The 57671-nt window shown below is 70.6% G+C and carries 50 protein-coding genes and 1 tRNA gene (1 of these 51 running past the window's edge); 33 read left to right on the top strand and 18 right to left on the bottom strand.

Going from position 1 to position 57671, the window contains the following annotated elements; translation table 11 throughout:
* Together pstA and pstB are read left to right on the top strand one after the other, a co-directional pair.
* Window positions 1-103: the end of a phosphate ABC transporter permease PstA gene (gene pstA / locus J0911_RS18250; RefSeq protein ID WP_207276932.1), read on the top strand. The gene continues 842 nt to the left of window position 1, outside the view; 103 of the gene's 945 nt are visible here — the last part of the coding sequence; its start codon lies beyond the left edge, outside the window; it ends in the stop codon at window positions 101-103.
* Window positions 104-147: 44 nt separating this feature from the next.
* The gene (gene pstB / locus J0911_RS18245; protein WP_207276931.1) at window positions 148-927 is read left to right on the top strand and encodes a phosphate ABC transporter ATP-binding protein PstB; all 780 of its coding nucleotides are present in this window, start codon (window positions 148-150) and stop codon (window positions 925-927) included.
* 154 nt (window positions 928-1081) lie between these two features.
* On the opposite strand, the gene J0911_RS18240 is transcribed toward pstB, so the two are convergent.
* Both J0911_RS18240 and J0911_RS18235 read right to left on the bottom strand, forming a co-directional pair.
* Window positions 1082-1618, bottom strand: coding sequence for a septum formation family protein (locus tag J0911_RS18240; RefSeq protein WP_207276930.1), 537 nt, complete (start codon window positions 1616-1618; stop codon window positions 1082-1084).
* 154 nt (window positions 1619-1772) lie between these two features.
* Window positions 1773-2360 carry a hypothetical protein gene (locus J0911_RS18235; protein WP_207276929.1) on the bottom strand — a complete coding sequence of 196 codons (588 nt, stop codon included), beginning with the start codon at window positions 2358-2360 and terminating at the stop codon, window positions 1773-1775.
* Window positions 2361-2745: 385 nt separating this feature from the next.
* On the opposite strand from J0911_RS18235, the gene J0911_RS18230 reads away from it, so the two are divergent.
* The 6 genes from J0911_RS18230 (at window position 2746) to J0911_RS18205 (ending at window position 8078) form a co-directional block, all read left to right on the top strand.
* A complete protein-coding gene (locus J0911_RS18230; protein ID WP_192861750.1) occupies window positions 2746-3228 on the top strand; it encodes a CarD family transcriptional regulator in 483 nt (160 codons plus the stop codon).
* Window positions 3229-3258: 30 nt separating this feature from the next.
* Window positions 3259-3963, top strand: a complete 705-nt coding sequence (ispD, locus tag J0911_RS18225) for a 2-C-methyl-D-erythritol 4-phosphate cytidylyltransferase (protein WP_207276928.1) — start codon at window positions 3259-3261, stop codon at window positions 3961-3963.
* A 15-nt stretch (window positions 3964-3978) separates the two neighbouring features.
* Window positions 3979-4533, top strand: a complete 555-nt coding sequence (ispF, locus tag J0911_RS18220; RefSeq protein WP_207276927.1) for a 2-C-methyl-D-erythritol 2,4-cyclodiphosphate synthase — start codon at window positions 3979-3981, stop codon at window positions 4531-4533.
* Window positions 4530-5156 (top strand): TetR/AcrR family transcriptional regulator, encoded by a 627-nt coding sequence (locus J0911_RS18215; RefSeq protein WP_207276926.1) that lies wholly within the window; start codon window positions 4530-4532, stop codon window positions 5154-5156. The genes ispF and J0911_RS18215 overlap by 4 nt, the downstream gene beginning before the upstream one ends.
* A 142-nt stretch (window positions 5157-5298) precedes the next feature.
* Window positions 5299-6618, top strand: a complete 1320-nt coding sequence (locus J0911_RS18210) for a D-arabinono-1,4-lactone oxidase (RefSeq protein ID WP_207277094.1) — start codon at window positions 5299-5301, stop codon at window positions 6616-6618.
* Window positions 6615-8078: a type III PLP-dependent enzyme domain-containing protein gene (locus J0911_RS18205; RefSeq protein WP_242636992.1), complete on the top strand. Its 1464-nt coding sequence runs from the start codon at window positions 6615-6617 to the stop codon at window positions 8076-8078. The genes J0911_RS18210 and J0911_RS18205 overlap by 4 nt, the downstream gene beginning before the upstream one ends.
* A 133-nt stretch (window positions 8079-8211) precedes the next feature.
* Here J0911_RS18205 and rlmB read toward each other — a convergent pair whose 3' ends face one another.
* From rlmB to J0911_RS18180, 5 genes are all read right to left on the bottom strand, one after another.
* Entirely contained in the window at window positions 8212-9198 is a 987-nt protein-coding gene (rlmB, locus tag J0911_RS18200; RefSeq protein WP_207276925.1) for a 23S rRNA (guanosine(2251)-2'-O)-methyltransferase RlmB, read from the bottom strand.
* Between the two features lie 61 nt (window positions 9199-9259).
* Complete coding sequence (gene cysS, locus J0911_RS18195) at window positions 9260-10699, bottom strand: cysteine--tRNA ligase (RefSeq protein WP_207276924.1); 1440 nt, start codon at window positions 10697-10699, stop codon at window positions 9260-9262.
* 51 nt (window positions 10700-10750) lie between these two features.
* Window positions 10751-12025, bottom strand: a complete 1275-nt coding sequence (locus J0911_RS18190; protein ID WP_207276923.1) for a DUF4032 domain-containing protein — start codon at window positions 12023-12025, stop codon at window positions 10751-10753.
* Window positions 12026-12190: 165 nt separating this feature from the next.
* Window positions 12191-13300 (bottom strand): ABC transporter ATP-binding protein, encoded by a 1110-nt coding sequence (locus J0911_RS18185; protein WP_207276922.1) that lies wholly within the window; start codon window positions 13298-13300, stop codon window positions 12191-12193.
* Between the two features lie 171 nt (window positions 13301-13471).
* On the bottom strand, window positions 13472-15727 hold the full coding sequence (locus tag J0911_RS18180; protein WP_372434904.1) for a bifunctional alpha,alpha-trehalose-phosphate synthase (UDP-forming)/trehalose-phosphatase: 2256 nt from the start codon (window positions 15725-15727) through the stop codon (window positions 13472-13474).
* Between the two features lie 223 nt (window positions 15728-15950).
* Between J0911_RS18180 and J0911_RS18175 the strand changes: the two genes are divergently transcribed.
* The 3 genes from J0911_RS18175 (at window position 15951) to J0911_RS18165 (ending at window position 18997) form a co-directional block, all read left to right on the top strand.
* Window positions 15951-17750, top strand: a complete 1800-nt coding sequence (locus J0911_RS18175) for a serine/threonine-protein kinase (protein ID WP_207276920.1) — start codon at window positions 15951-15953, stop codon at window positions 17748-17750.
* Window positions 17751-17900: 150 nt separating this feature from the next.
* Window positions 17901-18782, top strand: coding sequence for a DsbA family protein (locus J0911_RS18170; protein ID WP_207276919.1), 882 nt, complete (start codon window positions 17901-17903; stop codon window positions 18780-18782).
* Between the two features lie 142 nt (window positions 18783-18924).
* A tRNA-Thr gene (locus J0911_RS18165) sits at window positions 18925-18997 on the top strand.
* 81 nt (window positions 18998-19078) lie between these two features.
* On the opposite strand, the gene J0911_RS18160 is transcribed toward J0911_RS18165, so the two are convergent.
* The 3 genes from J0911_RS18160 to J0911_RS18150 form a co-directional block, all read right to left on the bottom strand.
* On the bottom strand, window positions 19079-20089 hold the full coding sequence (locus J0911_RS18160) for an SGNH/GDSL hydrolase family protein (protein ID WP_372434903.1): 1011 nt from the start codon (window positions 20087-20089) through the stop codon (window positions 19079-19081).
* Between the two features lie 107 nt (window positions 20090-20196).
* A complete protein-coding gene (locus J0911_RS18155; RefSeq protein ID WP_207277092.1) occupies window positions 20197-20898 on the bottom strand; it encodes a uracil-DNA glycosylase in 702 nt (233 codons plus the stop codon).
* A 103-nt stretch (window positions 20899-21001) separates the two neighbouring features.
* Window positions 21002-22168: an AI-2E family transporter gene (locus tag J0911_RS18150; protein ID WP_207276917.1), complete on the bottom strand. Its 1167-nt coding sequence runs from the start codon at window positions 22166-22168 to the stop codon at window positions 21002-21004.
* 238 nt (window positions 22169-22406) lie between these two features.
* Between J0911_RS18150 and J0911_RS18145 the strand changes: the two genes are divergently transcribed.
* From J0911_RS18145 to groL, 5 genes are all read left to right on the top strand, one after another.
* The gene (locus J0911_RS18145; protein ID WP_242636991.1) at window positions 22407-22745 is read left to right on the top strand and encodes a DUF3263 domain-containing protein; all 339 of its coding nucleotides are present in this window, start codon (window positions 22407-22409) and stop codon (window positions 22743-22745) included.
* 31 nt (window positions 22746-22776) lie between these two features.
* Window positions 22777-23466, top strand: coding sequence for a LytR C-terminal domain-containing protein (locus J0911_RS21250; protein ID WP_207276916.1), 690 nt, complete (start codon window positions 22777-22779; stop codon window positions 23464-23466).
* Between the two features lie 618 nt (window positions 23467-24084).
* Window positions 24085-24288, top strand: a complete 204-nt coding sequence (locus J0911_RS18135) for a cold-shock protein (RefSeq protein WP_192861768.1) — start codon at window positions 24085-24087, stop codon at window positions 24286-24288.
* Between the two features lie 227 nt (window positions 24289-24515).
* Window positions 24516-26183: a phytoene desaturase family protein gene (locus tag J0911_RS18130; protein WP_207276915.1), complete on the top strand. Its 1668-nt coding sequence runs from the start codon at window positions 24516-24518 to the stop codon at window positions 26181-26183.
* A gap of 369 nt (window positions 26184-26552) precedes the next feature.
* Window positions 26553-28187 (top strand): chaperonin GroEL, encoded by a 1635-nt coding sequence (gene groL, locus J0911_RS18125; RefSeq protein ID WP_207276914.1) that lies wholly within the window; start codon window positions 26553-26555, stop codon window positions 28185-28187.
* Between the two features lie 99 nt (window positions 28188-28286).
* Here groL and J0911_RS18120 read toward each other — a convergent pair whose 3' ends face one another.
* Window positions 28287-28571, bottom strand: coding sequence for a WXG100 family type VII secretion target (locus tag J0911_RS18120; RefSeq protein WP_207276913.1), 285 nt, complete (start codon window positions 28569-28571; stop codon window positions 28287-28289).
* Window positions 28572-28801: 230 nt separating this feature from the next.
* Between J0911_RS18120 and J0911_RS18115 the strand changes: the two genes are divergently transcribed.
* The 3 genes from J0911_RS18115 (at window position 28802) to J0911_RS18105 (ending at window position 32217) form a co-directional block, all read left to right on the top strand.
* On the top strand, window positions 28802-29527 hold the full coding sequence (locus tag J0911_RS18115; protein WP_207276912.1) for a response regulator transcription factor: 726 nt from the start codon (window positions 28802-28804) through the stop codon (window positions 29525-29527).
* A gap of 64 nt (window positions 29528-29591) precedes the next feature.
* Window positions 29592-31373, top strand: coding sequence for a sensor histidine kinase (locus J0911_RS18110; protein WP_207276911.1), 1782 nt, complete (start codon window positions 29592-29594; stop codon window positions 31371-31373).
* A 142-nt stretch (window positions 31374-31515) separates the two neighbouring features.
* Window positions 31516-32217 carry an HD domain-containing protein gene (locus tag J0911_RS18105; RefSeq protein ID WP_207276910.1) on the top strand — a complete coding sequence of 234 codons (702 nt, stop codon included), beginning with the start codon at window positions 31516-31518 and terminating at the stop codon, window positions 32215-32217.
* 15 nt (window positions 32218-32232) lie between these two features.
* Here J0911_RS18105 and J0911_RS18100 read toward each other — a convergent pair whose 3' ends face one another.
* Window positions 32233-32817 carry an NYN domain-containing protein gene (locus tag J0911_RS18100; RefSeq protein ID WP_207276909.1) on the bottom strand — a complete coding sequence of 195 codons (585 nt, stop codon included), beginning with the start codon at window positions 32815-32817 and terminating at the stop codon, window positions 32233-32235.
* 37 nt (window positions 32818-32854) lie between these two features.
* Here J0911_RS18100 and J0911_RS18095 point away from each other — a divergent pair, with 37 nt between their 5' ends.
* On the top strand, window positions 32855-33649 hold the full coding sequence (locus tag J0911_RS18095; protein ID WP_307865166.1) for a type 1 glutamine amidotransferase: 795 nt from the start codon (window positions 32855-32857) through the stop codon (window positions 33647-33649).
* Between the two features lie 26 nt (window positions 33650-33675).
* Here the strand turns inward: J0911_RS18095 and J0911_RS18090 are convergent, their stop codons facing one another.
* The 3 genes from J0911_RS18090 to J0911_RS18080 all read right to left on the bottom strand — a co-directional run bounded on the left by J0911_RS18090 (window position 33676) and on the right by J0911_RS18080 (window position 40621).
* Complete coding sequence (locus J0911_RS18090) at window positions 33676-36312, bottom strand: TPM domain-containing protein (protein ID WP_207276908.1); 2637 nt, start codon at window positions 36310-36312, stop codon at window positions 33676-33678.
* 81 nt (window positions 36313-36393) lie between these two features.
* On the bottom strand, window positions 36394-38070 hold the full coding sequence (locus J0911_RS18085) for a DNA repair helicase XPB (RefSeq protein ID WP_207276907.1): 1677 nt from the start codon (window positions 38068-38070) through the stop codon (window positions 36394-36396).
* 25 nt (window positions 38071-38095) lie between these two features.
* Window positions 38096-40621 (bottom strand): helicase-associated domain-containing protein, encoded by a 2526-nt coding sequence (locus tag J0911_RS18080; RefSeq protein WP_207276906.1) that lies wholly within the window; start codon window positions 40619-40621, stop codon window positions 38096-38098.
* Between the two features lie 212 nt (window positions 40622-40833).
* Between J0911_RS18080 and J0911_RS18075 the strand changes: the two genes are divergently transcribed.
* Window positions 40834-41211: a cold-shock protein gene (locus J0911_RS18075; protein WP_207276905.1), complete on the top strand. Its 378-nt coding sequence runs from the start codon at window positions 40834-40836 to the stop codon at window positions 41209-41211.
* Window positions 41212-41233: 22 nt separating this feature from the next.
* On the top strand, window positions 41234-42031 hold the full coding sequence (locus J0911_RS18070) for a DUF3027 domain-containing protein (RefSeq protein WP_207276904.1): 798 nt from the start codon (window positions 41234-41236) through the stop codon (window positions 42029-42031).
* Window positions 42032-42074: 43 nt separating this feature from the next.
* Here J0911_RS18070 and J0911_RS18065 read toward each other — a convergent pair whose 3' ends face one another.
* Window positions 42075-42314 carry a DUF2530 domain-containing protein gene (locus tag J0911_RS18065; RefSeq protein WP_307865165.1) on the bottom strand — a complete coding sequence of 80 codons (240 nt, stop codon included), beginning with the start codon at window positions 42312-42314 and terminating at the stop codon, window positions 42075-42077.
* A complete protein-coding gene (locus tag J0911_RS18060) occupies window positions 42298-42900 on the bottom strand; it encodes an arsenate-mycothiol transferase ArsC (RefSeq protein ID WP_207276903.1) in 603 nt (200 codons plus the stop codon). Before J0911_RS18060 ends, J0911_RS18065 begins: the two co-directional genes overlap by 17 nt.
* A 318-nt stretch (window positions 42901-43218) precedes the next feature.
* Between J0911_RS18060 and J0911_RS18055 the strand changes: the two genes are divergently transcribed.
* The 11 genes from J0911_RS18055 to J0911_RS18005 all read left to right on the top strand — a co-directional run bounded on the left by J0911_RS18055 (window position 43219) and on the right by J0911_RS18005 (window position 56367).
* Complete coding sequence (locus J0911_RS18055; RefSeq protein WP_207276902.1) at window positions 43219-45027, top strand: DUF4012 domain-containing protein; 1809 nt, start codon at window positions 43219-43221, stop codon at window positions 45025-45027.
* A 92-nt stretch (window positions 45028-45119) separates the two neighbouring features.
* Window positions 45120-45779, top strand: coding sequence for a hypothetical protein (locus J0911_RS18050; RefSeq protein WP_207276901.1), 660 nt, complete (start codon window positions 45120-45122; stop codon window positions 45777-45779).
* Window positions 45780-45926: 147 nt separating this feature from the next.
* A complete protein-coding gene (locus J0911_RS18045) occupies window positions 45927-47480 on the top strand; it encodes a sugar transferase (RefSeq protein WP_207276900.1) in 1554 nt (517 codons plus the stop codon).
* A gap of 100 nt (window positions 47481-47580) precedes the next feature.
* Window positions 47581-48390: a glycosyltransferase family 2 protein gene (locus J0911_RS18040; protein ID WP_207276899.1), complete on the top strand. Its 810-nt coding sequence runs from the start codon at window positions 47581-47583 to the stop codon at window positions 48388-48390.
* Window positions 48387-49382: a glycosyltransferase gene (locus tag J0911_RS18035; protein ID WP_207276898.1), complete on the top strand. Its 996-nt coding sequence runs from the start codon at window positions 48387-48389 to the stop codon at window positions 49380-49382. Before J0911_RS18040 ends, J0911_RS18035 begins: the two co-directional genes overlap by 4 nt.
* Before the next feature lie 83 nt (window positions 49383-49465).
* On the top strand, window positions 49466-51046 hold the full coding sequence (locus J0911_RS18030) for a tyrosine-protein kinase domain-containing protein (protein ID WP_207276897.1): 1581 nt from the start codon (window positions 49466-49468) through the stop codon (window positions 51044-51046).
* 183 nt (window positions 51047-51229) lie between these two features.
* On the top strand, window positions 51230-52498 hold the full coding sequence (locus tag J0911_RS18025) for an O-antigen ligase family protein (RefSeq protein WP_207276896.1): 1269 nt from the start codon (window positions 51230-51232) through the stop codon (window positions 52496-52498).
* A 27-nt stretch (window positions 52499-52525) separates the two neighbouring features.
* Window positions 52526-53311 carry a sulfotransferase domain-containing protein gene (locus tag J0911_RS18020; protein ID WP_207276895.1) on the top strand — a complete coding sequence of 262 codons (786 nt, stop codon included), beginning with the start codon at window positions 52526-52528 and terminating at the stop codon, window positions 53309-53311.
* A gap of 54 nt (window positions 53312-53365) precedes the next feature.
* Complete coding sequence (locus tag J0911_RS18015) at window positions 53366-54901, top strand: lipopolysaccharide biosynthesis protein (protein ID WP_207276894.1); 1536 nt, start codon at window positions 53366-53368, stop codon at window positions 54899-54901.
* On the top strand, window positions 54891-55928 hold the full coding sequence (locus tag J0911_RS18010) for a sulfotransferase family protein (RefSeq protein WP_207276893.1): 1038 nt from the start codon (window positions 54891-54893) through the stop codon (window positions 55926-55928). Before J0911_RS18015 ends, J0911_RS18010 begins: the two co-directional genes overlap by 11 nt.
* 151 nt (window positions 55929-56079) lie before the next feature.
* On the top strand, window positions 56080-56367 hold the full coding sequence (locus J0911_RS18005; RefSeq protein WP_207276892.1) for a hypothetical protein: 288 nt from the start codon (window positions 56080-56082) through the stop codon (window positions 56365-56367).
* On the opposite strand, the gene J0911_RS18000 is transcribed toward J0911_RS18005, so the two are convergent.
* Window positions 56364-57598, bottom strand: a protein-coding gene (locus J0911_RS18000; RefSeq protein WP_372434853.1) for an IS3 family transposase whose coding sequence is annotated in 2 segments (ribosomal slippage) — window positions 56364-57271 and window positions 57271-57598 — 1236 coding nt in all. Because the reading frame shifts where the segments join, the coding sequence is not laid out codon by codon here. The two genes, J0911_RS18005 and J0911_RS18000, sit on opposite strands and share 4 nt — an antisense overlap.
* Between the last annotated feature and the right edge of the window lie 73 nt (window positions 57599-57671).

Here is a 57671-nt window from a genome sequence, read left to right as displayed (position 1 = left end):
CCAGAACGCGTGGGGCGCGGCGCTCGTCCTCATCATCGTCGTCATGCTCCTCAACATCGCGGGTCGCCTCGTCAACCGGTGGTTCGCACCGAAGCTGCGCTGACGCGCAGGACCCCTCGCCCAGCGCACACACGAAGGATCTTCTCCATGGCCCAGCGCATCGACGTCAAGGACGTCAACATCTACTACGGTGACTTCCTCGCGGTCGAGGGCGTCTCGATGACGATCGAGCCGCGCTCCGTGACGGCCTTCATCGGGCCGTCCGGCTGCGGCAAGTCCACGTTCATCCGCACGCTCAACCGCATGCACGAGGTCATCCCCGGCGCGTACGTGGACGGCAGCGTCGAGCTCGAGGGCGTCGACCTGTACGGTCCCGGGGTCGACCCGGTGGCGGTGCGCCGCAACATCGGCATGGTGTTCCAGCGGCCGAACCCGTTCCCGACCATGTCGATCCGGGACAACGTCCTGGCCGGCGTCAAGCTGAACAACCGCAGGATCTCCAAGTCGGACGCCGACGACCTGGTGGAGTCCTCGCTCCGGGGGGCGAACCTCTGGAACGAGGTGAAGGACCGCCTCGAGAAGCCCGGCTCGGGCCTGTCCGGCGGGCAGCAGCAGCGCCTGTGCATCGCGCGCACCATCGCGGTGAAGCCCCAGGTGGTCCTCATGGACGAGCCGTGTTCCGCGCTCGACCCGATCTCCACGCTGGCGATCGAGGACCTGATCCAGGAGATGAAGAAGGACTACACGATCGTCATCGTCACGCACAACATGCAGCAGGCTGCGCGCGTGAGCGACAGGACGGCGTTCTTCAACATCGCCGGGACCGGCAAGCCGGGCAAGCTCATCGAGATGGACGACACGGCGACGATCTTCAGCTCTCCGTCGGAGCAGGCCACCGAGGACTACGTCTCGGGCCGTTTCGGCTGACCGGTGTCTTCGGAGCCGCCGGGTTCCGTCGTCCTCGGCTCGTTCCTCGCCCTGCGGGCGCCGTCGTACGCTTCCGGCGGCCCGGGACCGGTTCGGTGGGCGTGAACGTACGGAAGGCCCCCAGGGATCCTCGATCCCCGGGGGCCTTCGGGCGTTACCTCTCGACACCCTCCAGTGATTCCGTCACCGGCTTCTCGGACTCCAGCACGCACTGGATGGTGCGGTCCTCCTGCTGCCAGCTCTCCTTGGTCGGGTAGAACGACCAGAAGTACAGCTCGGACTCCGAGTACGGCACGCCGACGAACGTCTCGAACTCGCTCTCGCAGAACGTGTCGGCCTCCGCCGTGACGTCCTTCTCCCCGGGATACTCGCCGTTGGCCAGGTCCTTCTCGGCGTAGATCTCGCCGGTGTGCTCCTCGTCGCACGGCATGACGGGCAGGTCGGTGAAGGTGGCCTGGTTCTCGAGCGCCGCGATGTCGAGGCAGTCCCCGATCTCCACGGACATCGCGTCGGCGTCGGACGCCTCGGTGATCTCACCGTTCTCGTCGCGAGGGGCCTCGTCGGAGCTCCCCTCCAGGAATCCGTCGATCGCCGAGCACCCGGAGAGGATGCCGGCGGCCAGGGCCGCGCCGACGACGACGGTGAAGCCACGAAGGCGGCGAGAGGCGGGGGAGGTGGTGCGCAGAAGCAAGACTTCGAGCCCTTCGGTTTCGGGGTCGTCCCCGGAGGCGGGGAGGGGAGACCTGGACGGGATCGCCCGACAGGACCCTATCGACCGGAGATGTCGGGAGCGAGTGAAATCAGGACGGTTTCCCCGCCGGGCCCGGGCTGCCGAGGACTCTCGCTCACTCGTCCGACGACGGCGAGGTCTCCGGTGACGGCGAGGTCTCCGGTGACGCGGAGGACTGCGGGTCCGCGGACTCGGACGGCGACGGGCTGGGCACGTAGGCCGCGTACTCGGCCAGCTCGCCGCTGAGCACCGGCAGGTTGAAGGACTGGGACTCGCCGCCGGCCTCGAGCACCGTCGGGACGCTGGACCCGGGCATGGCGGTGACGACGTCGAGCAGGACCGTCTCCCCGGCGTCGCCGCCGATGTAGACGGTGTCGCCCGCGCCGACCTCGAAGACGACGGGCGTGGCCCCCTCCGGAGCGAGCGTGAACGTCGCGTCCTCCTGGGTGTCGTTCGTGAGCGCGCCGAGCAGGGTGCCGGGAGCCCCCTCCTCCTCGGACACCACCATGAGGTTGAGGCCACGCAGGTCGGTGTACTCGTCGACCTCCTGCGCACCCACGGACACCATCACGCCGTCGGACGGCGAGTAGTTGAGTGCGGTGGTGGTGGGGGCGCATGCCGACAGGAGGGCGGCACCCGCCGCGGTGACGGCCGCGACCGCGACGGTGCGGGCGCGTCGGTGGGCGGTGGTGCGACGGGACACGGTCTACTCCCTGGAGGTCACGGCGATGATCGGGCAACATCCTAGTGGCCCGTGGTCGCCGCGGTGCCCCAGCGGGCGTCGTCGCGGCGAGTTGGCCAGTGGCGTGTGTCACCGGTCTTCTGCCCCGACGCCACCTCGTGGAGGCGTCCGTGGAGAGAAATGGGCGGCGGCTATTCTGCGCTCATCAAAAATTAGGTCAAGAGTGTGTGATCGGATCGATACGAGTGATCGTGTGCCACCTCGTGAACAGGTGCCGAGAGGGCGAAAATTCGCCCGCTGACCTGCATGGACGTCAATACCGCAGCAGGTTTCGCGCCTGGTTGGGTCAAGAAAACCGAGGCCCGCAACGTGGTAACCTTGTGCTCTGGAAAGGGGACATCTGCAGATGACGTTCACAGTAGGCGAGACGGTTGTCTACCCGCACCACGGCGCGGCGCTGATCGAGGAGGTCAAGACCCGCAAGATCCGGGGCGAGGAGAAGATGTACCTCAAGCTGAAGGTCGCCCAGGGTGATCTGACGATCGAGGTCCCGGCGGAGAACGTGGACCTCGTCGGGGTGCGCGACGTGGTCGGTCAGGAGGGCCTCGAGCGAGTCTTCGAGGTGCTGCGTGCGCCGTACACTGAGGAGCCCACCAACTGGTCGCGCCGGTACAAGGCGAACCTGGAGAAGCTGGCGTCCGGTGACGTGATCAAGGTCGCCGAGGTCGTGCGCGATCTTTCTCGTCGTGACGCCGACCGCGGGCTCTCCGCGGGTGAGAAGCGCATGCTCGCCAAGGCGCGCCAGATCCTGATCTCCGAGCTCGCGCTCGCGGAGAAGACCGAGGAGGAGAAGGCCGAGGCCATCCTCGACGAGGTCCTCGCCGGCTGACCAGTCCGACCCCGCCGGCGGGGTCCTGACATGACCACGCTCGCGATTCTCACCGCCGCCGGATCCGGCGCACGTCTGGGGCGTCACTTGCCCAAGGCACTCGTCGAACTCGGCGGCGTTCCTCTTGTTCTGCATGCCGCGCGCCGGCTCGCCGCCTCTCGCGTCGTCGACGCCTTGGTGGTGACCGCTCCGGATGGTTCCGGGGACGTGGTCGCGCGGACTCTCGCCGATCCGGCCGTGACGGTTCCCGTGACCGTCGTCGACGGCGGTCCCACGCGCCAGGCTTCCGTGGCCGCAGGCCTTGCCGCCGCGGGTACCGGTCACGACGTCGTCATCGTCCACGACGCGGCGCGTCCCCTCGTTCCCCCCGATCTCGTCCAGCGGGTCGTCGCCGCCGTCCGGGCCGGCCACGACGCCGTCGTCCCCGGGCTCCCTGTCACCGACACCGTGAAGCAGGTCGCACCGGGCGGCGACGCGGAGCTCGTGCTCTCGACGCCCGACCGCGCCGGGCTCCGGGCCGTACAGACTCCCCAAGGGTTCACCCGCGACCTCCTGGAGCGCGCGCACAAGGCCGGGCAGGACCGATCCGGTTCCGAGGCCGACGCCGCCACGGATGACGCCGGACTGGTCGAGGCCCTCGGTGAACCGGTGCACATGGTGCGAGGCGACGCTGCAGCGGCCAAGATCACGACGGAGCGCGACCTGCGCATCGCGGCCCTCGAACTGGAGGACTGAGTGGGAGCATCAGGCATGGACATCGACGTCACACCTACGTGCCCCGTCCCGCACATCGGGATCGGAACGGATGTGCACGCCTTCGCCCCCGAGGGCTCCGGCCGCGAGCTGTGGCTCGCTGGCTTGCACTGGCCCGGGGAACGAGGCCTGGCCGGGCATTCCGACGCCGACGTCGCGGCCCATGCCGCCGCGGACGCGCTCTTCGCCGCGGCCGGCATCGGAGACCTCGGGACCCACTTCGGCACCTCCGAACCGCGATGGTCCGGGGCGTCCGGGGCGAAACTGCTGGCCGAGGCTGCTAGGCGAGTTCGCGCCGCAGGGTTCACCATAGGGAATGTGTCTGTTCAGGTAATTGGTAATCGTCCGAAGATCGGGTCGCGTCGCGCGGAGGCGGCGGCCGCGCTGGGCGCCGCCGCGGGTGCGCGGGTGAACGTCTCGGCGACCACCACGGACGGGCTCGGGCTCACGGGCCGTGGCGAGGGCGTCGCGGCGATCGCCACGGCGCTGGTGTTGACGACGCGAGCCACGTCCACGCCGGGCGCGGAGACGCCGGACGGGGAGACCTCATGACCGAAGCGCGCGTGAGCCGGCGCAAGACGCTCGAGGAGCGTCGCCAGGAGATCGTCGAGGCCGGGCTCCGAGTCGCTCTCCGTGAGGGTGTGGAAGCGGTCTCAGTGCGCGCGGTGGCGCAGGAGGCCGAGATCTCCCTCGGCACCGTGCACTACTGCTTCGAGGACAAGGCCGAGATGTTGCGGGCGATGGGGCGCGCGATCGCGTTGACGGCCTCCGAGCCCGCACTCGCCGCCCTCGACCAGGGCCACGACCCGGAGGCGCTGGTCGAGGCCTCCGCCAAGTCGTTGCTCGACGGACTCAAGCAGAACCAGCACATGCGGCTGCTGACCTTCGAGTTCGCGCTCGCCGGGGTCCGCTCCCGGGTGCTGCGCGAGGTCGCGCAGGCACACCTGGACCAGAGCTACCGGTTCACCCGGGAGTACCTGAACAAGCTCGCCGACCGGGCCGCCTCCCGGTTCTCGGTGGACGTGGAGTTCCTCGCGCGCTTCGTCGCACAGCAGATCGACGGGATCGAGATCGGGTGGCTCGTCGACCGGGACGACGAAGCGGCGCAGAAGGCGTTCGACGAGCTGGCACGTCTGGTGCTCGGATACATGGTCCCGGCGTTCGACCGGAAGTGAGCGCCCGGCGGATGTGCCCGCCGGGCCCTGCCCCAACCGTCGGACGCGGCGTACGGGCCCCCGGGCCCTGTTCGCGACGGGGAAGCCGTGGGATAGTGCCCCCGTGTCCGACGTCGTTCACCGCGCTCCCACGTCCCAGCCGTTGACCTGGCGCAACTGGGCCCGCACGGCCGCGTGCAGCCCGGTCGGCCGTGCCCAGCCGCGTTCCGAGGCAGAGCTCGCCGAGGTGGTCGCCCGGGCGGCCGCCGAGGGCAGATCCGTCCGGGCGGCCGGCGGCGGTCATTCCTTCACCCCCGCGGCGACGACGTCCGGCGTGCTGCTCAACCTGGACCACGTCAGCGGCCTCGAACGCGTGGAGCGTCTTCCCGAGACCGGGAACGCGCTCGTCACCGTGGGCGCCGGCGTGCGCCTGCACCAGCTCAACCGCATGCTCGCCGAGCGAGGCCTCGCGATGCGCAATCTCGGCGACATCGACCGGCAGTCGATCGCCGGGGCCATCTCGACCGGCACGCACGGGACCGGCGCCCGGTTCGGCGGGCTCGCCACGCAGGTGCGCGGTCTGCGCGTGGTCGGCGTGGACGGCACCGTGCACGACGTCGGACCCGGCGACCCGCTCTTCGAGGCGTCGCGCCTCGGGCTCGGCACCACGGGCGTGCTCAGCGCCGTGACGCTGGAGGTGGTACCCGCCTACGACCTGCGTGCCGAGGAGCGCCCCGTTCCGCTCGCCGAGGCGCTGGAGTCGCTCGACGGACCCGATGGCGTCGTCGCGACGAGCGATCACTTCGAGCTCTACTTCTTTCCCGTGACCGGTCGGGCGCTCACCCTGCGGAACACCCGCGTGGAGCCCGCGACGGTCGGCGGGCTCGCCCGTGCCGGCCGTGCCGCCCGTTCGTTCGTGGACGAGGAACTGCTGTCGAACGGTGCGTTCGAGGTGGTCAACCGTCTCGCCACGGCGTTCGGCGGGTTGACCCCACGGCTCAACGCCGTCGCGGCGCGCGCTCTCGCGGCGCGGACGTACCAGGCCCCGTCGTACCAGGTGTTCTGCACGCGGCGGCGGGTCCGGTTCCGGGAGATGGAGTACGCGATCCCACGGGAGAGCGTGCGGGACGTCATCACGGAGGTCGACGACTGGCTGCGCACGTCGCGGGAGAACGTCCCGTTCCCGATCGAGGTGCGTTTCGCCGCGCCCGACGACGTCTGGCTGTCCACGGCACACGGACGCGAGACCGCGTACGTCGCCGTCCACCAGTACTGGAGGCTGCCGTACTCGCGGTACTTCGAGGCCGCCGAACGCATCTTCGTGACCGCCGGGGGACGCCCGCACTGGGGCAAGATGCACACCCGCGACTCCGACGATCTCGCTCCGCTGTACCCTCGGTTCGACGACGCGGCACGCGTACGTCTGGAGCACGACCCGGAGGGCGTCTTCCACAACCGCTACACCCGGAAGGTGCTCGGATGACGTCGAGGCACCGTGCCGGGCACGGGTCGCGGAACCCGTCGAGCGGCCGGGACGAGGGCGAGGAGGCGGTGGGTACCGACCGGCCGGCGAGCGCCCTGACGGCACGCCTGAGTGCGGCCACCGGTCAGCTCTCCGCACCGGTCGCTGTCGTCGACCTGGACCGGTTCGATGCCAACGCCCGGGACCTGCTGGCGCGGGCGGGAGGCGTACCCGTGCGGCTGGCGAGCAAGTCGGTCCGCGTCCGGGCCCTTGTCGAGCGGGCGCTCGACGCCGGGTTCTCCGGCGTTATGGCGTACTCGCCGCGCGAGGCGCAATGGCTTGCGGCCCAGGGGGTCGACGACGTGCTGGTGGGGTATCCGAGCGTCGACCGGGCCGCGCTGGCGGAACTCGCCGCGGATCCCGTGGCACGGCGTGCGGTCACGCTCATGATCGACTCGGCTACGCACCTGGACCTGATCGCGGATGCCGTGGAGAACGCGAGGATCGCTGCCGGGGCCGCTGGAACTGCCGGGGCGGCAAGTTCCGCGGAGGCCGCCCGGGCGCCCCGTGGGGCGATGGATACCCGCGGGGCGATGGATACCCGCGGTGGAGGGCACGCGGGGGCCGAGGGCTCGAACGGCCAGGGTGGAGGTGGCGCGCCGGTCCCGGAGCTTCCGGACGCCATCCCCGCGCCGATCCCCTCCCTGCAGGTGTGTCTGGACGTCGACGCCAGTCTCCGGTTCGCTTCGGCGCACCTCGGAGTGCGACGCTCACCCCTGCGCACACCCGAGGACGTCGCGCGGCTCGCCTCCCGCGTCGCCCGGACCCGGGGGGTGCGTCTGCGTGGCCTGATGTTCTACGAGGCGCAGGTCGCGGGGCTGCCCGACTCGAGCCCGGCCGTCCGGCTGGTGAAGCGGCTCTCCGTGCGGGATCTCGATCGTCGTCGGCCGGAACTCGTGGCGGCCGCACGGGACGCCGTCGGGCACGACCTGGACCTGGTCAACTCCGGGGGAACGGGGTCGCTGGAGACCTCGGCGGCCGCGCCCGGCGTCACGGAGGTCACCGCCGGCTCGGGGCTGTACACGCCCGGCTTGTTCGACGCGTACCGCGCGTTCCGGCCACGACCTGCCGCCTTCTTCGGGCTCGACGTCGTGCGCGAACCGGCGTCCGGCTGGGTGACCGCGTTCTCCGGGGGCTACGTCGCGTCGGGACCTGCCGCGACCTCGCGACTGCCGCGTGTGGCGACCCCCGGATGGCAGCTCACCGGTTCCGAGGGGGCGGGCGAGGTGCAGACGCCGTTGCGGAGCCGGCGCCGGGACGCGCGCGGGCGGGACGCACTGCGAACCGGGGACCGTGCCTGGTTCCGTCACGCGAAGGCGGGCGAGCTCATGGAGCGGTTCGACGAGGTCCGACTGGTGCGGGGCTCCGAGGTCGTCGACACCGTCCCGACCTACCGGGGCGAGGGCAAGAACTTCGGCTGACCAGCGCGGTGAATTCCGGCAGATGGGCGAATTCCCGAGTGACGGCCTTGGGTGAAACCGTCGTACCAGGTGTGGTTGCTCGGCCGGTCGGGCTTGGATCTCCGACAGGGCCTGGCCGTCCGGCCGGGCCGGGTCAGGCCTCTCGTCGCTGCCGGGCCACCTCGTAGAGCGCGATACCGCCCGCCACCGCGGCGTTCAGGGATTCCGTCGTGGCCGTGATCGGGATGGACGCCACGGAGTCGCAGGCCTCGCGTACCAGCCGCGACAGGCCTTTGCCCTCCGAGCCGACCACCAGCACGAGCGGATCGGTCGCGAACGCCACGTCGCCGATCTCGGTGTCGCCCTCGGCATCCAGCCCGACCACGAAGCAGCCGGCCTTCTTCAGCGACTCCAGTTCGCGGGCCAGGTTCGTCGCCCGAGCGACGGGGACACGGGCGGCTGCGCCGGCGGAGACCTTCCAGGCCGACGCGGTCATGCCCGCCGCTCGCCGCTCCGGAACCAGGACGCCGTGGGCCCCGAAGGCTCCGGCGGACCGCAGCACGGCGCCGAGGTTACGGGGGTCTGTCACGCCGTCGAGTGCGACGACGAGCGGGGGCTGTCCGGCGGCCGACGCCGCGTCCAGCAGATCATCCGCGTCGGCGTACTCGTACGGCGGGACCTGGATGGCGATGCCCTGGTGCACCGCGTTGTCCGTCAGCCGGTCGAGCTCGAGCTTGGAGCCCTCGACGAACTTCAGGGAGCGTGCCGCCGCCAGCTTCAGGATCTCCTCGGTGCGGTCGTCGGAGTCCAGGCGTGAGGCGATGTAGACGCAGTTCACCGGCATGTCCGCGCGCAGGGCCTCCAGGACGGCGTTGCGCCCTGCCACGATCTCCGTCGCGTCACCGCGACGCCGGTTCTTCGCCGCAGGCCCGCGTGCCGGCCCGTGCTGCTCCTGACGGGCGGCGCGTCGTTCGGCTGCCAGCTTGCGTTGGTGCGCGGGGTGGTAGACACGGTCTTCCGCCTTGGGCGTCGGCCCCTTGCCGCGCAGCGCCTTACGGCTGTGGCCACCCGTACCGACCTGCGCACCCTTCTTGGTACCGGGCTTGCGCGTCGCGCCGCGGCGCTCCGAGTTTCCTGCCATGGTCAATTCCTTCCGGCCGCTACGCGGCGATTGCGACGGCCAGTTCCGTCCCTCGGGGCGGTCAGGACCCGGCCAGCGACCAGCGAGCGCCGTCCGCGGAGTCCTGAACCTCGATCCCCGCGGCCGTGAGCCGGTCGCGGATGGCATCCGCAGTAGCCCAGTCCTTCGCGGCGCGTGCCGCCACGCGCGCCTCCAGTTCCGCGGTGACCAACGCGTCGAGTGCCGCCTGGTGCTGGTCACCGGCCGGTGCGGCCCACTGCGGATCCAGCGGGTCGAGCCCGAACACGTCCAGCATCGCACGGACCGCGACCAGCTCGGTCCGCGCGGCGGCGTCGTCACCGGCAGCCAGCGCGCTGTTGCCGGCACGCAGATGCTCGTGCACGACGGCGAAGGCGGCCGGCGTGTTGAGATCGTCGTTCATGGCCGTGGCGAAGTCCTCGGGGACGTCCGTCTTGGCGATCTCGTCGGCGGAAACGTTCCCGAGCGCCTCCGTCGCCCTGGAGACGAAGCCGGTCAGCCTGTCCCACGTGGCATGCGCCTCGTCGAGGGTGTCCGGCGCCCACTCGAGCATGGACCGGTAGTGCACGGAGACCAGCGCGTAGCGCACGACGGCGGCGGGAGCTCGCTCCAGGAGGTCGCTGACGAGCAGCCCGTTGCCGAGCGACTTGGACATCTTGGTGCCCTGCTGGGTCACCCAGGCGACGTGCATCCAGGAGCGTGCGAAGGCGTCGCCGGCGGCGCGGGACTGGGCCTGCTCGTTCTCGTGGTGGGGGAACCGTAGGTCGAGGCCGCCGCCGTGGATGTCGAACTCGGTGCCGAGGTAACGGCGTGCCATCGCGGAGCACTCCAGGTGCCAGCCGGGACGTCCTCGGCCCCAGGGGGTGTCCCACGATGCCGTTTCCGGTTCACCGGGCCGTGGCGCCTTCCACAGGGCGAAGTCGTGCGGGTCCCGCTTCTGGGCGGAGACGGCGTCGGCCTCGGACGGCGGGACGTCGTCGTCCTCGACGCCCAGGTCCTCCAGCTTCTGCCGGGTGAGCTCACCGTAGGAGGGCCAGGAGCGGACGTCGAACCAGACGTTCCCCTCGGTGGTGGCGTAGGCGTGCCCGGCGTCGATCAGCTCCCGCATGAGGGCGACCATCTCGGGAACGTGTCCGGTGGCCCGCGGTTCGTAGGTCGGTGGCAGGACGCCGAGCGCGTCGTAGGCGCGGGTGAAGACACGCTCGTACCGACCGGCGTGTGCCCACCAGTCGACACCCGCCGCGGCCGCCTTGGCGAGGATCTTGTCGTCGATGTCCGTGACGTTCCGGATGAACGTCACTCTCAGGCCCTGGCGGGTGAGCCAGCGGCGGAGCACGTCGAAGGCGACGGCGGGGCGCAGGTGGCCGACGTGCGGTGCGCTCTGCACGGTGGCACCACACAGGTAGACGCTGACCTCACCCGGGTTGACAGGATCGAGGTCACGCACTTCCCGCGTCGCGGTGTCGTACAGGCGAATGTTCACCTGACCAGCCTACCGGCGGCCGCGAGGCGGCGCGTCGGGTTATCCACAGGCTCACGTGGACAGGTGGAAGTAGTCCGACTCGGGATCGTCCTCGGCGGGCTGTTCGCCCGGGGGCAGGCCCAGAAGCGACTTCTCGTCGGGCCGGTGCCGCAGCACGTTCTCCACGTAGGACGCGACCGCCTCCGGGAGCGGGATGTCCCGGCCCGCGCGCTCCGAGGCGTACCAGCGGTGGTCCAGCAGCTCGTGGAAGATCTGCGCGGGCTCCAGCTTGCGTCGCAGTTCCCGCGGGACGGCGCTCACGGTCGGCTCGAAGACCTTGCGCAGCCAGTCGTGCGCCACGAGCTGCTCGCCGTCGTTCTGCCGGCCCGTCGCGGCCGCGTAGGAGTCGAGGTCGTTCAGCAGCCGGCGTGCCTGGTTCTCCTGAACGTCGAGCCCGGTCAGGCGGAAGAGCCGGTTGGAGTGGTGGCCGGCGTCGACGACCTTGGGCTGGATCCGCACGGTGGTGCCGTCGATGTCGGTGGTCATCTCCAGTTCACCGACGTCGAAGCCCAGGCGGTTCAGGCGTTCGATGTGGGCGTCGACCCGCCAGCGGTCGTCGGCGACGAAGTACTCCGCGCCCGTCAGGGCTTCCCACAGCTCGTTGTACCGCTCCACGAGCGCGTCGCCGATGCCGACCTCGTCGACCTCCTCGTCGAGCATCTCGCCGGCGGCGAGGTCCATCAGCTCACCGATGATGTTGGTCCGGGCGAGGTCGATGTCGTAGTTGCGCTGGCCGCGGGTGAGCTCCCGGTGCAGGTCGCCGGTCTCGGCGTCGACCAGGTAGGCGGCGAACGTCTCGGCGTCCCGGCGGAAGAGCGTGTTGGACAGGGACACGTCGCCCCAGTAGAAGCCCACCAGGTGCAGGCGCACGAGCAGTACGGCGAGCGCGTCGATGAGGCGTGTGGCGGTGTCCGGCCGCAGCGCCTGGCTGAACAGCGCGCGGTACGGCAGGGAGAACTGCAGGTGCTCGGTGACCAGGACGGCCTCGAGCCGCTCGCCGCTCGCGTCGCGCCGACCGGTGATGACTCCGACCGGCACCACGGACGGCACGTCCAGCCGGTTCAGCCGCCGCAGGAGCTCGTACTCGCGGTAGGCGACGGTCTCGCCGATCTCCTTGATGGCGAGTACCCGCCCGGACAGCCGGACGAACCGGACCACGTGCCGGGAGATGCCTCGGGGGAGCGCCGCCAGGACCTCGTCGGGCCACGAGGCCAGCGGGATGTCCCAGGGCAGGTCGAGCAGCGCGGGGTCGGGCCGCGCTGCGGTGATCTGCAGGTTCTGGGTCATGCCTGTCTCCCGGTGGTCGTTCGTCGTCGGGACCGCCGACGACGTGAAGCCGCGCACGGACCCGTTCGCCCCTGGGGGCCCTCCACTTCGGGAAGGAATAGGTCCGCGCGCGGCTTCACGTCGCCAGCCGCTCGTGTGACGGCCGACGGTGCTGTGGACGTCGGGTCAGCCCAGGCGCTCGCCCGTCGAGGCGGAGAACGCGTGGGTCTGCTCCGGCTTGATCGTGACCGAGATCGTGTCGCCCTTGTCCGGCACGTTGCGCGGGTCGATGCGCACGATCACCTGGTTGCTGTCGCCCGCGTGCAGGTTGCCGCCGTTCTTCAGCGTGCCGTACACGAACGCGTCGGAGCCGAGCTCCTCGACCAGCGTGACGTCGATCTCGAAGGCTCCCTCGCTGCCGGAGGAGACGACCGTGAGAGCCTCGGGGCGGAAGCCCAGCGTGACGCGGCCGCCGTCCGCCGACGTGATGCCGTCCGCGACCGCGCGGTCGAGCGCGATCGAGGCGCCGCCCACCTGAGCCTTGCCGTCGGTGACGTCGAAGGTGCCGATGTTCATGGCCGGCGAGCCGATGAAGCCCGCGACGAAGACGTTGGCCGGCTTGTCGTACATCTCGCGCGGCGTGCCCACCTGCTGCAGGACACCGGCCGACAGCACGGCGATGCGGTCACCCATGGTGAGCGCCTCGGTCTGGTCGTGCGTGACGTAGACCGTCGTGACGCCGAGACGGCGCTGCAGCGACGCGATCTGCGTACGGGTCTGGACACGGAGCTTGGCGTCCAGGTTCGAGAGCGGCTCGTCCATGAGGAACACCTGCGGCTGACGCACGATGGCGCGGCCCATGGCGACGCGCTGGCGCTGACCACCGGAGAGCGCCTTCGGCTTCCGGTCGAGGTACTCGGTGAGGTCGAGGATCTTCGCCGCCTCCTCGACCCGCTGGCGGATCTCGGCCTTCGGCGTGCCCGCGATCTTGAGCGCGAAGCCCATGTTGTCCGCGACGGACATGTGCGGGTACAGCGCGTAGTTCTGGAACACCATCGCGATGTCGCGGTCCTTGGGCTGCACGTCGGTGACGTCACGGTCACCGATGAGGATGGCACCGCCGTTCACGTCCTCCAGGCCGGCGAGCATGCGCAGCGACGTGGACTTACCGCAGCCCGAGGGGCCGACGAGGACGAGGAACTCGCCGTCCTCGATGTGCAGGTCGAGCTGGTCGACTGCCGGGCGCTCCGTGCCCGGGTAGACGCGCGTCGCCTTGTCGAAGGTGACCGTAGCCATGGTGAGACTTCCCTCCACCGGCAGGTACGTGCCGGACGATCCGTTGTGTCGGGTGTCGTTGCTTCCACTTGCGTGTCGGCGGTGACACAGATTGCAGCGTGATAGTACCCCGTCCGGGAGCGGAACTACTATCCGCTGGTCAAGAGCCCAGGTGATGACGCACGACAGTGGTCATGACCGGGTCAGTTCATCGGCAATCCGTTCCAGCACGACCGCGAGCGTGTCCGCGTCCGGCAGCCGGTGCTGGGCCAGGGTGTCGCCCGTGCCGATCTTCACGGCGAGATCGCCGTTCTCCAGCGCGGCGAAGGCGTGCTCGTCGGTCGTGTCGTCCCCCGAGTAGAAGATCCGCACGGCTTCTGCCCCGGTCTCGTCGGCGACGACGTCGCGCAGCTGTCGCAGGGCCTCGCCCTTCGACGTGGAGACCACGGACACCTCGACGACGTCCTTGCCGTGCATCGGCTGCAGACCGAGGTTCGCGGCGACCTCGTCCGCAGCCACGGTGACCGCGGCGGCGTCGTCGGCCCCCGCCAGGCGGGTGTGGACGACGGCGGCGCCCGGCTTGGTCTGGACCCATACGCCCTCACGGTCCGCGGCAGCCGCCTCGAACCCGGCGATCAGCGCGTCGAGCTGCGTGTGCTGTGCGGGAGAGAGCTGCAACGGCACGGCCTGGACGCCGTCGCCCGTCACGCGGCCCGTCTCCGCACCGTGCGAACCCACGAGGAGCGTTCCGAGCGGTGCTTCCGTCACCTCCGCCAGGTCTCTCAGATCGCGCCCGGACACGAGGGCGAGCCGCACGGGCAGGTCGTCGGCGAGGCTCGCGATCCGGTCGGCGGCGGCGCGGGCCGCCGGCGTCATCCGGCTCGCCTTCGGGTCGTCGACGAGCTGGGAGAGGGTGCCGTCGAAGTCGGACGCGATGAGCCAGGCCACCCCGGGCCTCGCGTTCTTGCGGCGACGACGGCCGGACGGCTGGGTGAAGGCCCGCAGCGAGTCGGCGAGCGTGCCCCCGGACTCCATGCCCCGCGGTTCGGCCGACGCCGGGGGCTGCACCGCGGAGAGCACGGAGAGGAAGGACTCGGACCACTTGGCGACGTCGTCGGTCATGATCTTGCGGCGCAGACGGCGCATGCGGCGGCGCTGCTCCTTCGGGTCCATGGTCGCGGCCGCGACGATGATGTCCTTCATCCCGTCGATGTCGTGCGGGTTCACCAGCAACGGGCCGGGTGACAGCTCGTCCGCGGCGCCGGTGAACTCCGACAGCACGAGCACACCCCGCTCGTCGCTCCGGGCGGCCACGTACTCCTTGGCCACAAGATTCATGCCGTCGCGCAGCGCCGTGACGAGCATGACGTCCGCGGCGAGATAGAGCGCCGCCATCTCCTCGGGCGGGTACGAGTGGTGCAGGTAGTGGATGGCGGAGTGCCCCAGTTCGCCGAACTCGCCGTTGACCCGGCCCACCAGGATCTCCACGTGCTCACGCAGATCCTGGTAGGCGCCCACGTTCTCGCGGCTCGGGCTGGCCACCTGCACGAGCGTGGCCCGCGTGACGTCGAGACGCCCGTCCTCGAGGAGCTCGCCGTAGGCCTTGATGCGGTGCCGGATCCCCTTGGTGTAGTCGAGCCGGTCGACACCCAGGTACACCGTCTCCGGGTTTCCGAGGTCGGCGCGGATCTCCTTGGCGCGGTTCTGCACCTCCGGTGTCCGCGCCAGCTCGTCGAACCGGCGTGAGTCGATGGAGATGGGGAAAGCCTGGGCGCGCACGTGCCGGCCGGGTCGTCCCTCGGCGTCGGGCATGGTGATGACCGGGCCGCGCGTCGCGTAGTCGGTGAGCCGGCGTACCGCCCGCACGAAGTTCGCGGCGTCGCCGTTGCGCTGGAAGCCGATGACGTCGGCGCCCAGCAGCCCGTCCACGATCTGGCGACGCCACGGCAACTGCCCGAACAACTCCACCGGAGGGAACGGGATGTGGTCGAAGAAGCCGATGCGCAGATCCGGGCGCTGGTCGCGGAGCATGCGCGGCACGAGCTGCAACTGGTAGTCGTGCACCCAGACTGTCGCGCCCTGGGCCGCCTGCTCGGCGGCCGCGTCGGCGAACCGCTGGTTGACCCGCCGGTAGGCGTCCCACCACTGCCGGTGGTACGTCGGCGGCGCGATCACGTCGTGGTAAAGCGGCCACAACGTGTCGTTGGAAAAGCCTTCGTAGTAGCGCTCGATCTCGTCGGCGCTCAGGGTGACCGGTACCAGGCGCATCCCCTCGGCGTCGAACGGCTCATGGGCCAGGTCCGGGGCGCCCGACCAGCCCACCCAGGCCCCCTGCGCCGCACGCATCACCGGTTCCAGCGCCGTGACGAGGCCGCCTGGTGAACGCTGCCAGGCCAGATCCCCGGCGGGCCCCACCGAGAAGTCGACGGGGAGGCGATTGGCCACCACGACGAGGTCGTATCCGTCTTTACCTGGCAACGATCTGCACCTCAATCTGTATCGACTGCGTTGACTTTCGCTTGCCTCGTTCAGAGTAGCGACGCCTGGGAAGTCCGCGCAGTAACGTCCATCACCCCATTTCGGGCGAAACTAAGGTTGCGTTGCTGGTCAGACGGGCGAATACAGGTGAGTTGCCGCGCGATGGCCAGATTCGCCCGCTAGCGTTTGAACCATGGGAGCAGAGGGAGCCGTCGACGGCACCGAAGAGCGGACGGACACGGGTACCGTCTCCGTGCGTGACCGTGTTGCCGGCTCCGTCATCGGCGGCTACACGGTGACCGGGCGGATCGGCAGCGGCGCGATGGGAACCGTCTACCGCGCGACCGACGGTGGCGGCAACGCCGTCGCGCTCAAGCTGCTCACCCCGGAACGGGACGAGGCGGGAGCGCGCGAACGGCTTCGCCGGGAGGCCAGGGCGCTGCAACGGTTGAAGCACCCCGCGGTGGCGAGCGTGATCGACGTCGAGCTCGACGGGACCGACGCGTTCATCGTGACCGAACTCGTCGAGGGCCCCACCCTCGAGGAGGAGGTCGACGACCGCGGCCCGCTCGACCCACGCGACCTCTACGAACTGGCCGACCAGCTCGCCGACGCCCTGGAGGCGGTGCACGCGGCCGGCGTCGTGCACCGCGACCTGACGCCGTCGAACGTTCTGATCTCCCCTTCCGGACCGGTGCTCATCGACTTCGGCCTCGCCCACGCGCGCGGCGACGCCCGCGCCACCCGCACCGGATTCGTCATGGGTACCCCGGGCTATCTCGCGCCCGAACTGCTCGACGGCGGCGACCCCGCCCCCTACACGGACTGGTGGAGCTGGGCCGCCGTGCTCGCCTTCGCGGCCACCGGACGTTCACCGTTCGGCGTCCGGCCCCTCGAACACGTCCTCCGGCGCTCCCGCGAGGGCGATGCCGACCTCGCCGGACTCGAACCGCGCACCTCCCGCGCCCTCGCCGCGGCCCTCCGGCCCACTCCCGTCGAACGGTGGGGACCCACCGAGGTCGCGCGGTCACTCCAGGCCGCGTCCGAAGCGTTCGTCGCGGCCGCGCGCGCCGCGGACCCCGGCATCCGGACCGGGGACATCGGAGATCGCCGGACCCAGGTCATGTCGGGACCGACGGCGGTCGTCGCCCCGAAGCCCGAACCGGTCACGGCGGTGGTCGAACCCGCCAGGCCGGCGATCGCACCGTCCGCTGCCGCGCGATCCGTACGGAGCCATCCCGTCGGCTCCCTGCACGGGACCGGGTCGCCGGGTGGCGAACGCCCCGATTCCTGCGGCCGGCCCACCGCTCCGGCGCCGGCGGTACCGACCGAGGGCTCACCGGTGCCCGGCATCGGACGGATGACCCGGTACTCCGCGCGGACCGGCACCGTCACCGCCGTCGGCGGAGCCGTCGTCGCACTCGCCGCGACGCGGCCGGGCTGGGCGCTCGCCGCCCTGGTGGTGGTCTGCGTGCTGTGCCGGGCGTCGGGTGCCGCGGTGAACGAGCTCTGGAACTGGCGGGTGCGTCACGGGGCGGCGTCGGGCGGCAAGGGGCGTGCGGTGCTGCTCATGCCCTGGTACCTGGTGCGCTCGGTCTTCGGGGCGTTGCCCGCGTTGCTCATCGCGAGTGCGGTCGGGGCGATCGTGGCGCTCGGCGGATTCTGGCTGTTCGCGCCCGGCCGGGTGATCGTGCTGCCGCTCGACGACCCGGCGTCCCGTGCGGTGGGCGGCACCAACGACCCGATCGTCGACACGTGGGTGCTGGCTGTGGCGATGCTCGTGACGATGCTGCTGGCCTGGTGGGGGCCCGTCGCCCGGCTCACCCGGGACGGTGCCCGGCCGCTGCTGGCCACCGTCGCCCCGGGACGGCTCGGCGCGGGAGTCGTCGTCGTGCTCGCCCTTGCGGTGGTCGGGCTCGGCGCCGCGGCGGCCGTGACCGATCCGCTGGTCATCGACTGGTGGCCGCTCACCGGGCGGCCGGACGTGCGCTGAGCGTCACGAAATAGTGATGCAACGCCCAGGTCGTTCCCAGGGCTCTGTGGATAGGCTGTGGTGCGCCGGCGACGGACTGCCGGGCGGTGCCACCACCGTGGTGCCGGGAAACTGCTGGCCGGTGGGCCGCGCACCGAGGAGAAGGACTCGATGTCGAACATGACCAAGGCTCAGCGGCGAGAAGCCGCGCGCGCCGAGGCTCTCGCGATGCAGAAGAAGGCGCAGGGGCGCGAGCGGATGTACCGGATCGTGACCCTCAGCCTTCTCGGGGTGCTCATCGCCGGTCTGGCTGTCGCGATCTGGCTGATCTTCGCGGAGTCCCAGAAGACGCCGATGGAGCGGGCGGACAACGTCCCGGCCGGCGTCGTGGACGAGACGGGTATCCCGGTCGGGGAGGACGGCGCGGCCGGCACCCTGGTCGAGGGAGCGCCTCAGGTCGACGTCTACGTCGACTTCATGTGCCCGGTGTGCGGCCAGTTCGAGGCGATGAACGGGGCGGACCTCACCGAACTGCGTGAGAGCGGCGAGGTGGCCCTCGTCGTGCACCCGGTGGCGATCCTGGACCGGATGTCGAGCGGGACCGAGTACTCCACGCGTGCGGCGTCGTCTGCCGCGTGGGTGGCCGACCAGGCTCCCGAGGCCTTCGCCGAGTACCACGACCTGCTCTTCGCGAACCAGCCCGCCGAGAACTCGGCCGGCCTGAGCGACGAGCAGCTCGCCGCCTTCGCCGAGCAGGCGGGCGTCCCGGCCGACGTCGCGCAGGGCATCGCGGACGGTGACGCCACGGCCACGTACCGCGACTGGGTGACGGCATCGACGGATCAGGCCACGTCGGCCGAGGAACTCGCGAACCCGCAGACGGGTCAGTTCGGGACGCCGACCGTCATGCTCGACGGCGAGCGGTTCGAGGACTGGGCCACACCCGGCGCGCTGAGGACTGCCATCACCGGGGGTTCGGCCGACGAGTCCGGTGACGGCTCGGCGAACGAGGACGCCGACAGCGGCTCCGAGGAGGAGTCGTCCGGCGAGTGACGTGAGTCCAGCCTGACGCGAGGCGTCGTGGGCTGGGTCGGTCGCCGAGAACGCCCGGTGCGGATCGGCGGCCGACACGCTCACCACGTCGTGTGTGTGCATTAGGCTGTACCCCGGCTCGGGCCGCCTGCGGCCCGGCGTCGCCGCCTTAGCTCAGCTGGTAGAGCGCTCGCCTTGTAAGCGAAAGGTCGTCGGTTCGAACCCGACAGGCGGCTCCGAGAGGCCCGGAATCTCAGGATTCCGGGCCTCTTGCGCTGTGGCCGGCGGCCGGTGCGCCGGGCGAGGCTCCGGTCGGGTCAGCTTCGGGGCCAGGCCCCCGGAGCCGGCCATTTCGGGGTACGGCCGTCGCCCGACGACTTCCCGGTCACGCGCCGCTTCACCCACGGGCCGACGTGTTCGCGTGCCCACGCCGCGTTCTCCCTGGTGGCGGCGATAAGAGTCGGTCGCGGCGCCGGAGGCAGCGGCGTGTCCCAGGCGGGATCATCCGGTGCCAGACCGAGGCCGACGAGCGCCGCGTTCTTGACGCGTTCGTGGCCTTCCGGGAGGAGATGGATCCGGTCCGCCGACCACATGCGCAGGTCGAACAGTGCGCGAAGCCCCCACAGGTCGATCACGTGCGCCCCGTGGCGGCGGGCGATCGACCAGATGTTGGCGTTGTACACGCCGACGCGGCTGTTGGTCCAGGCCAGCGTTCCTCCCGCCTTGAAGCCGGTACCCATGAGGACGTCGGCACCCGTGGCGCGGATCCTCACGACGGCGTCCTCGAGTGCCGAGCAGATGGCTTCCAGGTCCACGCCCGGCCGGAGGATGTCGTTGCCACCACCGATGAGTGACACGAGGTCCGGCTCCACACCGAGCGCCACGTCGAGTTGTTCGGCGATGATCGGACGCAGCAGCCGTCCCCGGATCGCGAGGTTCGCGTACTCGATCGCCGGTTCGCCGGCCGCGATACGTCGCTCGCTCAGCGAGGTCGCGAGGCGGTCGGCCCAGCCGCGCTGCGTGTCCTCCAGGCCGGGGTACGGATCCCACAAGCCCTCCGTGAACGAGTCGCCGATGGCGACGTAACGCGTCCAGCGCGGGGTGTCGTCGGGTTCGGCGGCGGAGCCCGCCGGGGACGCGACGTTCTCGGCCGGTGCCGCGGCCGGTTCGGGCGCGGGCGTCCGGGGGCCAGGCGCTACCGGGCGGGTCGAGGGCGCGGGCTGGGCGGCCGATGCCGGGAGCGGCACTGCCGGGCCGGAGGACGCCGTCGCCCTCGAGGACGCCGAGTCGTGCGAACGTTCGGGATTCTGGGGAGAAGTCGCGCTCACGTCGAACATTGTTGCCGGGACTCCGGGTCCTGTGCAGTCCGGTACCAGGTAACCGCTGGGTGAGACGCGCCACGGGGGCCGGCCCCGCGGCGCGCCCCGTCACGCGTCTACGGCAGCCGCCAGTCGATCGGCGTCGCACCCTGCTCGCTCAGCAGGGCGTTGACGCGGGAGTAGGGCTTGGACCCGAAGAAGCCGTTGCGCGCCGAGAGCGGAGACGGATGCGCGCTCTCGACGATCGGGACGTCGCCGAGGAACTTCTTCAGGTTGCGCGCCTTCGCGCCCCACAGCACCGCGACCAGGGGGCCACCCCGAGCGGCGAGAGCCTTGATGGCAGCCTCGGTGACGTCCTCCCAGCCCTTGCCGGCGTGCGAATCCGACTTGCCGGGCTGGCAGGTCAGCACCCTGTTGAGCAGCATGACGCCCTGATCGGCCCACGGGCGCAGGTCGCCGTTGGAGGGCATCGGGATGCCGAGGTCCGTCTCCAGCTCCTTGTACATGTTCAGCAGCGACGGCGGCAGGGGGCGCACGTCCGGCTGGACCGAGAACGACAGGCCCATCGCATGGCCCGGACGCGGGTACGGGTCCTGGCCGACGACGAGTACCTTGACCTCCGCCAGCGGCCGCTGGAACGCGGCGAGCACGTTCGGGCCGGGCGGGAAGTACCCGCGGCCCGCCGCGTTCTCGGCGCGCAGGAAGTCACCCAACTCGTGGATGCGCGGCTCGACGCCGGCCAGCGCCTCCGCCCAGTCGGGCGAGATGACCTCGGACAACGGCTTGCGGGCTGGGGCTTCGTCGATATCGGGCGTCATGGTCTCCACGGGTCGGGACACTACTCGGGGACACTGACAAAGTGCAGGCCTACCAGCGATCTCGAGCCGAGGTCGCGCGCCCGGCCGCAGCCCCCCCGCGCCCTCAGACGGTTTCGGTGCGCTTCTTCCGGGCGAATCGCGCCGGCAGGTCGGGCCCGTCCCACACCTGGATCGCGCGCCAGATCGACGCGGCGATCGGCACGGCGAGCACGGCACCGGTGATGCCGACGAGCACCGTCCCGGCGGTCAGGGCGAACAGGATCACGAGCGGGTGCAGGCGCAGGGTCCGGCCCATGACGATCGGCTGGAGGAAGTCGCCTTCGAGCTGGTTCACGACGATGACGATCGCCACGACGACGAGCGCTTCGACCGGTCCGACCGCGACGAGCGTGACCAGTGCCGCGAGGATCCCCGCCAGGGTCGCGCCGACCAGGGGAATGAAGGCGAGGAGGAAGACGAGCACGGACAGGGGGATCACGAGCGGCACCCCGACGATCGCCAGACCGATCCCGATGCCGACGGCGTCGACGATCGCCACGATCGCCGTCCCGCGCACATAGCCGCCGAGAGTACGCATGGTCGCGGCGCCGACCCGGCGGCCACGCTCGTAGCGATGCCCCTCGAACGGCCGCAGCAGGAACTCCCACATCGCCGGCCCGTCCTTCAGGAAGAAGAACAGGACCACGATCATGATGAAGAATCCCGCGACGAAGTCGGCGGTCTGGGAGACGCCGGCGATGGCGCCCGAGCCGACGGCATCCGACTGCAGCAGGTTCATCGCCGAGTCGCGCACCGAGGCGATCTGCTCCTCGGTGATCTCGAAGGGCAGCCCCTGGAGGTAGCTCCGCAGCGAGTCGAAGCCGTCGAGCGCTTGATCACGGAGTTCGTCCCACTGGTCGACGACGGCGAGCACGACGAGCCACACGATGCCCGACAGCAGCGCCACCAGCGCCAGCAACGAGATCCACGTGGCGAGGATCGAGGGCAGGCCGCGGCGACGCAGGAAGGAGACCAGCGGGGAGATCGCCGCCGCGAGCACGAGCGCGATGAGGACGGGGATCACGACCAGGGTCAGACGCGTCCCGACGAACCCGAAGACGGCCACCACCGCGACGACGGTGAGGACCTGCAATGATCGGGTGCCCACACGGCCGAAGCTGTCCGACCACAGCCGCGACGCCTGCCGGTCGGCGGAAGGTTCGTGCTCGGCCGGTGGCCGTGCGTCGACGTCCGGGCGGGTGGGGGGTGTGCGGCGGCCGAAGAGACCCATCGCCTGTCCTCCTTCGCTTGGTCCGGCGGGTGCCGGTGCTCCTGACGCTATTGCGGTCGGGCGCTGGTCGCGCGGCGACACCGGTAGCGTCGGAGGTCACGCGGCCGGGACGGCGTCGCGGGCCGTCCGGGACGCCGTCGTGCAGGCAGGGACGGCTCCGCCGAAGCCGTGAGTGTCCGAAAGGGCGCGATACGCTGGACAAATGACACAAGTGTTCACCTGGTCGTAGTCTGGCCGCATGAGCAAGATGCTGATCGAGTCCTCGGAGGCGGTCGACGTCGAGCCCGCGGGCGCCGTCGCGGGGCCCTCGGACGAGACGGCGGGCGAGCTCTCCGACCTGGAGCGCGAGATCCTCGCGTTCGAGCGCAAGTGGTGGCGGCTGGCCGGGGCCAAGGAGGAGGCGGTCCGGGAGCTGTTCGACATGACGTCGACGCGGTATTACCAGGTGTTGAACGCGTTGATCGACACACCCGCGGCGCTCGCTCAGGACCCGATGCTGGTCACGCGGCTGCGTCGGATGCGCGTGACGCGCCGGGGCGCGAGATCCGGCCGGCGGCTCGCGGACGAGAAGCCCTGAGAGCCCAGGAGTCTGGGCTACCCTGTCCGCCGTGACCAACAGCACGTACCGCTACCCGCCCGACGAGTTCGACGTCGCCGTGCCTGGCGGCGCACCTGTTGGCGTGCACCGCGCGCCGCGCAGCGGTTGGAGTTCGGCATGGCCGTTCCTGCTGGTCGCGCTGGTCTGTGCCGGTGTCGCGTGGGGCGGCATCACCCTCCTGTCCGGCGGTGGGAACGAGGGCAACTCGGCAGCGGAGCCGACCGCCAGCGTCTCGCCCGGCCCTTCCGCCAGCGCCAGCGGCGCAGCCGATGGTGAAGGCGGCGGCCAGAACGAGGGCGAGGGCGGTGAAGGCGGCAACGAGCCGAGCGGCGAGCCGTCCGACGCCGCAGGTGGCGGTGACGCGCTGCCCGGCGATCCCGCGCTGGCCGACCTGACGGTGACCATCGGCGTGTACAACGACGGCGCCGGGTCCGGCATGGCGGGCACGACGGCGACGAATCTTCAGGCAGCCGGCTTCTCCGGCGAGATCCACCCGCTCGATGCCGGCGCCGCCAACGGGCCCGCCGCGGGCTCCGTCACCGCGAACACCGTGCTGTACGGCGGCGACCGCGCCGACACGGCCTCTGCGGTCGCAGACGCGCTGGGGATCTCGGGGGCCAACGTGCAGGAGTCCGCTGACGTCGCCGCGCATCCGACGGAGGGCGTCTGGGTCATCCTGGTGACTCCGCCGGGAGCCTGAGCCGACACTTTCCTGAGCACGCTCGTTGATGTGCCCGTCCCGTTCCGGGGCGGGCACATCGATTTCGCCGGTCGCGGCCCGGCCGTGGGGCCGCCCGATCGCCGGCCTCGGTGCCGCCGGACCGCCGGCCTCGACACCCGCTGGCCTCGACACCCGCTGGCCTCGACACCGCCGGCCTCGACACCACCGGCGGCGCCGCCGGCCGCGGCGCCGCCCGGACCGGTTGACGCCGGTCCGGCGGGCCGGGTCCGCCATTCACGGGAATGCCGGCGTGCCTCTTGCCTCGGGCGTCGCCTCCCCAGGGCTCACGCCATCGCGGTGCTTTGCCGCAACGGGGATTGTGGCTTCCCCCTACCTCTTGGATTTACGCGCCGAATCCAATCCCGTCGAAACGTTACGGATGGTCGAGAAAATTCGCCCGCCGTGGCAGGTGAATCGGTGTTACTGCACGCAGAAGCGCTGTTCCGTATACGAACCCGACTCCCCTGACCTGGGCGTTCGCCCAGCGCAGAATCCGTCAAATAGCGATTTACCCCTTCCATAGTGTGACTTGGAGCACTAGCCTCGAATCACCACGGGTCGAACCGAGTGGCCCGTGCGAGATGCAAGGAGAAGTGCATGGCCCAGGGCACCGTCAAGTGGTTCAACGCGGAGAAGGGGTACGGCTTTATCACCCCGACCTCCGGCGGGCAGGACCTGTTCGTCCACTACAGCGCGATTCAGGTGGACGGCTACCGCACCCTCGACGAGGGACAGGCGGTCGAGTACGAAGTGGGACAGGGTCAGAAGGGCCCGCAGGCGGAGATGGTCCGACCCCTCTGATCTGAGTCCCGGACCGGTTTCCCCCTGGCCGGTCTCTCCGATCGACGCAGGGTGGCGCGCGGCCCCGACCCGCTCGCCGCCCGCCCGCGTCCCTTCGACCACTCCCACACGGGCCCCTTTCCGGCCGGAAGCGGGATCCCGCGCGCCCGTCCGCTCTTACTCGGACACGGTGCCTCACCGGTGCCTCCGGTACACCCGTCCGGCCTCGTCCGTGGTTCGATGAAGGTATGACCGTGCTGGACGCCGTCGTCGTCGGCTCCGGGCCCAACGGACTCGCGGCCGCCGTGACCCTCGCCCGCGCCGGCCTCGTGGTCCGGGTGCTCGAGGAGCAGTCCTCGATCGGCGGTGGCGCGCGCACACTCACGGGCGCGGATCTCGCCACGGCAGCGCCCGCGCCTGATATGCCCGGTACGGCCCTGCCTGTCGCGGGCATGGACGGCGCGACCGGAGCGAACCTCCGCTTCGACCTCTGCTCCGCGGTCCATCCCATGGCATGGGCATCTCCGTTCTTCCGGGCGTTCGGCCTGGCGCGACGGATCGACCTGCGCGCCGCCGAGGTCTCCTACGCTCAGCCGCTCGACCCGGCCGCCGGATCGAGTTCGCCGCGTGCGGGCGTGGCGTTCCGCGACCTCGACCGGACCGTCGAGAGCCTCGGGCCCGACGGCGCCGCCTGGCGGGCGCTCGTCGGCCCGCTGGCTCACCGCTGGCCGGCGGTGACGGCTCTGGCCATGGGCGACAGGCGAGGCCTCGCCGCGCCCGCTCCCGTGCGTGACGGGTCGGCCGGCGGGCGAGAACCCGGCCAGGACACGGTGGTCCGCGGCCGAGGCGGTGCCTTCGATCTCGGCAGGGAGGCCGCCGAGCTGGCACGGGCCGGGCTCATGTTCGGGCCCGCGCTGATCGAGCAGGGCACCCGGCTCTGGAACCGCCGGTTCACCGGTGACGTCGCTCCCGCGCTGCTCACCGGCGTCGCCGCGCACGTCATGACGCCATTGCCCGCTCTCGCGGCCTCCGGTACGGCACTCCTCCTCGGCGCGCTGGCCCACGGGCCGCTCGGTTGGGCCCTTCCGCTCGGCGGCTCGGGAGCCATCGTCGACGCGTTGGTCGCCGATCTCGTCGCCCATGGCGGCGAGGTCCAGACCTCGCGTCCCGTCCGCCGGCGCACCGACCTCCCCCCGGCGCGTGCCTACCTCTTCGACACGGCGCCGGGCGTCGTCGGACAGGTCTTCGGTGATCGCCTGCCGGCTCGTTCCGGCGCGGCGCTGCGGAGCCATCGCTTCGGGGGTGGGGCGGCCAAGGTCGATCTCGTGCTGAGCGGACCGGTGCCGTGGTCCGTGCCCGACGTCGGGCGCGCCGCGACCGTACATCTCGCCGGTACCCGGGAGCAGATGGCCGGGGCGGAGGTGGCCGTCGCCGCCGGGCGGCACGCCGCGCGTCCGGTCTGCCTCCTCAGCGACCCGACCGTGACCGACCCCGCGCGCGAGGTCGACGGACTTCGTCCGGTGTGGACGTACGCCCACGTCCCGGCGGGTTCGGAGCGCGACGTCACCGAGGACGTCATCGGGCAGATCGAGCGGTTCGCGCCGGGATTCCGCGACGTCGTCGTCGCCGCGCGGTGCGTGCCGGCCGCGTGGATGCCGGCGCACGACGCGAACTACGTCGGCGGCGACATCGGTACGGGGGCGGCCACGATGTCGCGGATGCTCGCCGCCCCGGGCGCCACCGGGATGCGCTGGGACCCGTACTCGACGGGCGTGGACGGCGTGTACCTGTGTTCGGCGGCCACGCCTCCCGGTCCCGGCGTCCACGGGATGTCGGGCTGGCACGCCGCACGTCGTGCGCTCGTGCGCGAGTTCGAGATCCGCCGACCGCCGGACCTCTCGCCACCATCGTCCTGAACCGCGTCGTCCTTCCTGAACCGCGTCGTCGCCCGCAGGGCTCGACGTGGCGCCACCGGTGCCGGCGAAAGCATCGTCCGGCGGGTCCGTCACGATGCCCGGGCCGCGCGGGCGTCGCCTCGGTATCCGCCAGGACGCCGGCGGTTCGTGGAGGCGGCGGCCGGATCGGCATCGGGTGGCGGCCGGGCAGCCTGCTTGCACTCTCGAGGCGAGAGTGCCAATAATGTCTTAGCACTCTCGTACCGAGAGTGACAGCAGGGCCGGCGGGTGAGGTCTGTTCCTGGGCGAGACGTGATCGCCCCGGGAGAGGTCGTCCGTCGCGGGCACCGAGCCGGCTCACCAAAAGCCACCAGCGGAGGATTCATCCCCATGGCCAAGATGATTGCCTTCGACGAGGAAGCTCGTCGGAGCATGGAGCGCGGGCTCAACCAGCTCGCCGACACCGTCAAGGTGACGCTCGGCCCCAAGGGCCGCAACGTCGTGCTCGACAAGAAGTGGGGCGCCCCCACCATCACGAATGACGGCGTCTCCATCGCGAAGGAGATCGAGCTCGAGGACCCGTACGAGAAGATCGGCGCGGAACTCGTCAAGGAGGTCGCCAAGAAGACCGACGACGTCGCGGGTGACGGCACCACCACCGCCACCGTGCTCGCCCAGGCGCTCGTGCGCGAGGGGCTGCGCGTCGTCGCCGCCGGCGCCAACCCGATCGCCGTGAAGCGCGGCATCGAGAAGGCCACCGAGGCGGTCACCGAGCAGCTGCTCAACTCGGCCACGGAGGTCGAGACCAAGGAGCAGATCGCCTCCACGGCGGCCATCTCCGCCGGCGACCCGGCCATCGGCGAGCTCATCGCCGAGGCCCTCGACAAGGTGGGCAAGGAAGGCGTCATCACCGTCGAGGAGTCCAACACCTTCGGCCTGGAGCTCGAGCTCACCGAGGGTATGCGCTTCGACAAGGGCTTCCTCGCGCGCTACTTCGAGACGGACCCCGAGCGCCAGGAGGCCGTGCTCGAGGACCCGTACGTCCTGATCGTCGAGTCGAAGATCTCGAACGTCAAGGACATGCTCCCGATCCTGGACCAGGTCATGAAGCAGGGCCGCGCCCTGCTCATCATCGCCGAGGACGTCGAGGGCGAGGCCCTGGCGACCCTGGTGCTGAACAAGATCCGCGGCACCTTCAAGTCCGTCGCCGTCAAGGCCCCGGGCTTCGGCGACCGCCGCAAGGCCATGCTCCAGGACATCGCCATCCTCACGGGCGGCCAGGTCATCTCCGAGACCGTCGGTCTCAAGCTGGAGAACGCCACGCTCGACATGCTGGGCACCGCCCGCAAGGTGGTCGTCACGAAGGACGAGACCACCATCGTCGAGGGTTCGGGCGACGCCGAGCTCATCTCGGGCCGCGTGAACCAGATCCGCAGCGAGATCGAGAAGTCGGACTCCGACTACGACCGCGAGAAGCTGCAGGAGCGCCTCGCCAAGCTGGCCGGCGGCGTGGCCGTCATCAAGGCCGGTGCGGCCACCGAGGTGGAGCTCAAGGAGCGCAAGCACCGCATCGAGGACGCCGTGCGCAACGCCAAGGCCGCCGTCGAGGAGGGCATCGTCGCCGGTGGTGGCGTGGCGCTGATCCAGGCCGGCGCCATCGCGTTCGAGAAGCTCGAGCTCGACGGTGACGAGGCCACCGGTGCGCAGATCGTGAAGGCCGCGATCGACGCCCCGCTCAAGCAGATCGCCGTGAACGCCGGCCTCGAGGGTGGCGTCGTCGCGGAGAAGGTGCGCGGGCTGACGCCCGGCCAGGGTCTGAACGCCGCGACCGGCGTGTACGAGGACCTGCTCGCCGCCGGCGTGAACGACCCGGTCAAGGTGACGCGCTCGGCTCTGCAGAACGCCGCCTCGATCGCCGCGCTGTTCCTCACCACGGAGGCCGTCGTGGCCGACAAGCCGGAGAAGGCTGCCGCCGCTCCGGCCGGTGACGGCGGGATGGGCGACATGGGCGGCATGGGCTTCTGACCCACGCCACCCACGCACGACGGAGGCCGTCTTCCCCGCGGGGAGGGCGGCCTCCGTCGTGTTCGTGGGGGCTCCGGCCGAGCGTCCCCGTTGTGCCGCTCAGCCGAACAGCCGGGTCGCCGTCTGCTCCGCGTCGGAATAGGTCTGCGCCGCCTGCGCCAGCGCCGTCTGAATCGCGTCCAGCGCCGACTCCACCTGCGACTGGGCGGCTCGCCACTGCGTCACCGTGCCCGAGAACGCCGTCGCGGCACCGCCCGTCCACGTGCCCTGCAGGGCGTCGAGATTCCGCATCATCGCCGCCACCTCTGCCCGCACGGCGGTCACCGACGCCGCCACGGCCCCGCTCGCCACGTTCATCTGCTCGCTGTCCACCTGGTACCGCATCGCTCTCCCGTCCTGCGGCTCGCAGCCGCCGTCGTCACCCGAGGGCTCCCTGCCCGTGCGACACAAGCTAGGCGGGCGCGGCCGGCCCTTCCTCGTGGACCCGGTGGCCTGTGGACGGACGGTCGCCTGTGGAAGGCGTCGGCGCCTCGGCACGCCGCCCTGACGGTCTGACCGCGCAACATTCACGGTGCTCTCAGGAAAGTGTCAGACTCGCGCCGCACACTGAACTCATGGCGACACCAGAGGCCCGGCTCGTCGTCGTCGACGACGAGCCCAACATCCGCGAACTCCTTGCCACCTCCCTGCGGTTCGCGGGGTTCGAGGTGCATGCCGCGGCGGACGGCAACGGCGCGCTCCAGCTGGTCCGGGACCTGGACCCCGACCTCGTCGTGCTGGACGTGATGCTCCCCGACATGGACGGCTTCACCGTGACGCGACGCATGCGCGCCACGGGCAAGCACGCGCCCGTCCTCTTCCTCACCGCCCGCGACGACACCCAGGACAAGATCCAGGGCCTGACCGTCGGCGGCGACGACTACGTGACCAAACCCTTCAGTCTGGAGGAGGTCGTGGCGCGGATCCGTGCCGTGCTGCGTCGCACCGGCACCCCGGTCCCCGAGGACGACGCCGTGCTGAGGGTCGGCGACCTGGAGATGGACGAGGACTCCCACGAGGTCCGCCGCGCCGGCATCGAGATCGACCTGTCGCCCACGGAGTTCAAGCTGTTGCGCTACCTCATGCTCAACGCGGGCCGCGTGCTCTCGAAGGCGCAGATCCTCGACCACGTCTGGCAGTACGACTGGGGCGGCGACGCGAACATCGTCGAGTCGTACATCTCCTACCTGCGCCGCAAGATCGACAACCTGACCGTGGACGGGCCGGGCGGTCCCGTCCAGCTCCCCGCACTCATCCACACCAAGCGAGGCGTCGGATACCTGCTGCGCGCGGCGACCTGAGCCCATGAGAGACGACACCCGATCCACTGCGGCGTCTCCCGATGAACCCCCGCGGGCCGGCACGATGTCCGAAGGGCAGACCGTCGCCTTCGACGTGTCGGCCGACGCGGCGACGACGGATGCGAGGACGGCGGACGCGACGGCGACCGATGCGACGACGCACGCTTCCGCTCTTGGCGTGCCTGCGGCCACGCCGCCCAGGCGTCGGTCCGGACTTGCCGAGGACGTCGAGGCCGGGCGCGGAGGTCGCCCCGCCGACTGGATCGCTGCCGTCCCCCTGCGGGCCCGACTCGTGGCGATCACGGCGTTCCTGCTGGCCGCAGGGTTGATCATCACGGGCCTGCTGGCGCGGGGGATCGTCGGGGGGTATCTGGTCGATCAGGTGGACGCGCAGTTGGAGCGGGAGGCGCCCGCTCTCGCGAATGCCGTCGTTGAGAGCGTTCTGAACTACGAGACGACGAAGGCGCTGCCCAGCGACTACTACATCGAGTACCGGTGGACGGACGGCAACGTGAGGACCCCGCGTGGTGAGGGCGCGGTGGAGATCTATGGTATTCCGGATATACCGGATCTCACCTATGCCGAGACGGTCGAGCGCAAGGGCGAGCCCTTCACGGTTCGTGCCGTGCACGGCTCTGAGGCCGCGACACGATGGCGGGTCTACCCGCTGGTCAACCCGGACAACACGGACACCAGCATTCCCCAGAGCGCATTCGTGGCGCTCCCGCTCGGCAGAGTCGACGCCACGCTCGAGTTTCTCTCCCGTACGCTGATCTTCGCTGGCCTTGGCATCGTGCTCTTCGGCCTCGCCCTCGCCTGGCTGATGATCGAACGCTCCCTCCGCCAGCTCCGGGAGATCGAGACCGCCGCCGCGTCCATCGCGGCAGGCGACCTGTCCCGGCGTGTCCCCGCCCCGCCACCGTCCACGGAGGTCGGGTCACTGGCCGAGTCGCTGAACTCGATGCTGGCGCAGATCGAGACGGCCTTCTCCGCCCGCGAGGCGTCCGAGGCACGGATGCGCCAGTTCGTGTCGGACGCGTCGCACGAGCTGCGTACTCCGCTCGCGACGATCCGCGGGTACGGCGAGCTGTACCGGATGGGCGCCCTGGACGGCCCGGACGGTCCGGACGGCGAGCGTGTGGCCGACACGATGGGCCGCGTCGAGGACGCGGCCCGGCGCATGGGGACGCTCGTGAACGATCTCCTCGTGCTCGCCCGCCTCGACGAGGGGCGGCCGATCGCGCGCGCGCCGGTCGACGTCGCCGTCCTGGCGCGGGAGAGTGCGCAGGACCTGCACGCCCTCGACCCGTCGCGTGAGGTCCGCGTCGTCGGCCTGTCCGGGGGCGACGGCGAAGGCCGCGGGCGCGCCGAGGGCGCCGGCGGCACGCCGTACGACGGTGCGGAGCGGGACGGTGCGGAGCGGGACGGCACGAAGGGGGACGGCGATGCCGCGGCCGATCCTGCCACGCCCGCCGTCGCCGGCCCGGTGATGACGGAGGGCGACGACGACCGGCTGCGACAGGTGCTCACGAACCTCATCGGCAACGTCGCGCGGCACACGCCCGCCGGCTCTCCCGCCGAGATCGCCGTCGGGCACGGGCGGGACGGCCAGGCCGTGATCGAGGTACGGGACCACGGGCCGGGCGTGGCGGACGAGCACGCACGGCGGATCTTCGAGCGGTTCTACCGCGCGGACTCGTCGCGCAACCGGGAGTCGGGCGGGTCCGGGCTCGGCCTGGCGATCGTGGCCGCGATCGTGGAGGCGCACGGCGGTGACATCGAGGTGGACCCGACGTGGGGTGGCGGCCTGACGGTCCGCGTCACGCTGCCCGGCACGGACCCCTGAGATCCGGCAGGGCCGGGGCGTTGCCCGACTCGGCCGACGGCGCCCGGCTCCACCGGCACGGCTCCGCGGTAATAGGCTGAGCATGTGGTCGGTCTCACACCTGACCTCCCGAGACACGTCACCGAACCGAAGGTCTGATCGCATGGGCGTCATGGCGCCGGAGTGGTACATCTCCTCGTTCGTCCGGAGCGTTTCCGGGATCGGCGCGACAGCGCCGGTGGAGGAGATCGAACGGGTGGGGGAGGACCTCCTCGAGCGCTGGTCCGGACCGGACCGGCACTTCCACGACCTACGACACCTCGGGGCGGTGCTGCACCGCGTGGACGAGCTCGCGGAGGAGACGCACTCGCCCGACGTCGTGCGGCTCGCCGCCTGGTACCACGGCGCCGTCTTCGACGCCGCCTCCAAGGCGGCGTACGCTTCGCACGGCGGGGAGCAGACGTCGGCGAGTGCGGAGCTCGCCCGCGCCGAGCTGACCGGCCTGGGGGTTCCTGCGAAGTCCGCCGACCGGGTGGCGCACCTGGTCAACGGGCTGTTGCGGCACGCTCCGGATGCGACGGACGTCGACGCGTGCGTCCTCAACGACGCCGACCTGGCCATGCTCGCGGCCGAGCCCCAGCGGTACAAGGAGTACACGGCACGGGTGCGCGCCGAGTACGAGCACATCCCGCTGCCCGACTACCTGACCGCCCGGATCAAGGTCCTGTCGAAGCTCCTGGGGCGCGAGTCCCTGTTCTGCTCGCCGATGGGCGCCGCCTGGGAGGAGCCGGCCCGGCAGAACCTCGACGCGGAGCTGCACCGGCTCCGCAAGAAGCAGGCCGCGCTGGAGGCCGACGGCAGCTGATCCGGCGCCCGGGGACTACAGGTACTTCGTGGGGTCGAACTCCTCGATCGGGATGATCCGCACGCGCGGCAGGAGGGTGGTGAATGCGTCGGCGTCACCCTCGAGGTCGTACATGTGCAGGCCGTGCTCCTCGAGCTCGGCGAGGCGCGCGTTGACGAACTCCCGGAAGCCCAGCAGCCCGACGCGGCGGTCCTCGTCGTCCAGGAGCTCCTCGATCTGCGGCAGGAAGTCGCCGTCGTGGCTGGCCAGCAACACGTCCCCGGGGCGGTCCCGCAAGGCTTCCAGCGTGCGCTGGATACCCACGTCGACCACCTTCTCCGAGCCCTGCGCGGCGAGCGGGATCGGCCGGTAGCCCATCGCCAGCAGTGCCTGCACGAACGGCATGGGCATCTGGCCCGAGGTCGCGTTCAGGAAGAACAGCGGCACGACGTCCTGCGACCAGACCTTCTGCGCGAACGCCGAGATGCGGTCCCAGCGCGGCCGCTCGTCCGGCGCGGGCCGGCGGTTCAGGACGTTCATCCCGAGGGTCGCGTCGATGTTCTCGCCGTCGACGACGAGGTAGGTGCGACGCGGCGAGGCCTGCGCTGACGGAACGGACATGGACCCCAGCGTAGCCGTGGATGTACTTTGAGCCACCGTGCTTGACTCCGAGTCCTCCGACAACCCCGTGGCTCCTTCCGCCGCACCACGGATCACGGTGATCCAGAACGACCGCGACGTCCCCATGGACCGCTTCGCCGCACGTCTCGGCCCGGGCGTGCGCCTCGTCCTCGCGTTCGCGGGAGAACCCGTCCCCGCGGTGGCCGACGTGGGCGACGCGCTCGTCGTGCTCGGCGGCACCATGTCCGCCTACTCCGACGACGACGCCCCGTGGCTGCCCGCCGTACGCGACCTGCTCGCCGACGCCGCACGCTCCGGGGTGCCGACGCTCGGCATCTGCCTCGGCGGCCAGTTGCTCGCCGTGGCAGGCGGGGGATCGGTACAGGTCGCGGCCCCTCCCGGACGAGAAGCGGGAGCGGCGGCGATCGCCTGGCGCGAGGCCGCGCTCGCCGATCCGGTCACCGGTGCCGCGCTCGCGGCCGTCGCCGGAGCGCGGGACGCCACGGCGCCCACCGCGGCGGGCGCCGACGCCGTGGCCGTGACGCGCGCCGTGAGCATGCATGCCGACGCCGTCGTCGAACTGCCCGACGGCGCCACGTGGCTCGCCTCCAGCGAGATGTATCCCTACCAGGCGTTCCGGTGGGGGTCTGCGCTCGGCGTGCAGTTCCATCCCGAGGCAGGGCCTGCCCTCGCGGCGCGCTGGGCTGCCCAGGCGGACGACATCGACGCCGCGGCCGTCGTCGCCGACATCGAGGAACACGCCGACGAGGCGGCCCGGTTCGGCCAAAGCCTGGCTGACGCCTTCGTCACGTCGATCCGCCCCACGAGTTGAAGGACCGACCACACCCCGCGGGATCTTCAGTCGGCCCGGCCCGAACCGAATCCGCCGCCTCCGAATCCGCCGCCGATCCCACCGGTGCGCACGTGGCGCGGCGAGCGCGTGAGAAGGCCGAGCAGGCCCGCCTTCGCGCCGGTGCCCCCACCGTGTCCTCGCCTGCCCTCGAGGGTCAGGTTGATCCCGGCGAGCGGCATGCCGCGGGGGGCGCCGTCGGCGGCGGCATCCCGCAGAGCGGCCGTGAGCGCCTGAAACGCCTGCGTGTCGGCCCGCTGCGCCAGGTCCAGCGCGGCCGCGCGATCCCCGCGTGCCCGTGCGTCCCGCGAGGCGGCCGTCAGGCGCGCCGCTTCGGAGTGGCGCATGCGGGCGTCGGGGCCGACGGCGCCACGCCGCGTCGTGACCAGGGTGTCGACCTGGCGGAGCCGCACGTCGAGCCGGCTCAGCGTGTCGCGTACCAGTGCGGCCTTGCGCGCGTCCACCTCGGACGCGTCCCGATGCCGCGCCAGCGCCCGGTCCAGTGCGCTCTCGGCCGCGGCGACGCGCGCCAGGAGAGCGAACGGGTCGGCCGTCTCGCGGGTCACCTCGACCTGCTTGAGCGCCGCCCGGGCAGTGGTCCGGGCCATTGCCGCCTGCGGGTCGCCACCGGCGACCCGCTCGGTGTCGCCGACATCCTGGGTGAGTGATGCCACCGCCTTGTCCAGCCGTGGCAGGGCCTCGGTCAGGTCGGCGTGAGTGGCGTGCACCTCGTCGAGCAGCCGCTCGGCGTGAGCCAGCGCGTTCTGCGCACTGCGGGCGGCCGCCGCGGCGAACGCGCGGTCACGCTTCGCGCTCGCGGCCCGGCCGGTGTCGATGGCCCGACGGGCGTCCGCGACGAGGTGCTCGGCCAGCTCGGCGTTCCCGGTGACCGGTTTGATCGCGTCACCGGGGAACTCGCCGGCGAGGGCGGACAGTGCCTCGCGGGCCTGCTCGATCTTCCGGTCGAGCTCGCCGGCCCGCTGCCAGGACGCGTCGAGCAGGCGGTTCGCGCGGGACTTCAGCCGGCGGACGTCCTCGAGTGCCGCCGTCCCCGAGTCGAGCGAGGCCGACGCCTCGGAGCAGAGGGCCAGGACCTGGTGCGCGAGGTCGCGGGACGGCCCTTCATCGGCCGACAGCAGCTCGGCCCGCAGCGCGAACGCCTCCCGCGTTCGCTCGGTGGCGTCGGCGAGGACGACCTCGAGGTCATGAAGGCCGCCACCGCTCGACTCGGCGCGGGCCAGTTCCAGTTCCTGGGCGGAGGTGCGCAGCGCGTCGTCGAGTGTGACGAGGGCGTCGTCGGCCCGGGCCGCGAGCTCGCCGTCGGACAGGTCGTCCGGAAGGGCACCGGACGGTCCGTCGGGACGGCCGCCGGCCGGGCCCGGTCGATGGGCGCCGGACGCGTCGTCGTCCTCCGGGTGCGACCGCGGGCTGCCGTCGGGTGCCGGTGCGGGCGCGACCACGGGGGCCGCGGCCGTTGCCGTCATGGTGGTGGGCAGGGGGCCCGACACCGACCCGGTGGTGGGCCGGGTCGGCGACAGGGGAGCGAGCGCCGGAGCCGGTGCGGCCGGTGCGGCGGCCGTCATCGTCCCGGCCCGGACCGGCGTGACACCGGCGATCGCCGGCGTCCGGACCACGGCGTGGTCGGGCTCTGACCCGTCGTCGGCGGGTGAGGGCGCCGCCGTGGCCCGGTCGTCCGCGGAGCCGGGCATCGTCGGGACGGTCGGCGCATCGCGGAGCCTTCCGGCGTCCGCCGGCGTCCGGACCGGCGTTCCCGCCGGTGTGCTCGTCGCGTCGCCGTCTCCGGCGCTCGGTGCGCCGTCGTCATCGGCGGCGTACGGGACGTCGTCCTCGGGCGTGTCCGCTTCGGCGCGCGGACCTCGATGGCGCAGGTACCACCAGCCGGCGGCGAGCGCGGCGCCGACGGCGACGACGGCCAGGAGTGCGACGACCGTCCACCACGACCAGCCGCCCGGATCCCGGGTGTCCACCGCCGCCTCCGCGGCGCCCGTCGCGGCCGCGGCCCAGTCGCCCTCGGCGACGGCGGTCTGGGAGGCGGCGACGATCGACGCGTGGTCGCGGGTGGACACCGGCCCGTTGACATCGACGGACAGGCCCTGGACGTGGTCCGTGGTCGCGATGGCGAGGAGCAGTTCCTCGGGTGTGAGGCCCGACTTCGTGGCCGTCGCGTCGGCCCAGTCCTCGGGCGGGATGCCGTCGAACGTCTCGAGGTACACGACGAAGAGCCGCAGTGACGTCTCCGCCTCGACGGCCGCGACGGCCTGCGACACGCGCTCGTACTCCTCGGGCGAGAGCACCCCCGCCTCGTCGGTGACCGGCACGTCGACGACGATCGGCATGGCCGACGGCAGGATGTCCTGCATGGTGGCCGCCTGGACCTTCGCCGACAGGAGTTCCGTGCCGGTCGGGGACGGCTCGGCACCGGCCGGCGGATCGTGGTCGGCACCGACCACCCCGGCCTCGGCGTGGTCCGACAACGTCGTCCCGCCGATCGCGAACGCGGTGCCGAACAGTCCGACGAGGACACCGCCGGCGATGACGCCCGCGAGCACGGTGCGCCGGGACGACGTCGTCCCGGCGCGGGCATCCGGGGCCGGATGATCGTGAGGGGCGAGGGTCTGGGTCACGACACCGATGGTCGCCCGCGGCTGGGTGGCCCGCAAATCAGAAAGGGTGATATGTGCGTGGTGTCCACTACAATCACCCGCTCACGCCGCCAGCAGGTCCTCCGCGTCCACGATCCGGTACGCGTAGCCCTGCTCGGCCAGGAACCGCTGGCGGTGGGCGGCGAAGTCCTGGTCCACGGTGTCACGCGCCACCACCGCGTAGAAGTGCGCGGTGCGGCCGTCCTCCTTGGGCCGCATGATCCGGCCCAGCCGCTGCGCCTCCTCCTGCCGCGACCCGAACGCCCCCGACACCTGGATCGCCACCGACGCCTCCGGCAGGTCCACCGAGAAGTTCGCGACCTTCGACACCACGAGCCGCGTGATCTCGCCGCTCCGGAAGGCGGCGAAGAGCTTCTGCCGCTCCCGCACCGTCGTCGCACCCGTGATGAGGGGTGCGTCCAGGTGTGCGGCCAGCTCCTCGAGCTGGTCCACGTACTGCCCGATCACGAGCACCTGGTCGTCGGGATGCCGCGCGACGAGCGCCTCCACCACGTGGTTCTTCCCGGGCACCGACGCGGCCAGCCGGTACTTGTCCTCGGGCTCGGCCGTCGCGTAGGTCATGCGCTCCGACTCCGGCAGCGTGAGCCGGACCTCCACGCAGTCCGCGGGTGCGATGTACCCCTGCGACTCGATGTCCTTCCACGGAGCGTCGAACCGCTTGGGCCCGATGAGGCTGAACACCTCGTCCTCCTTGCCGTCCTCCCGGACCAGCGTGGCGGTCAGGCCCAGCCGGCGTCGCGCCTGGAGGTCAGCGGTCATCCGGAAGATGGGGGCCGGGAGCAGGTGCACCTCGTCGTAGAGCACGAGGCCCCAGTCCCGGGCGTCGAGCAGCTCGAGATGCGTGTACACGCCCTTCCGCTTCGTGGTGAGTACCTGGTACGTGGCGATGGTGACCGGCTTGATCTCCTTCTTCGCTCCCGAGTACTCGCCGATCTCGTCCTCGGTCAGGGTCGTGCGACGCACCAGTTCGTCGCGCCACTGGCGAGCGCTGACCGTGTTGGTCACCAGGATCAGCGTCGTCGTCCCCGACTTCGCCATCGCGCCCGCGCCCACGATCGTCTTGCCCGCGCCGCACGGCAGCACCACGACACCGGAGCCGCCGTGCCAGAACCCCTCCACCGCCTGCGCCTGGTACGGCCGGGGCGCCCACGGCCGGGGCTCCTCGCCGGGCGCCCGCGGCGTGGTGACGGGGGTCAGCGCGATCGGGTGCGACTCGCCGTCGACGTAGCCCGCCAGGTCCTCCGCCGGCCAGCCCAGCTTGACCAGTACCTGCTTGAGGTGGCCGCGCTGCGAGGGGTGGACGACCACGGTCGACTCGTCGACGCGTTCCCCGACCAGTCCCGCGGTCCGCTTGCTGCGCAGGACCTCCGTGAGCACCGCCTTGTCGCCGGCGATGAGGACCAGGCCGTGCGCCGGGTGCCTCTGGAGCCGGAGGCGGCCGTAGCGCGACATGATCTCCGCGACGTCCACCAGCAGGGCGTGCGGCACGGGATAGCGGGAGTACTCGATGAGCGTGTCCACCACCTGCTCGGCGTCGTGCCCGGCCGCGCGCGCGTTCCACAGGCCGAGCGACGTCAGCCGGTACGTGTGGATGTGCTCGGGAGCGCGCTCCAGCTCGGCGAACGGTGCGATCGCCCGGCGGGCGTCCGCCGCTCGCGGGTGGTCCACCTCCAGCAGCAGCGACTTGTCGCTCTGGACGATCAGCGGGCCGTCGGCCATGGGCGTTCCTCTCGTTGCGGTCGTGCTACGGCGCGTCGTCGTGCGCCGCGACCCGGGCGATGCGGTGCACCGCCACCGTGATCTCGGCGTCGCGGGCCGGGTCGAGGGCGCGCAGCCGGCCTCCGTCGAGGCGCAGCGGGCGCAACGTGCGGCGTTCGAGTTTCCCCGCCGCGCCGACCACGTCGACCCGGACGAGCAGTCCGTCCCGGACCGCCTCGCGCAGCAGGGCCAACCCATCGGCATGCGGTTGTGTTCCCGCGTCCGTGTCCCTGTCCGTGTGCCTGTCCGTGTCCGACGGCGGCGGCGCGGCGCCGGGTCCGGTCGTGTCGTCGGGGCGTGGGCCGGCCGTTGCGGGCGTGTGGGCGTCGTCGTCGGCGGCCCGGAGAGCGGACACCAGCGCGGTGAGGTCGGGCTCGGAGCGGACCGGGGGGCCGGAGGCGTCGGGCCCGCGCCCGGCGCGCGAGAGGGCACGCGCCGACCGCGGGGCGGGCCGGCGTGCACCGCGGAGGTCGGCGGCCCGCCGGTGCCGCACGTCGAGCACCCGGCCGTCCGGTCCCTCCAGCGCCGACACCACGCCCCGCTCGCGCAGGGTCTCGTGCAGCAGCGCCGGCGGCGCCGACGCCGCGAGGACCGTCGGCGCGAGCCGGACCAGTCCCAGGTGTGCGAGAGCGGGATCGTGCTCCAGCCCGGCGAGAGTCACCTCGTCGGCGGCACGCAGGTACGACGACGCGACACCCACCCGCACCGCACCGTGCCGGCGTGCGGTGTCGCGGACGAGGTACTCGAGGGGCTGCGGCACCGGGACCGGGGAGTGGCGTCCGAGAGCGGTCAGCAGGTCGTCCGCGGAGCGGCCCCGGTCCAGTGCCCGGGTCACCGAGGCCGGCGAGAACCGCACCGTGGTGGCGGCGCCACGGGACTCCGTGTCCGCGGCGATCTCGATCAGGCTCGCCAGTTCCCGTGAGGGCCGCCCGGGGACGACACCGGTCAGGTCGCCCTGGAGCAGCATCTCGTCCACCTCGGACGGCAGCACCGTGCGCAGCGCCGTGACGAGGGGGTCGGCGGCCTCTGCCGGCAGGGAACGCTCCGTGGTCCCCGAGCGCCCTCCCCCTGCCGTGCCGTGGTGCGCCGGCACCGCTCCGGTCCCGTCCGCGGACGGGATGCCCGCCAGGGCGCGCCCCGGTGGCGCCAGCGCGCCCGCGCCGGTCAGGCCCAGCCACGACGCCTCCAGCAGCAGGCCGCGCACCGCGTCCGACGGAGGTGCGTTGCGGGGCGCCTCCCAGGTGAGCACTGCCTGGACGTCGTCGGGTGACAGTGCGCCGTCGGCCGAGTCGAGGACCCGCAGGACGGCGGCGCGCAGCCGCGGGACCCACCCCCGTTCCAGGCCCGGCGCCAGCGCGGACCACAGCGCGCCGGACTCGTCCCTCGTGCCGACGCGCCACGGAGTGCGGTGCGACGCGGCCCACGCCCGGGCGAGCACCGCCCAGCGGCCGGCGTCGTCCCGCTCGGACCACGTCGCGTCCACCGGCACGAACGACGGCTCCGGCTCGCCGTCGTCCCGTACCAGCCCCGCCTCACCCGCGAGCTCGGCGACGAACGCCGCGGAAGGCTCGTCGCACTCCAGCCTGGCCGCCAGCCGCCGCAGGTCCCGCACGCCCAGACCGCCCGAGCGCAGGACCCTCGGCGGATCGTCGGACCAGGCGGACAGCAGGACGGTCGTGCGCCGCACCAGTTCCAGCGCGGCGGCGGCCGACTCGGCCGCGAGGGTCGCCGCGGGAATGTCCGTGCCGACGGGCGCGGGGCGCAGCGCCGGGGCACGGTGCGTCCTGCCGCCGCGGAGTGCGAGTCCGGCCTCCCGCGGCAGGAGGACGTGCTGGGCGTCCGCGCGCGCCAGCAGGCCCTGGGCGACCAACGCGTCGACCGCCTCTCGCTGCCGGGTGCCGGCTGGTGGCATCCGACCGGCGGGCGGCCCCCACGCGAGGGCGTCGAGCACGGCGCGTTGCTCCGGCGGCGTCGCGTCGATCCGCGCGGCCGGAGAATGCCCGAGGTCGGCAACCGCCGGGCCGAGGCCGGCGGGGTGGCGGCCGAAGACCTCGTCCAGTCCGGGCGAGGGGCGCAGGACGTCGCCGTCGTCCCAGAGCAGGGCGGCGGTCACGGCGACACCGACGGCGTCGTCGATCTGCTGTCGCGCCGTGCGAGGCGTGGCGGTGTCCGGGGAGGGCGCGTCCGTGGCGTCCGTGCCCTCGGGAGCGGCGGCCGGGTCCTGTGCGTCGGCACCGACCGCGCGCGCCATCTGCGCACGAGGGAGTCCGCCGAGCGCGACGACCGCCTCGACCACCTGCAGCACCAGCGCGTTCACGCGGGCGAGCGCGCGTTCGAGCGAGGTGTGGCTCGACGCACGGGCCGCCAGGGAGCGGAGCGTGGCGGGGGACGGGACGGCCAGGTCGGCCCGGACGCGCAGCAGCGCGACGAGCTCGGTGTCCGAGCGCTGCCTGAGGTCCTCGGCGAAACGCCGGGTGGCCGTCGCGGGCGCCTCGGGAAGCGATGAGGCCATCCCGGCAATGCTACGTGGCCTGCCTGAGGGCCCCGCCGGCCCGGGTGGCGGCGGTACCCGTGAGGGCGGGCCGAATGGATGCGACGTACCCCGCGCCGGACCGGTAACCTTGTTCTCTGGTCAGCAGTTCCCCGACGCGCGCGTCGGCGGGCCTGCGGCCGCCCCGGTCCATACCGGCGAGTCCGCTCGCCGCGCAGCAGGAGAAGGTTCAGGTGCCCACCGGCAAGGTCAAGTGGTTCGACGCCGATCGTGGCTTCGGTTTCATCGGGAGCGACGACGGCGGCGAGGTGTTCCTCCATGCCTCGGCGCTGCCCGACGGCGTGGTGCCCCGCCCCGGCGCGAAGGTCGAGTTCGGCGTGGCCGACGGCCGTAAGGGGCCGCAGGCACTGGCCGTTCGCGTGCTGGACACCGCGGTCCCGTCGGTCGCCAAGAACAAGCGCACGCCGCCGGACGACATGGCCGTGATCGTCGAGGACCTGCACAAGGTGCTCGACGCCGCGGCGGAAAGCCTGCGCAGGGGGCGCTACCCCGCCAACTCGGAGAAGATCGCGAAGATGCTGCGCAAGGTCGCGGACGACTTCGCAGCCTGACCGACCACCCGTGAGGCCCACTGTGACGACGACAGCACCCGCCCGGCGCGCGACCGCCCGCCGTACCACTCGGACCAGCCGCGACGCCGTGCTCAACGGCGCCGTGGAGCTGGCACGCGCCGCGGCCGAGGAGGTCGCGGAGCATTCGTCGGACGTCGGCGAGCACCTCGGCACCGCCCTGGAGGCCGACCGCGTGGTCTCGCACCGCTTCGCGGCGACGATGAAGGGCTACCGCGGCTGGCACTGGACCGTGACCGTGGCCCGTGTCCCCCGCAGCCGCAACGCGACCGTGTCCGAGGTCGAGCTGCTGCCCGGCGACGAGGCGATCCTGGCGCCGGCGTGGGTGCCGTGGGCCGAACGGCTGCGGCCGGGTGACATCGGCTCCGGCGACGTGCTGCCGTTCCGTGCCGACGACCCGCGCCTCGAACCCGGCTACACGCCGACCGGTGACCCCGAGGCCGACGAGGTGGCGATCGACGAACTCGCGCTCGCCCGCGCACGGGTCCTGTCGCCCGAGGGGCGCGACGCGGCGGCCGAGCGGTGGTACCGCGGCTCACGCGGTCCGACGTCGGCCGGCGCGGTGGCGTCGGCGTCCGAGTGCCTCAGCTGCGGGTTCCTCATCCCGCTCGCCGGCCCGATGGGCCAGCTCTTCGGGGTCTGCGCGAACGAGTGGTCCCCCGACGACGGCAAGGTGGTCTCGCTCGACCACGGCTGCGGCGCGCACTCGGAGACCGACGTGGAATCCCGCGCCTCCGACTGGCCGGACCAGGTTCCGCTCGTGGACGACGGCGCGGTCGAGACCGTCACTCCCGAGAGCTGACGGCAGGACCGAGAGCTGACGGCAGGACCGCGCGGGAGCGTCCTCAGTCCCGGTGCCGGCCGGCCCAGAGAATGCCCGGTGCTCCCAGCGCGAGCCCGGTGCCGCACACGGCCACCGCGGACCAGTTCCCGGCCCCGGTCAGGGCCATGACGAGCGAGACGACGAGCGCCACCCCCCAGACGGCCATACCGGCGAGAAGCACCCGCGCGAGGTTCGCACGCGGGGCGGGCGGGCTGGGGCGGCGTCGTTCCGGGTGCGCCAGGAGTTCAACGATGGTCGGCACGAGGCCAGTCTAGGGAACCGCGCGGTCGCGCCGCGATCGCGCGCAGCACCGGCGTCAGGCCGCTCGTGATCTGGTCGAACGACGTGCGGTAGGCGGCTCCTGACCTCCCGTAGGGGTCCACGACGTCGTCGTCGTGCCGCCTGCCGGCGTGCCGGCGGCGCTCTCCGAGCGCCAGGGGCAGGAGCGCGGCGAGCCGGGCCGCGTCGTCGGGCAGCGTCGACGGGTCGAAGACCCCGGGCGGGATGGTGCTCACCAGGCGGCCGAGCTCCCGGAGGGTGAGAGTGCGGCGCACCGCCGCGGGAACCTGGTCCACCACCCAGGCGCGGTGGCGCACCGTGAGGGTGAGGATCAGGTCCGACTCCTGGATCATCGCGGGGGTCGCCTGCCGCGCCGCGAAGTTCGCGACTTCGCCGCCCGCGGCGGTCACGAGCTCGGCCATCCGGGCGGGAACGGGCCGGCCGACCAGGGCGCCGGTTCCCGCGCTCAACACGTGGACGGAATCGTCGAGACGGCTCCTCAGCAATGCCTCGGCGGCGGGTGATCGGCAGATGTTCCCGGTGCAGACCGTGAGCACGTTGTACGGCATGGCGCGGCCCCTTGTCGTCGGAGAAATGCATTCCGGGTCGGCCGACCACATGGCAGCGCGCACCGAGATGATCACGCCTGCGCAGGACCGGTCGTGGACCCGCCGGTAACGTATCGCGCGTCGGCGAACCTCGCCGGTGATATCTGCCCGAATGTCTGAACCTGAGGGCGGCATCGGCGGATCGATTTCCGAGTTCCGGGCGGGGGGCCTGTGACACATCCGGGATGGGGCGAGAAATGGGCGGGCGCGAGCCGGTTCGCCCAGACGCCCGAAACCAGCGTCACATCCGGCCCCGGCGTGCCGGCGTCCGGCAGTGGAATGCGGGCACAGGGTCGGGCACCGTTCTGGAGTGCCCGGCGCTGGCGGCCGCTGCGCCGCGCCTTGTGGGGGGTCGCCGCCGTCCTGCTGCTGCTCGTCGTCGTGGTCGCGTGGGTGACGCTCGATGCCCTGCGGGCGCGGACCGCACTGGCCGACGCCGCCGAGGGTGTGGCCACACTGCGGGCCGATGCCATGTCCGGGAACACGGACCGCATCCACGAGCAGATCGCCGAGCTGCAGCACGACACGAGTGAGGCCTATCAGGCCACGCGGGGACCGCACTGGTCGCTGGCGCGGGAGCTTCCGGGAGCGGGACCGACCGTGGAGGCGATCGCGACGATGTCCGAGGTGGTCGACGAACTCGCGCACGGTGCGCTGCCGGACCTGGCGCGCAGCGCGGAGCTCGCCGATCCCGCGATGTTCGCCCCCGAGAACGGACGGTTGAACCTGGAGCCGCTGGAACGCGTGGCACCGGATGTCGTGCGTGCCGACCGGTCCGTCGGGCTCGCGGCCGAACGAGTCGAGTCCTTGGACGGGGTGATGGTTCCTCAGGTCGGCGCGGCCGTCGACAGGCTTCGCCGGGAACTCGATGGCCTCCGGTCGACGACGGCAACCGCCGCGCGGGCGGTCGAGGTGATACCCCCGCTGCTCGGCGCGGATGGCCCGCGGGACTACCTGGTACTGGTTCAGAACCCGGCCGAGCCACGCGCCCTCGGCGGCATCACGGGCACGGTGGTCGTACTGCGGGCCGCCGACGGCGAGGTCACTCTCGTAAACCAGATGCCAGGGGGCATGGTCGGTCCGTTCGAGGAGCCGGTGCTTCCCCTGACGCCGGACGAACGATCTGTGCTGGGCCGGCACGGAGAGGTCGCGCGCTGGATGCAGAACGTCACCATGACCCCGGACTTCCCGCGAGCGGCGCAACTCGCGCGCCAGATGTGGCTGCGTGAGACTGGGCGTGAGGTCGACGGCGTCCTGACGGCCGACCCGCTGGCCCTCGAGGCTCTCCTGGGCGGCAGCGGACCGATCGAGGTCCGGGACGGTGTGCGGGTCGCCCCCCACGAGTTGGCCGACTACCTGCTCCACGACGTGTACTTCGAGCACGAGAGCCCGCAGGAGCAGGACAAGATCTTCGCGCGGGTCGCGGAGCAGGCCTTCGACCGGCTCGCCGCCCCGCGGGGCGAGGACCGCGTGGCGATCGTGTCCGCACTCGTCGAGGTGGCACGCCAGGGGAGGCTGCTCGTGTGGTCGGCCGACGAGGCCGTGAACCGGCGGCTCGCCGACACCGTGCTGGACGGCTCCCTGACCGGAGTCCGCGGGGACTCCCCGGTGGTGGGCGTGTTCGCCCAGGGAATCAACATGGCCAAGATCGCCTACCACCTCGACACCGACGTCGATGTGGCCGTGGTGGCGGAGCGGCAGGACGGGTCACGGGAGCTCGAAGTGACCGTGACGTACGCATCGACGGTGCCGGAGGCGCAGATAGCGACGATGCCCGAGCATTTCGTCGGCTACACGGAAAGAACTCCGGGCGAGATCAGGCTGCGTTGCCTGGTGTACGCGCCTGCTGGTGGCTGGATTTCAGGTGCGTCGTCACAGGGCCAGGAAATCGGACTTACCCCAAAGAAGCAGGGCGAATTTTCACTAGCATCGCGAAGCATCAGCCTTTCACCCGGCGCGACAGCTTCTGTGACCTATGCCATGATCACCGGGAAGCGTCAGTCCGGAGACATCATTGTTCGTGTTACTCCGGGCGTCGAGCCCGTAGATGTCACGATCTCGGATGACCTGTCGGGCGCAGCTGAATGAGGTATTTCGGGCCTCTGCGCAACAATGCCAGGCCTGAAGTCAGGTGCTCAGCGCACTTTCACGCAGCAGAACGCAACACAGGGGAAAGAGCAATGCTTCGACGCGTTATCGCCGCCGCTTTCACACTTGCGGCCCTGACCATACCCGCCGGCGCGACGAGCGCCGTCGCTGACGAATACGGCCCGGACGAGTTCCCGTGCGACGTCACGCTCGCCGACGGGACCGTGCTGGAGGGGGAGGACATCGACGTCGCCGTGACGTGCGAGGAGGGCCCGGCGGAGTTCGAGGCCGCCGGTGTCGCCGCCACGACACCCACGATGGCTGACGCCGGCACGATGGCGACGCCCATGGTGACCGGCGTCGTCGCCATGACCATGCCGGTGGTCACACACCTCGCCTCCACGGTGATGCCCACGACGAACGGTAACGGTGCCATGGCCACGCTCATGATCACCGATCACGACGGCAAGACCGTCTACAGCCAGGGCATCCAAGTCGCCCAGGGCGAATCCACGACGGCCACGATCCCCGGCCTGGAGCCGGGCGACTATTGGATCAGCCTGGTGGACGCCGAGGGCGAGGACCTGGCCGATCCGGCGAGCCTGACCGTCGTCGCGGCGGCAGAGGAACCGGGTGACGGTCTCGCCGTGACCGGCCCCACCGGCCTGCCGTACCTGGCCGTGGCCGGGGGTCTGCTGGTGGTGGGTATCACCGCTCTGGTCGCGGTCCGTCGTGCACGCGGCAGGGCCTGACCACGGGGTCGACGCCCTCCGGGGCGGACTCCACCGGCCGTGGCGATCGTCCCGGCCGGCCTGATGTCAACGGCCGGGCCGTGTGCTGCGCCCCGTGAGGGTGTGCACACGGCCCGGCCAACAGGACGACTGATCTCGGGGTGGATCGTGACGATCAAGAGAGACGCCGTGTCGGTCCCCGACCTGGATCGCGAGACCGAGGCCATGGAGGAGCAGTTCTCCGGGCCCACGGCCCGACCAGAGGGCTCACCCGCGATTCGCATCGACATTCCACGCCCGCGGCGCGGCGCAGCCGCCCGCTGGCAGGACGATCTCAACACCCGGGCCCTGGTGTTCGACCTGATCGCCGTGAGCTTCGGCGTGGGTCTTGGATACTTCCTCCGGTTCGACCGCGCCATCGACGTGGAGTTGCTCGAACCGCGCGGCGGGCTTTACGTGCTGCTGAGCGTCGCGCTCATGGAGGGGTGGGTGATCGCGCTCGGCCTCGCCGGGTCCCGCCGGCCCGAGGTCATCGGGTCGGGGCGTGAGGAGTACGTGCGCGTGGCCCGGGGCACACTCGCCATGTTCGGAGTCCTGGCCGTGGTCTGCTACCTCGCCAAGTTCGATCTGGCGCGGTCCTACGTCGCCGTGACACTTCCCGTCGGGTTCGCACTGGTCCTGCTCGGGCGGTGGCTGTTGCAGCGCCGGCTGCACGCGCGGCGCCGCCAGGGTGAGTGTCACCGCCGTACCCTGCTCGTCGGATCCCGTGATGCGGTCGGCGACCTCGGGCGGCGTATCGAGCGGGCACGTGGCGCCGGATTCGAGGTGGTCGGCGTGTGCGTGCGCGGGGGCGTCGGATCGCCGTCGCCCCTCGACAGGGTGCCCGTGCTCGGTACCGTCGCCGAGGCTGCCGACGTCGCCGCCAGCGTGGACGCCGACGCCGTGGTGGTTACGGCACACGAGGACGCGACGCCGTCCGCCCTGAAACGGCTCGCCTGGGATCTCGAGTCGACGGGCGCGAAGCTCGTCGTGGTACCCGGTCTGGCCGACGTCGCTGCCCCAAGGCTCGTCATCACACCGGTCGACGGTGTACCGATGGTCCAGGTCACGCGCCCGGGCTATACGGGGCTGCAGCACGGCGTCAAGCGGGCGTTCGACGTCGTCGGCGCGACCGCGATCCTTGCGGTCATGCTCGTACCCCTCGTGGTGTGCGCGGTGCTCGTCCGGCTCACCTCCCGCGGGTCGGCGCTTTTCTGCCAGCAGCGGATCGGGCTGAACGGCGAGCCGTTCACGATGTACAAGCTGCGTTCCATGCGGCAGGGCTCCGAGACGCGGCTGACCGAGGCGCTCGGCGAAGAAGCCGGTGTCTTCTACAAGCCGAAGAACGACCCGCGCGTCACACCGGTGGGCCGCTTCCTGCGCAAGTACTCGATCGACGAGTTCCCTCAGCTCATCAACGTACTGAAGGGCGACATGAGTCTCGTGGGCCCGCGCCCGCAGGTCGCCGACGAGGTGCGGCAGTACGACGACACGTGGAAGCGCCGCCTGTACGTGAAGCCTGGGCTGACGGGCCTGTGGCAGGTGAGCGGACGCAACGATCTCCCGGTCGACCAGAGCGTGCGGCTGGACCTGTACTACGTCGAGAACTGGTCGCTGCTCGGTGACGTGGGAATCCTCCTGCGTACGGCGCGGGAGGTCTTCATGCCCAGCGGGGCGTATTGAGTGGGGCACCGGGTCGGCCCGCGCACCGGGCGGAGTCCGCCGCCCGCATCCGGCCGTACCCCGACAGTGAGCTGCACCCGAGACCATGAGGAGAACGTCCGTGGGCACAGACGGCGATGTCGCCCTGATCACCGTGACCTACAACAGCGCGCGGACGCTGGCCGAGTTCTGGCGGGACCATCCCTTCGGCCGGTACCCGTGGGTCGTCGTGGACAACGCATCGTCCGACGGGTCGTCGCGCGTCGCGGCGGAGCTGGGCGCCCGCGTCCTGGAACTGCCCTCCAACCTGGGCTTCTCGGCGGCCAACAACGTCGGTGCCAGATCGGTCGACACCGACGTGCTGATCTTCTGCAACCCCGACGTCACGGTGACCGAGGAGGGGATCGCCGCGCTCGCCGACGGCGCCCTCCGCCACGGCGGCATCATCGCGCCGCAGCTGGTCAACCCGAACGGGACGCCGCAGGAGAACGGCCGCGGAACACCGTTCCTCACGCGGAAGATCAAGCATCTGCTCCGGCTACCCGATGCGCGGTACCAGCGTTTCGCCCGGCCGGGTGAGCTGGTCGACGTCGTCTGGGCCATGGGGGCCGCACTCGCGGTCACCCGGCGGGCGTTCGAAGCCCTGGCCGGCTGGGACGACGGGTTCTTCGTGTACTACGAGGACGCGGACCTGGGGGTGCGGGCCTGGCAGCAGGGCCTGAGTGTGCGGGTGGACGGGGATGTCCGCTGGCAGCACGGCTGGGGTCGCGAGACGGGACGGGGCTTCTCGGCGCGCGCGTGGCGTCTGGAGCTCGCGAGTGCCTGGCGGTTCTACCGGAAGCACCCGTACTGCCTCGTACCGATGGGCCGGCAGGCCGAGCAGTTGCACCGCATCGACGCAGCGGGCGCGATGATCGGGGTCCGCGCATGAGCGGCCGCGCGGACCGGGCCACGGTGGCGCGCCGGCGGTGGAACAGCACCCCGCAGGTCTCACTGGTCATGACCGTGCTGAACGAGGAGCACGGCCTTCCCGCATTCCTCGAGTCGCTGTCGGCCCAGACGCTGCTGCCCGACGAACTGGTGGTCGTCGACGGCGGCTCGACGGACGAGACCGTATCCGTCCTGGAGTCCTGGGGGACGACCGCCCCGGTGAAGCTGACGGTGATCGAGGCGGCCGGAGCCAACATCTCCGAGGGCCGCAATCTGGCGATCGAACGGGCACAGCACGAGGTCATCGCCGTCACCGATGCCGGCACGTGCCTGGACGCGGGCTGGCTCGAAGCACTCGTCGCGGCGAAGCGGGACGACGTCGACGTGGTGGCGGGGTTCTTCGAGCCGATGTGGAACTCGTGGAACGAGCGGCTGTTCGCCACGGTACTCATGCCTCTGCGCGACGAGATCGACCCCGCCACGTTCCTCCCGTCGAGCCGTTCGCTGCTCGTCACCCGGGATGCGTGGCGCGCGGCCTCGGGCTACCCGGAGTGGCTGGACTACTGCGAGGACCTGGTGTTCGACCTGGCCATGAAGCGGGCCGGGCTCCGGTTCGTGTTCGAGCCGGGCGCGATCGCCCGGTGGTCGGCGCGGGACGGCTGGCGGGCGTACGCGAAGCAGTACTACCGGTACGCCCGCGGTGACGGGAAGTCCGGGCTCTGGCCCCGGCGGCATGCGCTGCGCTACGCAACCTACGCGGCTGGAGCAGCCGGTGTGCTCGCCCCGTTCCCGGCGATGATCCGCCCGTTGCTGGTGCTGGGCTTCCTGGGCTACAGCGCCAAGTTCTTCCGCCGTGCCTGGCGGCGGCGTCCACCGGGGAGGTGCGCCACCCTTCGGTTACTGGTGGCTGTCCCGGTGGTGGTGGCGGCGGGCGATCTGGCGAAGATGGCCGGTTACCCGGCGGGCGTGGTGTGGCGGTGCAGGTCGCGATGAATCTTTCTCATCCGCGCGGCCGGTGCCCGGCACACGACGGATCGTTCGACGGAAGCAATTCAAAACCCGGATCAGGAGCCTACGTGGAACTCTCTCAGTGCATCGCACTACTCCGGAAGCGGTGGCCGTGGTTCGTTGCCTTCACTGTCGCAGGTGTCGCGGCGTTCGGCGTGATGACCTACTTCACCACGCCGGTCTACGAGGCGAGAGCACAGGTTTTCGTCTCCCTTCGGAGCTCGGACAACACCGTCGAGCTCATGCAGGGAGGGAACTACACCGCGAAGCAGGTCGCGTCGTACACGGAGTTGGTGACGAGTCCCAGAGTTCTCGATCCGGTCATCGACGAGTTGGGGCTGGACGAGTCGGCGGGCTCACTGGCCGCGCGAATCCAGGCGGACACCCCGAAGGACACGGTCCTCATCAACATCGTGGTGAGCGGTGAAGTGCCCACCGAAGCGGCCGAGATCGCCGATGCGACGGCACAGAGCCTGTCCGATCTGGTCACCGAGATCGAGCAGCCCCAGGAAGGCGGCGATTCCCCGGTCGAACTCAGCGTCGTCCGCGAGGCGGCGGTCCCGACCAGCCTAGTGTTGCCGAACACACGGCTGAACCTGCTGCTGGGCGGGATGATCGGACTGGTTGTCGGATTCGGTGTGGTGCTCCTGCGGGAACGCCTCGACACGCGGATCCGCTCTCACGAGGACCTTCGGACGGTCACGGACGCCTCGGTGATCGGTATGGTCACGTACGACGAGCACGCTCCTGACCATCCGCTCATCGTGGAAGAGAGCCCGCAGAGTCCCCGGGCTGAGGCGCTCCGGCGTGTGCGGACCAACCTCCAGTTCATCACGCTGGACGCAGAGCGGCGGACTCTGGTGATGACGTCCGCCATTCCCGGTGAGGGGAAGTCGACGACCAGCATCAACCTGGCCATCACCATGGCTGACGCCGGGTCGCGAGTTCTTCTCGTCGACGCCGACCTGAGGCGTCCTTCGGTGTCGAAGTACATGGGTCTCGAAGCCACCGTGGGTCTGACAACGGTCCTGATCGGCCGCATCGAGTTCCCCGGCGCCATTCAGCCCTGGGGGAACAAGAACCTGCACGTCCTGCCCTCCGGGGTTATTCCGCCGAACCCGAGTGAACTACTCGGATCGGCTCGCATGACGGAGTTGCTCGACCAGCTCGCCGCCGAGTACGACGTGGTGATCGTGGACACAGCACCGCTGCTGCCCGTGACCGACGCCGCACTTCTCGCGCGCATCGCGGGGGGCGCCGTGGTGGTGGTCGGTGCGGGGACGGTCCATCGGCTTCAGCTCGCGGAAGCGATCTACACCCTGGAGACCGTCGGGGCTCCAGTGCACGGCATCGTGCTCAACCGGATGCCCGCGGACGAACGATCGGGCGACAGCTATCGCTACTACGAGTACGAGCCCGAGACGCCGGAGGGGCCGCCGAAGGGCAGGATCGGACTCCGCCAACGAGGAATCTGGCCGGGCCCCAAGCCGGACCTGCCCAAGCACCGTCGCAGCGGCGTCGACTCCGACCAGCGTCGTCCTCCTGAGGACCACCCCGCGCAGGATCACGGCTCGGACCTGGCGCCGGCATCCTCCGGCATGTCCGCGCTGGAACAGTCTGGCGATCCGACGATGGAACAGAAGGTGTGACGGGCGGTCATGGCGAAGTATCCGTCCGGTGCCCGGCACCGGTACGCACCGGCCCGGCGCGGAGCGGAGCCGATGGTGCCAGGGCTGTCACAGGCTGTGACGAGGAGAGGAAGGAGCGGGGAACGGAGTCGGCTCGGCACGGTGGTCGCGAGTACCACCCTGGGCACGTGCCTGTTCGTCGTCGTGAGTCGCGGGGCGTTCGAGGCTGTCGCGAGCAAGCAGATCGGCTACGCCGCGCAGGCGGTCGCGTTGGCCGTCATCATCCTCCTGGGCCTGGCCTGCGGCTTCGTGAAGCGTCCCGGACAGCGCTGGATGTCCGCAGCTGTCCATCTCTTCCTCACGGTCGAGCTGATCTCGGTGGCATATGTGATCTTCACGTCGACCACCATCGACCCGTGGAGCTACGTGCTCGTGATGACCCTGTTCGTCTCTCTTATCTGGGCCTACGGGGCTCTGCAGTTCGATGGACTGGCGCGGACCAATGTCATGGCCTGGCTCGCGGCGGCGGCCCTCGTGTCGGTCGCCGTGGCGGCGATTCAGCAGGCTGGTCTGCTGCTCGACGTCTTTCCCGGGAACGACCTGTCGAGCCTCGGGGGCACCGTGCGGCCTGCCGCGATCACGGGAAGCTACCTGCACTACCCGTTGGCGGTCGCCCTGATCTGTTTCGCCTTCGTCCAGGCATGGGCCTCGACACGCCGTGGCTGGTACGGAATCGTGGCGTTGATCCTCGCGGTCGCGGTCGCAGCCAGCTTCTCCCGGTCCGGCATGGTCATCCTGGCCGTGGGCGTCCTGTGCTACTTCTTGCTGTCCGCAACTCTCAGCCAGCGAATGCGCCTGGCGTTCATGGTGATCTTGGTGGCGACCCTCGCAGCAGTCGCCTTCGAGGGCACTCCCTACTGGAACCGCTATGTCGGTGGACTCGACTCGGGGGCGGCTGGCAACCAGGTCCGGATCACCAAGTGGTTCACGGGAATGGAGTACTGGCTCGATTCTCCACTCCTGACGGGCGGGTACACGGGACACTTCACCAACGTCACGGGGAACTTGGGTGGCGAGGCCGGCGGGGTGCTCGAATCTGGCCTTATCCAGCAGCTCGTGAGCTTCGGCCTCGTGGGCACGATCGCCTTCTACCTCTTGATGGCAGGCGTTGTGCTTGCGGTCAGGCCCGGTCACCGCTGGCTACGCGCGGGCCTGATCGGAGCGATGCTGCAGACCCTGGTGTACCAGTCGATCGAGGTCGTTCCGTTCATGGTGCTCTTCTGCCTGATGCCGCTCGTGTCCACTCACCTCGGAAGGAGCCGGCCCGCCACGGGTGAATCTCGCCCGGGTGTCGCCCTGAGCCAGTCTGCTCACCGTCGAACCGGGCAGGTGCTTCGCGCACCTGGCCTTCCTGCCCGCCAGCCGTCTGACAACCAGAGGACGGTATCCGATCAACCCTGGGCGAGACGCTGAATCGCCCCCGTCCTGAAGGAGAAGATCATGAAACCCCCCGCGACGATATTTCACTTCTCTTATCACAAGTGTCTGACCGTCTACTTCATGCGCGTGATGAAGCGTGCACTCGTGACCCTCGGCCCGCACGGTATGACGACGACGTTCCGACATCTCAACAGCAGGGCCGAGTGGTTGAACCAGGCGAGGAGCGACTATGTGATGGTCTCTCTCAACAACTCGCTCCCGGACCTCGAATCCTTGGGCGACGCGAAAATGTCTCGGTTCATGCGTGATCCGCGTGACCTCTTGGTTTCCGGATACTTCTACCACAGGCGTGGCGCAGAGCCATGGTGCAACCTCCGGTCACCGACGGCCGCTGATTGGAGGATGGTCAACGGTACCGTGCCGACGGCCATGCCAATCGGAATGTCATTCGCCGAGTACCTGAAGTCACAGGACGTCGAGGCGGGCCTGCTGGCGGAGCTCGAGTTCAGGCGGCGACACTTCGAGTCGATGGCGGCGTGGCCCGATGAGGATGAAAGACTGCTGGTCTTTGACTACAGTGAAATCATAGGAAATGAGGAGGCCGTCTACCGCAGGTTGATGGATCATTACCGTCTCCCTAAAATTCGAAGGATCGTAGGCATGCACGCGGTGCGCCAGTTCTCCGCGGCAACAGCCAGCAGAAAGACGGACCACGTTCGGAACCCACGACCCGGCCAATGGCGGCAGGTCTTGACACCGACGGTCCTTGAAGCGCTCGAAAAGCAGCATCCGACACTTCTGGACGCGTACGATCGTCAGTTCGCCAAACGTACTCGTGTGGGATAGGGCAACCGGGATCGTGCCAGCCATAGTTGGCGTTGCGGGGAGGTAGAAGTGGGTGTGAGCACGGTGGTGCGGTCGAGTGACGGGCTCGGCGGGAGGGCTGCCCGTGGCGGAGTGATCGCCATTTCGGGCCAGCTGGCGAGATCGATGGTCAATGCCGGCGCGATCATCGTCCTCGCTCGCCTGCTTGACCCCTCTGCCTTCGGATATGTTGCCATGGTCGTTGCCGTAACCGGCTTCGGAGAGGTGCTGAGAGAGGTCGGGCTCTCGAAGGCGGCCGTCCAGGCAGCAAGATTAACAACCGGCCAGAGAGACAACCTGTTCTGGATGAGCACCGGGATGGGTGTCCTGCTCAGTGTAGCCATATTCGTCGCGGCACCGCTTGTCGCGTCATTCTATGAGCAGCCTGTGTTAGAGGAGATCACGCGCTGGATCGCCGTGACTTTTGTGCTGAACGGCCTAGGCGCTCAGGCGCGAGCCAGCATTCAGCGCGACCTACGGTTCGCCACGAACGCTGTGATTGATATCGCGGGCCCAGCGCTCGGTCTGTGCGTCGCCGTTGCCATGGCGCTGCACGGTGCCTCGTATTGGGCGCTTGTCGGGCAGCAGTTGACGATCGCTGTCGTCGTGAACGTCGGGCTGCTGCTCGTCGCGGGGTGGGTTCCGGGATTTCCTCGCCGCGGGGAGCGGATGCGGGAGCTCGTGGGCTACGGTGCGAATTTGCTGGGCGCGCAGAGTCTCTGGTACGTGAGTTCCAACATCGACACGATTCTGGTTGGGAGCAGGTTGGGGCCAGCTGCCGCCGGCATGTACAACCGGGTCTTCCAACTCATGAAGCTGCCGATCACGCAGTTGAACAATCCTGCAATGCGTGTGGCACTCCCGGTCCTTTCCCGGCTGCAGGAAGACAAGCAGCGATATCGGGAATTCCTGGTGCGGGGGCAGTCCGTTTTGCTTCACCTCGTGATCCCGGTCCTGGCGTTGGCCGGGGCGCTCGCAGGCCCGGTCATCGAGATCGTGCTGGGGCCGGCCTGGATTCCGGCGGTGAGTACTTTTACCGTCCTGGCGTTGGCCGGCCTCTTTCAGGCGGCTGGATTCGTGGCCAACTGGATCTTTATGTCGACCGGTCGAACCCGTGCTCAACTACAGTTTGCTCTTGTGACCCGGCCGCTGATGATCGTTGCGGTGATCGTGGGCAGCGCCTGGGGGATGGTTGGTATCGCGGTGGGTTATGCCGTATCCATGATCGTCTTCTGGCCTCTGTCGCTCTGGTGGGCAGGGCGCGTGTCGGGCATCGGCGTTGCGGTTCTGTTCGGCAATGCTCTGCGCGCCATCATCGGCCATCTCGTGCCGGCTGTCGTTGCCGCGGCAGTGGTGAGGCTGATTGCTCCGGCCAGCCCGTTGCACGCGCTTGGTATCGGCATACTCGTCATGTTTCTCGGTCTCTTGCTCGAGGTTCTGTGCTGGCGCAAACTCCGGATCGACTTGCGGAACGTGTTAAGAGTGAGACATTTGCTGAGGAGGAGACCAGGTAGGCGTGAAGCACGCGACTGGGTCCGGAAGACGAACTCGAGGGGGCGGTATGCCGAGTAGTGCCGATGGCGCGGACAACGTGCGAACGCCTGCAGGCCATGCCGGAGGACACCTTCGCAGGCTGGTGCTGATCGTTGGTTCGGGCCGTAGCGGGACAAGTACGTTGACGGGCGTTCTGAAACGCCTGGGGATGTACGTTCCTCAACCGGAGGTTCCGGCCGATCGGAGCAACCCCAGGGGCTTTGGCGAGCCGCAGTGGGTGGTGGACTTCCACTCGCGGCTGCTCAAGCGCGCGGGCGTGCGCACGGCGGACGCCGCGCCTGACGCCCACCGACACACCGCGATGCTTGCCGCGAACCACGAGGTCCGGGATCGGTTGAGCACCTGGCTCAGTGCGCAGTTCGAGATTTCATCGGACGTGCTCGTGAAGGATCCCAGGCTGCTCTGGTTCCTCGACGTCTGGCGAGAATCGGCTTCCGATCTCGGAGCCGATGTCTCGTCCATCACCATGCTGCGCTCACCCACCGAGGTGGTGCGGAGCAAGGCCACCAACTATCACCGCTTCAGCCCGTCGGTGATGGTGTCTGGTTGGATCAACACGATGCTCCTCGCGGAGCGTCTCACTCGCGGTTCGCGCCGATCCTTCCTTCGGTATGCCGATATCCTGGCCGACTGGCGCAGCCCAGTCTTCGGCATGGCCCGACTACTTGACATCACGCCGGTCCTCCACGCGGATGAAGAGCTTCGGCGCCGAGTGGACGAGTACATCGACCCAGGGCTGCGGCGTAGTGGCGTCGAGTGGGATGGCTTGCCCGTGTCCCGAGAGCTCCTTCAACTCGCCGACGATGTCTGGGCGGAGTTGTCCGCCTCCGCGGAAGAGATCGATGCTCCGGGGGTCACGGCTCGCCTCGACGCCCTCTTCGCCAGACATCAGATGACCCACCGCAATCTCATGGCATCGACGCTGTATCTCAGGATGGCAGACCGGATCCCACGACAGGTCGTGGCTGCCGTGCCCGAGCGTGTCCAGGCTCGCTTATCGCAAGTCATGCGACCTTTGCTCGATGAACGGGCACAGCACGGGTGAGAACGCTATTCATGTGGCTTGTCGGTAGAACTCGAGGTTGACGATGATGTGGATGACCCGACTTGGCTCACGATTCCGGGTTCGCGGTGAGGGCGGCTCTGTGGCCTGCTGGGATGCTCGCTGAAGTGTGCGTTGGTGCGCACTAATTGGGGTGTCTATCGTGCTCGTCGTGGCGTACGTGCGGACGGTGAAGACGGCCTCGGGTGCCCGGGCGGTGCAGATCGTGCACTCCCAGCACAAGGGTTCCCGCGACATCGAACACGTCGGCTCCGCGCACACCGACGCGGACTGGGAGCTGCTCGTGGCCGCGGCGCGGCAGAAGATCGCCGCGGGGCAGGGGGAGCTGGACCTGCACCTGCCGGACAGTCCTGCGAACAGCGGCGGCCCGTTGCCGATCACCGGGGCTTCCCCCCGAATGGTGGACACCTCGGTGTGTTAACCAGCAATCGGCATTGTAGTGGCGAGGTGAGTATTCTCGAAATCGATTGGGCTCATGTAGTCGCAGTAGGAGTGTCGTCGTCGCGTGTTGTAGCGGGTGACCCACCGGAACACGGACTTCCTGCACTCCCGGGCCCCGTTCCAGCGGCGTTCACCCTGGAGAGTCTCGCGCTTGAGCGCGGCGTTGAAGCTCTCGGCCAGCGCGTTGTCGGCGCTGGTCCCGACCGCGCCGCGTGACAGGGTCAACCCGTGCCGCCCGGCCGCGGCGAGGAAGTCGTCCGAGCAGTACTGACGGCCGTTGTCGGAGTGGAAAATCGCCCCAGCCAACGAGCCTCGTTCGCGGGCGGCCGCATCGAGGGCCTCGATGACCAGGGTGTCGCGCATGTGGTCGGCGATCTGCCAGCCGACCAGGCGCCGGTTGAAGCAGTCGATCACCGTGGCCAAGTAGAGGAACTGCCCATCCCCGATCGGCAGGTAGGTGATGTCACCGACGTACTTCCGGTTCGGCGCGTCGGCCGTGAAGTCGCGTTCTAGCAGGTCAGGGACCTTCGGGGCGTCCTTGGCCGGGACCGTGGTGCGGACCTTCTTGCGCAGGTGGACCCCCACAACCCCGTGCTCGCGCATCACCCGGGCCACGCGCTTGGCGTTCACCACGACCCCGGCGTCGCGCAGCTCAGCGGTCACCCGCGGGGACCCATAGGTCCCATCGAACTGCGCGGTGATCGCGGACGCCTTCGCGGCCAGATCGGCGTCCGCCGCCACACGCTCGGCCCGACGATCAGCGCCATCACGCCACTTGTAGTAGGAAGACCTGCCGATCTGCAGGACCTCACACAGCCGCTTCACCCCGTAGGTGTCATGGAACTCGGCGACGAACTGGAAACGGCTCACCAGGTCGTCTCGCCCGCGAAATACTTCGCCGCCTTGCGCAGGATCTCCCGCTCGGTCTCCAGCAGTGACTTGTCCGCCCGCAACCGCTTGACCTCCGCGCGCAGCCGCTCCAGCTCCTCAGCCGCCGTCTCAGGCACCCCCGCCCCGCTCGACCCACCGCCGTCATCGGCCCGACCAGCCGCCGTCGGCGACGTCACACCAGCGGCCTGCAACCACCTCGACAGGGTTCCCTCGTGAACTCCCAGGTCAGCAGCGATCTCCTTGATCGTCGCCCCCGGCGTGGAGGAGTACAGCTCGACAGCGTCGGCCTTGAACTCCTCCGGATAGAACTTCCGCACCATGACGGTGAACTCGCTTCCTCCGGACCAAACCAGGTCCAGTCTCTCGCGTGTCCACTACTCAGGGGGAAGCCCC

The organism is Myceligenerans salitolerans, from assembly GCF_017349295.1.
Lineage (GTDB): Bacteria > Actinomycetota > Actinomycetes > Actinomycetales > Cellulomonadaceae > Myceligenerans > Myceligenerans salitolerans.
The sequence above is the reverse complement of the archived record's forward strand: the minus strand, read 5'-3'. Positions and strand labels throughout refer to the sequence as shown.

Excerpts from the sequence above, each read along its gene's own strand:
- J0911_RS18060 (WP_207276903.1), bottom strand. The coding sequence starts at position 42,900 with ATGCCGTACAACGTGCTCACGGTCTGCACCGGGAACATCTGCCGATCA.
- J0911_RS18100 (WP_207276909.1), bottom strand. The coding sequence starts at position 32,817 with ATGTCCGTTCCGTCAGCGCAGGCCTCGCCGCGTCGCACCTACCTCGTC.
- J0911_RS18010 (WP_207276893.1), top strand. The coding sequence starts at position 54,891 with ATGCCGAGTAGTGCCGATGGCGCGGACAACGTGCGAACGCCTGCAGGC.
- J0911_RS18110 (WP_207276911.1), top strand. The coding sequence starts at position 29,592 with ATGTCCGAAGGGCAGACCGTCGCCTTCGACGTGTCGGCCGACGCGGCG.
- J0911_RS18185 (WP_207276922.1), bottom strand. The coding sequence starts at position 13,300 with ATGGCTACGGTCACCTTCGACAAGGCGACGCGCGTCTACCCGGGCACG.
- J0911_RS18050 (WP_207276901.1), top strand. The coding sequence starts at position 45,120 with ATGCTTCGACGCGTTATCGCCGCCGCTTTCACACTTGCGGCCCTGACC.
- J0911_RS18170 (WP_207276919.1), top strand. The coding sequence starts at position 17,901 with ATGTCGAACATGACCAAGGCTCAGCGGCGAGAAGCCGCGCGCGCCGAG.
- J0911_RS18150 (WP_207276917.1), bottom strand. The coding sequence starts at position 22,168 with ATGGGTCTCTTCGGCCGCCGCACACCCCCCACCCGCCCGGACGTCGAC.
- pstB (WP_207276931.1), top strand. The coding sequence starts at position 148 with ATGGCCCAGCGCATCGACGTCAAGGACGTCAACATCTACTACGGTGAC.
- J0911_RS18215 (WP_207276926.1), top strand. The coding sequence starts at position 4,530 with ATGACCGAAGCGCGCGTGAGCCGGCGCAAGACGCTCGAGGAGCGTCGC.
- J0911_RS18085 (WP_207276907.1), bottom strand. The coding sequence starts at position 38,070 with ATGGCCGACGGCCCGCTGATCGTCCAGAGCGACAAGTCGCTGCTGCTG.
- J0911_RS18230 (WP_192861750.1), top strand. The coding sequence starts at position 2,746 with ATGACGTTCACAGTAGGCGAGACGGTTGTCTACCCGCACCACGGCGCG.
- J0911_RS18155 (WP_207277092.1), bottom strand. The coding sequence starts at position 20,898 with ATGACGCCCGATATCGACGAAGCCCCAGCCCGCAAGCCGTTGTCCGAG.
- J0911_RS18055 (WP_207276902.1), top strand. The coding sequence starts at position 43,219 with ATGCGGGCACAGGGTCGGGCACCGTTCTGGAGTGCCCGGCGCTGGCGG.
- J0911_RS18145 (WP_242636991.1), top strand. The coding sequence starts at position 22,407 with ATGAGCAAGATGCTGATCGAGTCCTCGGAGGCGGTCGACGTCGAGCCC.
- J0911_RS18205 (WP_242636992.1), top strand. The coding sequence starts at position 6,615 with ATGACGTCGAGGCACCGTGCCGGGCACGGGTCGCGGAACCCGTCGAGC.
- J0911_RS18115 (WP_207276912.1), top strand. The coding sequence starts at position 28,802 with ATGGCGACACCAGAGGCCCGGCTCGTCGTCGTCGACGACGAGCCCAAC.
- J0911_RS18080 (WP_207276906.1), bottom strand. The coding sequence starts at position 40,621 with ATGGCCTCATCGCTTCCCGAGGCGCCCGCGACGGCCACCCGGCGTTTC.
- rlmB (WP_207276925.1), bottom strand. The coding sequence starts at position 9,198 with ATGGCAGGAAACTCGGAGCGCCGCGGCGCGACGCGCAAGCCCGGTACC.
- J0911_RS18020 (WP_207276895.1), top strand. The coding sequence starts at position 52,526 with ATGAAACCCCCCGCGACGATATTTCACTTCTCTTATCACAAGTGTCTG.
- J0911_RS18105 (WP_207276910.1), top strand. The coding sequence starts at position 31,516 with ATGGGCGTCATGGCGCCGGAGTGGTACATCTCCTCGTTCGTCCGGAGC.
- J0911_RS18135 (WP_192861768.1), top strand. The coding sequence starts at position 24,085 with ATGGCCCAGGGCACCGTCAAGTGGTTCAACGCGGAGAAGGGGTACGGC.
- groL (WP_207276914.1), top strand. The coding sequence starts at position 26,553 with ATGGCCAAGATGATTGCCTTCGACGAGGAAGCTCGTCGGAGCATGGAG.
- ispD (WP_207276928.1), top strand. The coding sequence starts at position 3,259 with ATGACCACGCTCGCGATTCTCACCGCCGCCGGATCCGGCGCACGTCTG.
- J0911_RS18190 (WP_207276923.1), bottom strand. The coding sequence starts at position 12,025 with ATGACCCAGAACCTGCAGATCACCGCAGCGCGGCCCGACCCCGCGCTG.
- J0911_RS18035 (WP_207276898.1), top strand. The coding sequence starts at position 48,387 with ATGAGCGGCCGCGCGGACCGGGCCACGGTGGCGCGCCGGCGGTGGAAC.
- J0911_RS18175 (WP_207276920.1), top strand. The coding sequence starts at position 15,951 with ATGGGAGCAGAGGGAGCCGTCGACGGCACCGAAGAGCGGACGGACACG.
- J0911_RS18130 (WP_207276915.1), top strand. The coding sequence starts at position 24,516 with ATGACCGTGCTGGACGCCGTCGTCGTCGGCTCCGGGCCCAACGGACTC.
- J0911_RS18120 (WP_207276913.1), bottom strand. The coding sequence starts at position 28,571 with ATGCGGTACCAGGTGGACAGCGAGCAGATGAACGTGGCGAGCGGGGCC.
- ispF (WP_207276927.1), top strand. The coding sequence starts at position 3,979 with ATGGACATCGACGTCACACCTACGTGCCCCGTCCCGCACATCGGGATC.